Annotated in this window: 60 protein-coding genes, 1 pseudogene and 1 riboswitch (2 of these 62 cut by a window edge); of the genes and pseudogenes, 22 read left to right on the plus strand and 39 right to left on the minus strand. The window is 55.6% G+C overall.

Annotated elements, in window-relative coordinates:
* Nucleotides 1-111, minus strand: a pseudogene (locus tag ACZ1HV_RS09230) (LysR family transcriptional regulator) (it extends 800 nt beyond the left edge of the window).
* A 113-nt stretch (nt 112-224) separates the two neighbouring features.
* Here ACZ1HV_RS09230 and ACZ1HV_RS09235 point away from each other — a divergent pair.
* The gene (locus ACZ1HV_RS09235; protein ID WP_472717902.1) at nt 225-1,421 is read left to right on the plus strand and encodes an MFS transporter; all 1,197 of its coding nucleotides are present in this window, start codon (nt 225-227) and stop codon (nt 1,419-1,421) included.
* 252 nt (nt 1,422-1,673) lie between these two features.
* Here ACZ1HV_RS09235 and ACZ1HV_RS09240 read toward each other — a convergent pair whose 3' ends face one another.
* Both ACZ1HV_RS09240 and ACZ1HV_RS09245 read right to left on the minus strand, forming a co-directional pair.
* Entirely contained in the window at nt 1,674-2,042 is a 369-nt protein-coding gene (locus tag ACZ1HV_RS09240; RefSeq protein WP_298958852.1) for a VOC family protein, read from the minus strand.
* A gap of 425 nt (nt 2,043-2,467) precedes the next feature.
* A complete protein-coding gene (locus ACZ1HV_RS09245; RefSeq protein WP_298813805.1) occupies nt 2,468-3,160 on the minus strand; it encodes a glycosyltransferase in 693 nt (230 codons plus the stop codon).
* 110 nt (nt 3,161-3,270) lie between these two features.
* Here ACZ1HV_RS09245 and ACZ1HV_RS09250 point away from each other — a divergent pair, with 110 nt between their 5' ends.
* Together ACZ1HV_RS09250 and ACZ1HV_RS09255 are read left to right on the plus strand one after the other, a co-directional pair.
* Nucleotides 3,271-4,404: a PA0069 family radical SAM protein gene (locus ACZ1HV_RS09250; protein WP_298984923.1), complete on the plus strand. Its 1,134-nt coding sequence runs from the start codon at nt 3,271-3,273 to the stop codon at nt 4,402-4,404.
* 45 nt (nt 4,405-4,449) lie between these two features.
* Nucleotides 4,450-5,109, plus strand: coding sequence for a ribonuclease HII (locus ACZ1HV_RS09255; RefSeq protein WP_472717903.1), 660 nt, complete (start codon nt 4,450-4,452; stop codon nt 5,107-5,109).
* 83 nt (nt 5,110-5,192) lie between these two features.
* Here the strand turns inward: ACZ1HV_RS09255 and ACZ1HV_RS09260 are convergent, their stop codons facing one another.
* The 8 genes from ACZ1HV_RS09260 to ACZ1HV_RS09295 all read right to left on the minus strand — a co-directional run bounded on the left by ACZ1HV_RS09260 (nt 5,193) and on the right by ACZ1HV_RS09295 (nt 13,082).
* Entirely contained in the window at nt 5,193-5,672 is a 480-nt protein-coding gene (locus ACZ1HV_RS09260; RefSeq protein WP_298958843.1) for a F0F1 ATP synthase subunit B, read from the minus strand.
* A 10-nt stretch (nt 5,673-5,682) separates the two neighbouring features.
* The gene (locus tag ACZ1HV_RS09265) at nt 5,683-6,234 is read right to left on the minus strand and encodes a F0F1 ATP synthase subunit B (protein WP_472717904.1); all 552 of its coding nucleotides are present in this window, start codon (nt 6,232-6,234) and stop codon (nt 5,683-5,685) included.
* Between the two features lie 82 nt (nt 6,235-6,316).
* Nucleotides 6,317-6,541, minus strand: a complete 225-nt coding sequence (locus ACZ1HV_RS09270; RefSeq protein ID WP_055111220.1) for a F0F1 ATP synthase subunit C — start codon at nt 6,539-6,541, stop codon at nt 6,317-6,319.
* 72 nt (nt 6,542-6,613) lie between these two features.
* On the minus strand, nt 6,614-7,363 hold the full coding sequence (locus ACZ1HV_RS09275) for a F0F1 ATP synthase subunit A (protein WP_298813822.1): 750 nt from the start codon (nt 7,361-7,363) through the stop codon (nt 6,614-6,616).
* 55 nt (nt 7,364-7,418) lie between these two features.
* Complete coding sequence (locus ACZ1HV_RS09280) at nt 7,419-7,805, minus strand: AtpZ/AtpI family protein (protein ID WP_298984920.1); 387 nt, start codon at nt 7,803-7,805, stop codon at nt 7,419-7,421.
* 369 nt (nt 7,806-8,174) lie between these two features.
* Nucleotides 8,175-11,633 (minus strand): chromosome segregation SMC family protein, encoded by a 3,459-nt coding sequence (locus tag ACZ1HV_RS09285; RefSeq protein WP_472717905.1) that lies wholly within the window; start codon nt 11,631-11,633, stop codon nt 8,175-8,177.
* An 87-nt stretch (nt 11,634-11,720) separates the two neighbouring features.
* On the minus strand, nt 11,721-12,356 hold the full coding sequence (locus tag ACZ1HV_RS09290) for a thioredoxin domain-containing protein (protein ID WP_298814055.1): 636 nt from the start codon (nt 12,354-12,356) through the stop codon (nt 11,721-11,723).
* A 198-nt stretch (nt 12,357-12,554) separates the two neighbouring features.
* Nucleotides 12,555-13,082, minus strand: a complete 528-nt coding sequence (locus tag ACZ1HV_RS09295; protein WP_298813828.1) for a DUF721 domain-containing protein — start codon at nt 13,080-13,082, stop codon at nt 12,555-12,557.
* A gap of 205 nt (nt 13,083-13,287) precedes the next feature.
* Between ACZ1HV_RS09295 and mutY the strand changes: the two genes are divergently transcribed.
* The 3 genes from mutY (at nt 13,288) to bfr (ending at nt 15,855) form a co-directional block, all read left to right on the plus strand.
* Entirely contained in the window at nt 13,288-14,355 is a 1,068-nt protein-coding gene (gene mutY, locus ACZ1HV_RS09300; protein WP_472717906.1) for an A/G-specific adenine glycosylase, read from the plus strand.
* Between the two features lie 307 nt (nt 14,356-14,662).
* Nucleotides 14,663-15,145, plus strand: coding sequence for a fasciclin domain-containing protein (locus ACZ1HV_RS09305; RefSeq protein ID WP_298958839.1), 483 nt, complete (start codon nt 14,663-14,665; stop codon nt 15,143-15,145).
* Nucleotides 15,146-15,369: 224 nt separating this feature from the next.
* Nucleotides 15,370-15,855, plus strand: coding sequence for a bacterioferritin (bfr, locus tag ACZ1HV_RS09310; RefSeq protein WP_298813833.1), 486 nt, complete (start codon nt 15,370-15,372; stop codon nt 15,853-15,855).
* A 116-nt stretch (nt 15,856-15,971) separates the two neighbouring features.
* Here the strand turns inward: bfr and ACZ1HV_RS09315 are convergent, their stop codons facing one another.
* Nucleotides 15,972-17,483 carry an AMP nucleosidase gene (locus ACZ1HV_RS09315; RefSeq protein ID WP_298813835.1) on the minus strand — a complete coding sequence of 504 codons (1,512 nt, stop codon included), beginning with the start codon at nt 17,481-17,483 and terminating at the stop codon, nt 15,972-15,974.
* Nucleotides 17,484-17,680: 197 nt separating this feature from the next.
* Here ACZ1HV_RS09315 and ACZ1HV_RS09320 point away from each other — a divergent pair, with 197 nt between their 5' ends.
* From ACZ1HV_RS09320 to ACZ1HV_RS09335, 4 genes are all read left to right on the plus strand, one after another.
* Nucleotides 17,681-18,481 (plus strand): transporter substrate-binding domain-containing protein, encoded by an 801-nt coding sequence (locus tag ACZ1HV_RS09320; RefSeq protein ID WP_298813837.1) that lies wholly within the window; start codon nt 17,681-17,683, stop codon nt 18,479-18,481.
* A gap of 148 nt (nt 18,482-18,629) precedes the next feature.
* A complete protein-coding gene (locus ACZ1HV_RS09325; protein WP_298958831.1) occupies nt 18,630-19,436 on the plus strand; it encodes an amino acid ABC transporter permease in 807 nt (268 codons plus the stop codon).
* A 192-nt stretch (nt 19,437-19,628) separates the two neighbouring features.
* Nucleotides 19,629-20,213 carry a DNA-3-methyladenine glycosylase I gene (locus tag ACZ1HV_RS09330; protein ID WP_472717907.1) on the plus strand — a complete coding sequence of 195 codons (585 nt, stop codon included), beginning with the start codon at nt 19,629-19,631 and terminating at the stop codon, nt 20,211-20,213.
* A gap of 232 nt (nt 20,214-20,445) precedes the next feature.
* Nucleotides 20,446-21,585, plus strand: coding sequence for a site-specific DNA-methyltransferase (locus ACZ1HV_RS09335; protein WP_298813843.1), 1,140 nt, complete (start codon nt 20,446-20,448; stop codon nt 21,583-21,585).
* A 155-nt stretch (nt 21,586-21,740) separates the two neighbouring features.
* On the opposite strand, the gene ACZ1HV_RS09340 is transcribed toward ACZ1HV_RS09335, so the two are convergent.
* Both ACZ1HV_RS09340 and ACZ1HV_RS09345 read right to left on the minus strand, forming a co-directional pair.
* Entirely contained in the window at nt 21,741-22,574 is an 834-nt protein-coding gene (locus ACZ1HV_RS09340) for an ergot alkaloid biosynthesis protein (RefSeq protein WP_472717908.1), read from the minus strand.
* Nucleotides 22,564-23,031, minus strand: a complete 468-nt coding sequence (locus ACZ1HV_RS09345) for a nuclear transport factor 2 family protein (RefSeq protein ID WP_472717909.1) — start codon at nt 23,029-23,031, stop codon at nt 22,564-22,566. The genes ACZ1HV_RS09340 and ACZ1HV_RS09345 overlap by 11 nt, the downstream gene beginning before the upstream one ends.
* 111 nt (nt 23,032-23,142) lie before the next feature.
* Here ACZ1HV_RS09345 and ACZ1HV_RS09350 point away from each other — a divergent pair, with 111 nt between their 5' ends.
* Complete coding sequence (locus ACZ1HV_RS09350) at nt 23,143-23,700, plus strand: TetR/AcrR family transcriptional regulator (RefSeq protein ID WP_472717910.1); 558 nt, start codon at nt 23,143-23,145, stop codon at nt 23,698-23,700.
* On the opposite strand, the gene ACZ1HV_RS09355 is transcribed toward ACZ1HV_RS09350, so the two are convergent.
* Nucleotides 23,697-24,413, minus strand: coding sequence for an alpha/beta fold hydrolase (locus tag ACZ1HV_RS09355; protein ID WP_472717911.1), 717 nt, complete (start codon nt 24,411-24,413; stop codon nt 23,697-23,699). The genes ACZ1HV_RS09350 and ACZ1HV_RS09355 overlap by 4 nt on opposite strands.
* Before the next feature lie 15 nt (nt 24,414-24,428).
* Nucleotides 24,429-24,752, minus strand: a complete 324-nt coding sequence (locus ACZ1HV_RS09360) for a winged helix-turn-helix transcriptional regulator (RefSeq protein WP_472717912.1) — start codon at nt 24,750-24,752, stop codon at nt 24,429-24,431.
* A gap of 210 nt (nt 24,753-24,962) precedes the next feature.
* On the opposite strand from ACZ1HV_RS09360, the gene ACZ1HV_RS09365 reads away from it, so the two are divergent.
* The 4 genes from ACZ1HV_RS09365 (at nt 24,963) to ACZ1HV_RS09380 (ending at nt 26,883) form a co-directional block, all read left to right on the plus strand.
* A complete protein-coding gene (locus ACZ1HV_RS09365) occupies nt 24,963-25,577 on the plus strand; it encodes a glutathione binding-like protein (RefSeq protein ID WP_472717913.1) in 615 nt (204 codons plus the stop codon).
* Complete coding sequence (locus tag ACZ1HV_RS09370) at nt 25,574-25,960, plus strand: nuclear transport factor 2 family protein (protein ID WP_472717914.1); 387 nt, start codon at nt 25,574-25,576, stop codon at nt 25,958-25,960. The genes ACZ1HV_RS09365 and ACZ1HV_RS09370 overlap by 4 nt, the downstream gene beginning before the upstream one ends.
* A 3-nt stretch (nt 25,961-25,963) precedes the next feature.
* Nucleotides 25,964-26,173 carry a tautomerase family protein gene (locus ACZ1HV_RS09375; RefSeq protein WP_472717915.1) on the plus strand — a complete coding sequence of 70 codons (210 nt, stop codon included), beginning with the start codon at nt 25,964-25,966 and terminating at the stop codon, nt 26,171-26,173.
* Between the two features lie 149 nt (nt 26,174-26,322).
* Complete coding sequence (locus ACZ1HV_RS09380) at nt 26,323-26,883, plus strand: DUF4166 domain-containing protein (protein WP_472717916.1); 561 nt, start codon at nt 26,323-26,325, stop codon at nt 26,881-26,883.
* A gap of 5 nt (nt 26,884-26,888) precedes the next feature.
* Here the strand turns inward: ACZ1HV_RS09380 and tyrS are convergent, their stop codons facing one another.
* Nucleotides 26,889-28,166 carry a tyrosine--tRNA ligase gene (gene tyrS / locus ACZ1HV_RS09385; protein WP_472717917.1) on the minus strand — a complete coding sequence of 426 codons (1,278 nt, stop codon included), beginning with the start codon at nt 28,164-28,166 and terminating at the stop codon, nt 26,889-26,891.
* 213 nt (nt 28,167-28,379) lie between these two features.
* On the minus strand, nt 28,380-28,841 hold the full coding sequence (locus ACZ1HV_RS09390) for a MarR family winged helix-turn-helix transcriptional regulator (protein ID WP_298813866.1): 462 nt from the start codon (nt 28,839-28,841) through the stop codon (nt 28,380-28,382).
* 95 nt (nt 28,842-28,936) lie between these two features.
* On the opposite strand from ACZ1HV_RS09390, the gene ACZ1HV_RS09395 reads away from it, so the two are divergent.
* Nucleotides 28,937-29,641 (plus strand): glutathione S-transferase family protein, encoded by a 705-nt coding sequence (locus ACZ1HV_RS09395; protein WP_472717918.1) that lies wholly within the window; start codon nt 28,937-28,939, stop codon nt 29,639-29,641.
* 15 nt (nt 29,642-29,656) lie between these two features.
* On the opposite strand, the gene ACZ1HV_RS09400 is transcribed toward ACZ1HV_RS09395, so the two are convergent.
* From ACZ1HV_RS09400 to ACZ1HV_RS09435, 8 genes are all read right to left on the minus strand, one after another.
* Complete coding sequence (locus tag ACZ1HV_RS09400) at nt 29,657-30,310, minus strand: cysteine hydrolase family protein (protein ID WP_472717919.1); 654 nt, start codon at nt 30,308-30,310, stop codon at nt 29,657-29,659.
* A 22-nt stretch (nt 30,311-30,332) separates the two neighbouring features.
* Entirely contained in the window at nt 30,333-30,800 is a 468-nt protein-coding gene (locus ACZ1HV_RS09405; protein ID WP_298958799.1) for a MarR family winged helix-turn-helix transcriptional regulator, read from the minus strand.
* Between the two features lie 122 nt (nt 30,801-30,922).
* Complete coding sequence (gcvPB, locus tag ACZ1HV_RS09410; protein ID WP_298958796.1) at nt 30,923-32,515, minus strand: aminomethyl-transferring glycine dehydrogenase subunit GcvPB; 1,593 nt, start codon at nt 32,513-32,515, stop codon at nt 30,923-30,925.
* A complete protein-coding gene (gene gcvPA / locus ACZ1HV_RS09415; protein ID WP_298984898.1) occupies nt 32,512-33,858 on the minus strand; it encodes an aminomethyl-transferring glycine dehydrogenase subunit GcvPA in 1,347 nt (448 codons plus the stop codon). The genes gcvPB and gcvPA overlap by 4 nt, the downstream gene beginning before the upstream one ends.
* Before the next feature lie 246 nt (nt 33,859-34,104).
* Nucleotides 34,105-34,590 (minus strand): OsmC family protein, encoded by a 486-nt coding sequence (locus ACZ1HV_RS09420; protein WP_298813876.1) that lies wholly within the window; start codon nt 34,588-34,590, stop codon nt 34,105-34,107.
* Nucleotides 34,591-34,593: 3 nt separating this feature from the next.
* On the minus strand, nt 34,594-34,965 hold the full coding sequence (gene gcvH / locus ACZ1HV_RS09425; protein ID WP_472717920.1) for a glycine cleavage system protein GcvH: 372 nt from the start codon (nt 34,963-34,965) through the stop codon (nt 34,594-34,596).
* A 27-nt stretch (nt 34,966-34,992) separates the two neighbouring features.
* Nucleotides 34,993-36,144, minus strand: coding sequence for a glycine cleavage system aminomethyltransferase GcvT (gcvT, locus tag ACZ1HV_RS09430; protein ID WP_472717921.1), 1,152 nt, complete (start codon nt 36,142-36,144; stop codon nt 34,993-34,995).
* A gap of 176 nt (nt 36,145-36,320) precedes the next feature.
* Nucleotides 36,321-36,413, minus strand: a riboswitch (glycine riboswitch).
* 143 nt (nt 36,414-36,556) lie between these two features.
* Nucleotides 36,557-37,141: a hypothetical protein gene (locus ACZ1HV_RS09435; protein ID WP_298813882.1), complete on the minus strand. Its 585-nt coding sequence runs from the start codon at nt 37,139-37,141 to the stop codon at nt 36,557-36,559.
* 191 nt (nt 37,142-37,332) lie between these two features.
* Here ACZ1HV_RS09435 and ispH point away from each other — a divergent pair, with 191 nt between their 5' ends.
* From ispH to ACZ1HV_RS09455, 4 genes are read left to right on the plus strand one after another with little or no spacing between them, the layout of a single operon-like run.
* Nucleotides 37,333-38,331 carry a 4-hydroxy-3-methylbut-2-enyl diphosphate reductase gene (gene ispH, locus ACZ1HV_RS09440; protein WP_298813884.1) on the plus strand — a complete coding sequence of 333 codons (999 nt, stop codon included), beginning with the start codon at nt 37,333-37,335 and terminating at the stop codon, nt 38,329-38,331.
* 4 nt (nt 38,332-38,335) lie between these two features.
* On the plus strand, nt 38,336-39,301 hold the full coding sequence (gene thrB / locus ACZ1HV_RS09445; RefSeq protein ID WP_298958784.1) for a homoserine kinase: 966 nt from the start codon (nt 38,336-38,338) through the stop codon (nt 39,299-39,301).
* Nucleotides 39,298-39,750, plus strand: coding sequence for a ribonuclease HI (gene rnhA, locus ACZ1HV_RS09450; protein ID WP_298984894.1), 453 nt, complete (start codon nt 39,298-39,300; stop codon nt 39,748-39,750). The genes thrB and rnhA overlap by 4 nt, the downstream gene beginning before the upstream one ends.
* 34 nt (nt 39,751-39,784) lie before the next feature.
* The gene (locus ACZ1HV_RS09455; protein WP_472717922.1) at nt 39,785-40,708 is read left to right on the plus strand and encodes a diacylglycerol/lipid kinase family protein; all 924 of its coding nucleotides are present in this window, start codon (nt 39,785-39,787) and stop codon (nt 40,706-40,708) included.
* A gap of 40 nt (nt 40,709-40,748) precedes the next feature.
* Here the strand turns inward: ACZ1HV_RS09455 and ACZ1HV_RS09460 are convergent, their stop codons facing one another.
* From ACZ1HV_RS09460 to ACZ1HV_RS09480, 5 genes are all read right to left on the minus strand, one after another.
* The gene (locus ACZ1HV_RS09460) at nt 40,749-43,658 is read right to left on the minus strand and encodes an EAL domain-containing protein (RefSeq protein ID WP_472717923.1); all 2,910 of its coding nucleotides are present in this window, start codon (nt 43,656-43,658) and stop codon (nt 40,749-40,751) included.
* Nucleotides 43,659-43,689: 31 nt separating this feature from the next.
* Nucleotides 43,690-44,328: a GNAT family N-acetyltransferase gene (locus tag ACZ1HV_RS09465; RefSeq protein WP_298813894.1), complete on the minus strand. Its 639-nt coding sequence runs from the start codon at nt 44,326-44,328 to the stop codon at nt 43,690-43,692.
* Nucleotides 44,329-44,349: 21 nt separating this feature from the next.
* Nucleotides 44,350-45,639, minus strand: coding sequence for a M16 family metallopeptidase (locus ACZ1HV_RS09470; RefSeq protein WP_472717924.1), 1,290 nt, complete (start codon nt 45,637-45,639; stop codon nt 44,350-44,352).
* 4 nt (nt 45,640-45,643) lie between these two features.
* A complete protein-coding gene (gene thrC / locus ACZ1HV_RS09475) occupies nt 45,644-47,050 on the minus strand; it encodes a threonine synthase (RefSeq protein ID WP_472717925.1) in 1,407 nt (468 codons plus the stop codon).
* A 190-nt stretch (nt 47,051-47,240) separates the two neighbouring features.
* On the minus strand, nt 47,241-47,837 hold the full coding sequence (locus ACZ1HV_RS09480; protein ID WP_298813900.1) for a YqgE/AlgH family protein: 597 nt from the start codon (nt 47,835-47,837) through the stop codon (nt 47,241-47,243).
* Nucleotides 47,838-48,018: 181 nt separating this feature from the next.
* Here ACZ1HV_RS09480 and ACZ1HV_RS09485 point away from each other — a divergent pair, with 181 nt between their 5' ends.
* Nucleotides 48,019-48,840, plus strand: a complete 822-nt coding sequence (locus ACZ1HV_RS09485; RefSeq protein WP_472717926.1) for a protein-disulfide reductase DsbD domain-containing protein — start codon at nt 48,019-48,021, stop codon at nt 48,838-48,840.
* Between the two features lie 122 nt (nt 48,841-48,962).
* Entirely contained in the window at nt 48,963-49,451 is a 489-nt protein-coding gene (locus ACZ1HV_RS09490; RefSeq protein ID WP_298984883.1) for a peroxiredoxin, read from the plus strand.
* 50 nt (nt 49,452-49,501) lie between these two features.
* Here ACZ1HV_RS09490 and ACZ1HV_RS09495 read toward each other — a convergent pair whose 3' ends face one another.
* From ACZ1HV_RS09495 to coxB, 8 genes are all read right to left on the minus strand, one after another.
* Nucleotides 49,502-50,251, minus strand: coding sequence for an SURF1 family protein (locus ACZ1HV_RS09495; RefSeq protein ID WP_472717927.1), 750 nt, complete (start codon nt 50,249-50,251; stop codon nt 49,502-49,504).
* Between the two features lie 29 nt (nt 50,252-50,280).
* Entirely contained in the window at nt 50,281-50,670 is a 390-nt protein-coding gene (locus tag ACZ1HV_RS09500; protein WP_298813907.1) for a DUF983 domain-containing protein, read from the minus strand.
* Nucleotides 50,671-50,753: 83 nt separating this feature from the next.
* Nucleotides 50,754-51,626 carry a cytochrome c oxidase subunit 3 gene (locus tag ACZ1HV_RS09505; protein WP_298813908.1) on the minus strand — a complete coding sequence of 291 codons (873 nt, stop codon included), beginning with the start codon at nt 51,624-51,626 and terminating at the stop codon, nt 50,754-50,756.
* 49 nt (nt 51,627-51,675) lie between these two features.
* The gene (locus ACZ1HV_RS09510; RefSeq protein WP_298813909.1) at nt 51,676-52,278 is read right to left on the minus strand and encodes a cytochrome c oxidase assembly protein; all 603 of its coding nucleotides are present in this window, start codon (nt 52,276-52,278) and stop codon (nt 51,676-51,678) included.
* Between the two features lie 11 nt (nt 52,279-52,289).
* Nucleotides 52,290-52,451 (minus strand): hypothetical protein, encoded by a 162-nt coding sequence (locus ACZ1HV_RS09515; RefSeq protein ID WP_173006127.1) that lies wholly within the window; start codon nt 52,449-52,451, stop codon nt 52,290-52,292.
* Between the two features lie 4 nt (nt 52,452-52,455).
* The gene (locus tag ACZ1HV_RS09520; protein WP_472717928.1) at nt 52,456-53,391 is read right to left on the minus strand and encodes a heme o synthase; all 936 of its coding nucleotides are present in this window, start codon (nt 53,389-53,391) and stop codon (nt 52,456-52,458) included.
* 143 nt (nt 53,392-53,534) lie between these two features.
* Nucleotides 53,535-55,130, minus strand: a complete 1,596-nt coding sequence (ctaD, locus tag ACZ1HV_RS09525; protein WP_298813913.1) for a cytochrome c oxidase subunit I — start codon at nt 55,128-55,130, stop codon at nt 53,535-53,537.
* Nucleotides 55,131-55,208: 78 nt separating this feature from the next.
* A protein-coding gene (gene coxB, locus ACZ1HV_RS09530) for a cytochrome c oxidase subunit II (protein ID WP_472717929.1) crosses the window boundary here: on the minus strand, nt 55,209-55,320 show its 3' end. It continues 800 nt past the right edge of the window; only the last 112 of its 912 coding nucleotides appear in the window; its start codon lies beyond the right edge, outside the window — the gene reads right to left on this strand; its stop codon occupies nt 55,209-55,211.

The raw sequence follows: 55,320 nt of genomic DNA on the forward strand, positions 1-55,320 counted from the left end.
AACCCTGCGGCTGACTGCTGAAATCGCCACACCTTGGCGTTCAGCCGCAGCTGAAAACGAGCCAGTCTCGACAACGGCCACAAATGCTTCAATCTCGGCAAATCGATTCATTTGCTTTCCAAAAATTAGATATCAGATTTCAAAATAACACATCTACTGCAATTTTTTAGAAATTATATATTCAGCCGACCCACGCTCTTGAATTGCCACCAGAGGAGCAAAATTTGCGCCGGCGCCTTCATACACTTCCGATTTTCACACTGGCTATCTTGTGGCTCGTCGGCTGGACACTGCGTGTACCGGTTTTGGCCACTCCTCCATTGGCAACCCGCATTGCGGAATCCTATGGGCTGGAAGCTATGGGGATCGGAGCTTTGACCATGTTGCCTGTGGTCGCCATTGCCTTTGGCGCGATCCCCGCGACTTTCCTAATTGGACGCTTCGGTTTGAAAGCTGCAATTGCTTTTGGTGTTTTGCTGATGGCAGTGGCCTCCACCGCGCGCGGATATGCGCCTTCGGGTCTGATGCTTTTTTCGGTTTCTGTTCTTATGGGATTTGGCGTTGCCCTGTTCCAGACTGCTTTACCCGCGGCGACCAGGGTTTGGACGCCTCGACACATTGCACTCGGAAATGCCGTATATCTGAACGGTATGATGGTTGGGGAAGTGTCTGGTGCAGGATTGACCTTGCCTTTGGTGCTGCCACTGGCCGGCGAAGACTGGCGCATGGCGTTGTTCCTGTGGTCTGTTCCCATCTTGCTCATATCGTTGGCAGTCACGTTCGTGCGTGCGCCCAAAGAAACCAATGATGCACCCGAAGTCGGTACGCAGGATCCGGCATCGACTGCATCACTGCCAAACTGGAACGACGCGCGCGTTTGGCAATTTGGGCTGCTCCTGGCCGGATCGGTTGTCCTATTCTATGTCATCAACTCCTATATCGGCGTGATACTGGATGCACGAGGTGAGCGTGATGCACTTGCCTGGTTACTGTTGCTCTACAACGCGACCCCATTGATGGCTTCGTTTGCAGTTTTGGCAGCGCCAGGCTGGATTGGCAGGCGAAGGCCCATAGCGGCATCTGCGGGATTGGCCGTGCTCGGGCTTGCTCTATTTACCTTCTTCTCCGGATGGGCTTCTTGGTTGGGTGCCCTGCTCACCGGGTTCGCAGCATCGGTAGAACTCATTCTGTTGGTATCGCTGCCAGCCGTCATTGCAAAAGGAAGAGCTGTGACACAGCTGTCTGCAGGAATGACTCTCATCGGCTACGGCATCGCATTCCCGCTGCCTATGATCGGTGGCTGGTTCGCTGAACAAGTTGGTTGGCTGGAAATCTCTCTGATCCCGTCCTTGGTGTTCGGGGTTGCCATTCTGATCCTGGCGGGAGAGCGCCGGTTTCCGGTCTACACCTGGGCACGATAGGAGTCACAAGTAGAATGAAATGATCGTTGAACAAGTTACGATCAGGGTTGCCTTTGCCCGCGGCCAGACCGTTTGACCCAATCGCAGAGAGCGATTGTTTTCGGCAGGTGAGAGCGAAACAGTTAGGGCCCGTTCCGGGGGCGCATTGCAACCTGACAGCCCCCAACTGAAGCGAATGGCGGGTTTGAGCCCAGAGTGACCATGAGAGGCACCCTTTGAGTTGCCTCTCATGGTCCATAGCGCTGAAGACAGTCAGACCGTCAAGCTAATGTTGAACTTATTTCCGTCTGGGTCACGAAAATAACCACCGTAAAAGTTCTTGCCTCGATGACCCGGGGCTCCTTCATCGGTTGCGCCGAGTTCAATTGCCAGAGCATGAACGGCATCGACTTGATCTTGATCCTTTGCTGCGAGCGCAACCATGGCACCATTTCCGTGAGACGCAGTTTCGCCATTGTAGGGCGTGGTCACTACTATTTTGGGTTTTTCAGGCCCAAAGCTATAGCCGATCATGTTGTCTAGGCTAAAGGCGCGTGTACCGTTTATTGCGCAGAACAACGCATCGAAAAAAGTTGCGGAAGCAGCAAGGTCATTTGACCCAAGAGTGATGTAGCTAATCATGATTTTTCTTTTTGCATGAGTAATTGTTGCGCCCTATGAGGCGGCGCGCTGTAAAACCAAAGAGCGGTTTGCGTGGGGATACTCAGGCAATCATGCACGCATTTTATCTGCGTAATTGCGGATTAGCAACGGCAGCGATGTCCGCATAGCCGCCAAACGCGGCAGATGGATCAACCCCGGCAGTTATACCTGAAGCGGGCATCGGCCACTCTTCAATTATGAGTATACGTCCTCGGGCACGGTCCCAAGAAACTATGCGCTCAGATCCCTCGGGATCTGAATTGCATTCAAGGTGCAAAGGCAAGGGAAACCCAGACGGTTTGTGAGCTGCTGCAACACAGATGACAGTCCCGCTCTAGGGGCTCCGATCAATGTCGGAGTGCACCATCATAAGGGGACGTTCCCTGGCTCGCCGTTGCCTGTCATTAGCCGTGGAGTTTGATCGCGACCCTTGCCGGAATGCGCAGGATCCCGACGCAGAACCGGGCAAATGATTGGCGCAAGCCTGCAATGAGGCCCTCCCGCTGCGGTTCGCCGGATGTGACCGCGGCTGCCCGCAGAAACACCATTCGGCCGCGGCCAATGCGCTTTGCTATGTCGAGATCTTCCAGCTGCGGCAAAGGCCTGTGACCACCGAGCTTTTGATAGAACTGACGTGAGATCAGCAGCCCTTGATTTCCATAAGGCATGCCAAGCAGCTGGGAACGGAACGCCGCGACGGATTCCCCAAGACGGGCACCTGGCCCAAAGGCTTCGTATCGCAGCCGAAAGCTGGCCGCCGTCCGGGGTCCGTTTGGCGCGCGGGCTGCCCGTTCGACAAATGCCTGTGCTTCATGGTGCCAACCGCTCTCAAGCAGCGTTTCAGGCTGCAGGAACAGCAACCAGTCGCCTCTTTTGGCGATCTCAGCACCCAACGCGAGGCGTTCAGCCTTTGATTTCTTCAAGACCGCCCAGTGGCAACCGGCCGCGTCCGCGACCTTGCCGGTATTGTCCGATGAGCCACCGTCCACGATCACGACTTCGCGCACGACGCCTTCCGCGGCTGCGGGCACAAGCGCCGAGAGGGCATGGACCAGCTCGGTTTCGGAATTGTATGTCGGAATAATGACGCTAATCATGTCCCGAAGTTCTACAGGATTTTTTTCAAAGTGCGAGTGAATGGGCTTGAGAACGCGCGGAAATTGGCTAATGTTCTACTTATGTTCTCATTTACTCGCCTGAAACGATCATGAACGCGCCTACGCAATTCGCTGCAGCGCAGCAAACGGCCGACATTCCCGAAGACAGTGCTTCCCGGTTGAAGGAGGATAGAACAAGAGGCCGGGGATCAGCACTTAACAAGTCCGGCCGATTTGAACCCCTAGCCTATGAAAGCTTTGACGATGGCTGGGACACTCTTGAAGATCTGCCCCCATTGCAAACCGAGGTACAGGAAGAGCGTGCACGGACGATCATAACGCGCAATTCTTCGCCCGATCTTTCCTTTGACCGTTCGATTAACCCTTATCGCGGCTGCGAACATGGTTGTGTCTACTGTTTCGCGCGGCCAAGCCACGCCTATATGGGACTGTCTCCCGGGCTGGACTTTGAAACCCGCCTTTTCGCCAAACCCAATGCGGCGCAGCTTCTGGAGCGGGAATTGTCCAAACCGGGCTACATTCCGCGCGTGATCGCCATCGGCACGAACACCGACCCCTATCAACCGCTGGAACGCGGATACAAGTTGATGCGGGAAATCCTGGAAGTTCTCGACAACTGTTCTCATCCGGTCGCGATCGTGACAAAGTCAGCACTCGTGACCAGGGACATCGACATCCTCGCGCGGATGGCCGAACGCAATTTGGTCAAGGTCGCGCTCTCCGTCACCACCCTGGACAAAAAGTTGTGCCGTGCCATGGAGCCCCGCGCGTCCGCACCTCACAAACGTCTTGGTGCTATCAAGGCCCTGAACGCAGCAGGCATTCCCTCGCTGGTCATGATGGCACCCATTATCCCAGCTCTGACCGACAGTGAGATTGAAAACATATTGGAAGCAGCTGCCGAGCACGGTGCACAGGAAGCTGCTTATGTCCTTTTACGGTTGCCCCTTGAAGTCTCCGAACTGTTCCGCGACTGGCTGCTCAGGCATCGCCCTGACCGATACAGGCACGTCATGAACCTCATCAGATCCATGCGTGGCGGCAAAGACTATGACGCCAAATGGGGGGAACGCATGAGAGGACGAGGTCCCTATGCGGATCAGATCTCCAAACGCTATTCGCTTGCTGCAAAACGTCTGGGCCTCAGCTTACGCAGAAAGAAACTGAACCTGAATGATTTCCGCCAACCTCAAAAAGGTGGTGTGCAACTGGACCTCTTTTGAAGTCCCGGCTTGAAGTGATTTCTTGCAAACGGCAGGTTGATCGACATGACTGGCACGCCTTCCCTGTTCGATCTGGCTTTTCCCGATCGCCCGGACCTATCTCTTGAGCGCAGGTACGCCTTGGATTTTGACGGGCTTTTGTGCGGTGTTGACGAAGCCGGGCGCGGGCCATGGGCCGGGCCGGTTGTCACTGCTGCTGTCATTCTTGACTACGAGCGCGTGCCGGATGGGCTGGATGATTCCAAGAAGCTCTCCGAGGCCAAACGCGAAGCCTTGTATCTGGACATCGTTTCCAGCGCCTGGATTTGTGTGGCCAGTGCCTCACCGGCGACGATTGACCGTCTCAACATCCGCGCGGCGACACTTTCCGCAATGGTGAGAGCCGTCAACGGACTGCCAAAACGCCCCAGCTATGCCTTGATCGACGGCAGAGACATTCCACCCGGTCTATCGCAACCGGGCCAGGCATTGATCAAGGGCGACGGCCGCTGCCTTTGTGTCGCTGCCGCGTCCGTTGTGGCCAAGGTTACGCGGGACAGAATGATGGTCCGGCTGGAGGACCGGTTTCCGGGATATGGCTTCGCCCAACACAAGGGATATGGAGTGCCCAGGCATCAGGAAGCGCTTGAGGCACTTGGCCCGACGGTCCATCACAGGATGAGTTTCAAACCCGTCCGGCTGGCCGCGGAAGTGTCGAGTGATTGATGTGCAGTGCGAATGTAAAAAACGCATGAAAAAAGCGGCCTCGAGAGGCCGCTTTTTTATCTCAACTCGGAAGTTCCCAAGTATTAATTCAGGCGCTCTTTTACCTGCGCGATGCTTTTGGTCAGGATGTCGTCGGCGACTTTGTCCTGAACCTTTGCAGCGAGGATCTCCTCGGCTGCTGCAACGGCGATATCGGCTGCCTTGGCGCGAACTTCAGAGATTGCCTGGCTTTCTGCCTGAGCGATCTTGTCTTCCGCCGCCTTTGTGCGGCGCGCGATCATCTCTTCAAGAGCCTGGTTGGTTTCAACCGTCAAACGCTCTGCTTCCGAATTGGCTTCAGCAATGATGGCTTCTGCCTCGCCCTCAGCTTCGTGGCGCTTGCGCTGATATTCCGACAAAAGAGCCTGGGCTTCTTCACGCATCTTGCGTGCTTCTTCCAGTTCCTTGCGGATTGTATCGGCGCGATCGTCAAGCGATCCACCGATCTTGCCGGGCACCTTGAGATAGGCGATCAGTGCAAAGAAGAGAACGAGACCGACCAGGGCCCAAAATGTTGCGTCCATGATCGTCTCCTCAGTTCATCGCCGACTTCAGCGCTTTGTTCAGATCGGTTTTGGTCGGAGCCTTACCAATCAACTGCTCTACGAGAGCTGATGTGGTGTCTCCGGCAATCTCTTCGATCTGGGACAGTGCTTCAGTCTTGATGCCGGTGATATGTGCTTCCGCCGCTTTCAGCTTTTCGCCGAGTTCGGTCTCAGCTTTATCCCGGCGCGCATCCTGCTCGGCCTTCAACTTTGCCCGCGTGTCATGAGCAATCCCATGAGCCTTGTTGCGAGCTTCGGCGAGTGCCTGTTCGTACGCGGCGATCGCTGCGTCGGTTTCTGCCTTCAGGCGGTTGGCCTCGGAAAGATCTCCGGCGATGCGGTCCTTCCGGTCTTCCAGGATCCCTGCGATCCGCGGCATCGCCACGTTCTTCATGATCCAGTAGAAAATACCGAAAGTGATTGCGAGCCAGAACAACTGGGACGCAAAAGTCGTCGCATCGAACGGCGGGAAGCCCACGCCGTGCTCGCCGGCTGCTTCCGCGATGGCCGCATGGCCTTCAGTGGTCGTTTCGCCTGCCATTTCCTGTCTCCTAAATCCGGCTAGGCGGCGCTATTGGAGCGCCGCCACCGGAGTCGCATCAAATGTCGCTGTTTGAGAGCGATTAAGCGAACAGGATAAGGAAGGCGATCAGAAGGGAGAAGATGCCCAAAGCTTCCGTCACGGCGAAGCCGAAGATAAGACGGCCGAACTGGCCATCGGCAGCGGACGGGTTGCGCAGGGCGCCTGCGAGGTAGTTACCGAAGATGGTGCCGAGGCCGATACCAGCGCCGCCCATGCCCAGGCATGCGATACCCGCACCGATGTATTTTGCTGCTTCTGCTTCCATGACACGTGCTCCTAGATGTGTTTGCAGATTTCTCACGCACGGCGCTCTATCGCCGTGTGATTTGGATTACCCTTAGTGTGAAGGATGAATTGCGTCGTTCAAATACATGCAGGTCAGAACGGCAAAGACGTAGGCCTGCAGGAAAGCGACAAGAAATTCCAGCGCCGTCAAGGCGACCGTCATTGCGAGCGGCAGAATCGCGCCGAAAATGCCCAGGGCACCCATAGCGCTAAGGCTGACGACAAAGCCGGAGAAGACCTTCAATGTAATGTGCCCGGCAAGCATGTTCGCAAACAGACGAACAGAAAGGCTGATCGGGCGGGACAGGAACGAGATAACCTCGATCATGGTCACCAGCGGGATCAGTGCGCCAGGAACGCCACTTGGAATGAAGAGTTTCAGGAACTTCATTCCGTGCCGCATGAACCCGTAGAAAATCACGGTTAGAATCACCAACATCGCGAGGGCGAAGGTGACAATGATGTGGCTTGTGATGGTAAAGAAGTACGGGAACATCCCGAAGAGGTTGGCGACCAGAACGAACATAAAGAGCGAGAACACAAGCGGGAAGAATCGCATCCCGTCGGTTCCTGTCGCATCTCGAAGCGTTCCGGCAATGAATTCATACATCATTTCCGAGACCGACTGCACTCGGGTCGGCACCAGGCCGCGACCGCTGGTCGAGAAGATTAGAAACGCAGATGTCGCTGCCACGGTCAAAACCATGAACAACGAAGAATTGGTGAAAGAGAAATCCATTCCTCCGACTTCAATCGGAAAGATTTTCTGGATTTGGAACTGATGGATCGGATCGTTCGCCACCGGCCAGCCTTCTTCGTTCGTTCATTATCACAGCGCCGATAAGGCGCGACAAATTCTAGTCCGGCCTGTTCTTGTGAACGTCTTCTTTGCTGGTGCCCTTAGCCCCTGGCTGCTCGACAACACCGGCCGAGCGCAGAACATTCAAAACACCGGCCGCAAAGCCCAACAGCAAGAACACAATCAGCCCTAGAGGCGTTGTTCCTAGCCATTGGTCGGCCACCCAACCAATCCCGGCCCCCACCAACACACCAGCGATGAATTCTGAAGACAGCTTCATCGCCTGTGCGTATCCGGATGAGTTGCTCTGTGACTTGCGCGCGGCTTTTTCTTCCTCGACACGCCGGTCATCAAGCATCCGGTTCAATTGAGCCCGCCGTTCCGACAGACCTGCTTCCGGTGCGTCGCCGTTCTGATCTTCGTCACCGCCGTTTTGCGAAGACATGTTGTTAAGTCCCCACCACGCCGACATGTCAGATACAACAACGGGAGAGCCCCGTAAGCCGCGCGCACCATAGTCGGCACCTCATGCCGTGTCAAGAAGCCATCAACAATCCTTATCTAGTTGAAAAATATTATCTTTTTAAGGTCACATCAAATTACCCAGACCTAAGTTGCATGCCGATCCCGCGGCAGTGCGCACCAAATGCGTTTCAGGGACGATTTCAACGCCGAATGAATCATTTGTTGTTGCTGAGACAAGCACAAGATCGCTGAACCGCCGCGAATTGATGCGATGCGGTATTGAGGGATCAGAAGACAATCAGGCAGTTGAAATGCCCGGCAGGTGAACAGACCTTTTGCCGCCAAGGCCTTAGCCGGTTTCGCGAAACCTTTCGGCTGTCTCGAGATCAACGGATACCAGTTGCGACACACCTCTTTCGGCCATGGTCACGCCGAACAGCCTGTTCATGCGTGCCATGGTGATCGGGTTGTGGGTGATCACAACAAAACGGGTTTCCGTGCTCGCGCACATCTCGTCCAGAAGATCGCAGTAACGCTCGACATTGGCATCATCGAGCGGAGCATCAACCTCGTCGAGAACACAGATCGGAGCCGGATTCGTCAGAAAAACGGCGAAAATCAGGGACATAGCAGTTAGCGCCTGCTCACCGCCGGACAGCAAAGTCATCGTCTGAGGCTTCTTGCCCGGCGGGCGTGCGACAATTTCGAGCCCAGCTTCAAGCGGATCATCGCTGTCCACGAGTTGAAGTTCTGCGGTGCCACCGCCAAACAGATGGGTAAAAAGACGCTGGAAATGCCCATTAACGACTTCAAATGAAGCAAGCAAACGTTCGCGCGCCTCGCGGTTTAGATTTGATATGCCGGTGCGCAGACGGCGAATCGCCTCGATCAGATCGTCACGCTCAGATGTCAGGGTGTTTTTCTGTTCGTCGATTTCCTTGAGTTCTTCTTCCGCCCGCAGGTTGACACCACCCAAACGCTCACGCTCGGCCTTCAGCCGCTCCAGTTTGCGTTCCATCGCTTCGGGATCCGGCAAGGGAGCTCCCTCTTTCAGACCCGCAATTTCCGGCAAGGCTGCAACTGTGACTTCGAGATCTTCATCAATCCTGCGTTCAAGATTGCCTTTGCGTTCGCGCGCTGCCTCCAATCGCTCTTCGGCGCGGATTTTTTCTTCCCTTGCGCCCGCCATTGCCTCCATTGCGACCTTTGCCGCCCGGTCGACATCCGACAGGTCGAGTTCTGCCTGGGAGAGGCGGTCATCCTTTGCCTTCTTGACCTCTTCCGCATTGGCAATTGCGGAAAACAATTCACGACGTTTGAGTTTGATATCCTCCGGCGCTTCAGTGAGCTCCGCCCGTTCTTCTTCGGCCTCTTCGCGCCGCTCGGTCAGAGTGGAAATCTGCCTCGTGGCATTGGCAGCCCGGGTTTTCCAGCCATCATATTCGCGGGCGATCGATTCAAGACGCCTGTCGCGCATCTGCTGTTCACGCGTTAGCCCTTCGGAAACGGCGCGCGCCTCCGCCAAAGCGCTCCGGGCAGCGCTGACCTTCGCTTGCAGCTCATCAATGCGCTCTCGATAGCTGGAGCTCTCAGGCGCGGCCTCATACCGCTCTTCGGCCTCTATGGCCTGCTCCCGCGCCATCTCGGCTTCCTCGCCAAGGCGTTCGGCTCTCTCCTGGGCAGCTTCCCGTCTGGCCGCCAGTTGCGAGGTTGCCCGTTCGGCCGCAACCAGGGCTTCCCGCGCAGCCGCCGCAAGGCGCTGTCCATCCCGAACCTTGCCTTTCGCAGCCTGTTCAAGCTCCACGGTCTGACGAATCGCATTTACCGCTTCTTCGAGTGCCCCTTGGTGCTGCCCAACCGACCGTCTTGCAGCCTCAATCTCGTCCGCCAGCTCCGCTATCCGGTTTTTCTGAGCAAGTCTTTGTGCAGCCGGTGTCGGAGCGTTGGCTGCAATGACAAATCCATCCCAACGCCAAAGATCGCCTTCTGCGGAGACCAGCCGCTGTCCGGGTTTGAGCGCGGCGCGGAGCCGCGGCCCATCTTCCTGAGACACAATGCCTATCTGCGCCAGGCGGCGACTTAACTCCACCGGTGCAACAACAAGTGCAGACAATGGACGCGCACCATCAGGCAGCGGCGGATCACCTTGCCCTGACAGGGTTTGGCCCCATTTTACAGCAGCCGCTTCTTCCAGGGTTGCGTCCAGATCCTCACCAAGTGCGGCGCCGAGTGCGGTTTCAAAACCCTGTTCAACCTGGATCTGTTCGACAACAGGTGTGTGATCCTGTTCGGAATGAACATTCAGTACCTGCTCAAGAGTACGCGCCTCCGTTTCCAGCCCCTGCAGCAATTGTTGCGCTTCACCCAACGGGCCACGCGCGGCCTGTTCGCCTTCACGTGCTGCGCGGGTTGAGGCTTCAGCTTCCTCCACTGCCGCCTCAGCTTCGACCAGTGTTTCCTCAGCGAGTTCAAGCGCCTCGCGATTTTCTGAAACTCCGTCCTGCTCGGCCATTTGAGCATCGAGTTCTTGCAAGGTTTGCTGCGCATCCTGAGCTTGCGCCAGCAGGCGATCGGCGCGCTGGCGGCTATCTGCGACGGCTCTTTCCAGCTGTTGCCGCTCCGCACGTGCACGTGCCTCGGCGGCCGTCAGGTCTGAAAGGCTGGCTTCAAGCTCTTGCAAGGAGCTTTCGGCCTCGGCAACCTTCTCGCGCGCAGTTTCCGTGCGCTCCTGAACAAGCTCGTTTTCTTCAAGAAGCTCCGCTCTTTCTTCGCCCAAACGCTCAAGAACTTCATCGTTCTCAGAAACCATACTCTGTTCGCGGCGAATATCCTCAGCCAGTTGGACCAGTCTGCGTTCAAGATCCTGCAGACGCTCTTTCACCCGTCGCTCTTCTGCATCCAGTTCATTTCGTGCAAGGACAAGACGCTGCAGGGCAGCTCCGGCCCTGGCGGCCTCATCTCTGAGTTCCGGCAGTTTGTGAGCCGCTATTGCCTGAACGCGCGCGCTCTCGGCTTGAAGGGCCGTTGCTTCATTGACCTGCTTCTGCGCTTCAGCGAAATGGCTTTCGGCCGTTGCAAGTGCATCGCGGGATTCGGTCCATCGAATATAGAGGATCGAGGCTTCGGCAGACCTGATTTCGGAAGAAAGGTTGCGGTACCTCGTCGCCTGACGCGACTGCCGACGGAGATTGTCGAGCTGACCATCGATCTGAACCAGAACGTCCTCAAGCCGTTCAAGGTTCTGCTCTGCCGCTCTCAGACGAATCTCGGCTTCATGCCGACGTGAGTGAAGCCCGGAAATGCCCGCAGCTTCCTCAAGAATCTGCCGACGCGATGTCGGCTTGGCGGCGATCAGTTCACCAATCTGGCCCTGACGAACCATTGCAGGTGATCTTGCACCCGTTGAAGCATCGGCAAACAGCAGCTGTACATCACGTGCACGCACGTCTTTTGCATTGATCTTGTAGTTGGAGCCCTGCTCGCGCTCGATCCGCCGGCTGACTTCAAGCAGATCCGCGTCGTTGAAAGCCGTTGGAGCCGTGCGATCCGGATTTTCCAGAAACAGTGTGACTTCAGCGGTGTTGCGCGCAGGCCTGTTCAAACTTCCTGAGAAAATGACGTCGTCCATTCCGGACGCACGCATATTCTTGTAGGAGTTCTCGCCCATCACCCAGCGGAGCGCCTCCACCAGATTGGACTTACCGCAACCATTAGGCCCAACCACGCCGGTCAGGCCATTCCCGATGATGAATTCCATCGGTTCGACGAAAGACTTGAAACCGACGATACGGAGTTTCGAAAACTTCATCGGCGCCAACACTCCTCAGGAGTAGGCGCCGATGCAAACACGATCAGATCAAGGCAGGCTTTCGCCTTCGGCTGTTTGAAAGCCGGCTTAGAGGTTTTCCTCGATAAGTTTGCCCATTTCTTCAATCGACAGTGCCCCGGACACTCTTTCGCCATTGATGAAGAACGTTGGCGTGGAGTTTACACCGAACTCGTTTGCACCACGGTCTTTCACAGCGTTAACTGCGTCAAGCAAGCCCTGGTTTGTCAAGCATTCCTCAAAGGACTCTTGTGTAAATCCGATCTGTTTCGAAAAATCGAGCATAGATTGGTACGGATTGTCGGTGAAAGCCCATGATCTCTGGTTTTCAAACAGGGTATCCACAATCTCGAAATATTTGTCCTGAGGCGCACAGCGGGCCAGCATGAAGGCCGCCGCAGCGACCGGATCCAGCGGGAATTCACGGAATACGAAACGGACTTTTCCAGTCTCGATATATTCCTTTTTCAGGTCCGGCCAGGTGCGCTTGTGGAAACTTGCACAATGACCACAGGTCATGGACGCATATTCGATGATGGTCACCGGTGCGTTTTCGTCACCCAGAGCCTTTTCACCCAATGGACCGGGTTTCATGAGTTCGTCCACATCGACGGACTGTGCAAGGGCCGGAAGACTGCCGGCCAGGCCGAATGCGGCTGTCGCCAAGGCAGTGGTTTTTAGAAACTGTCTACGGTTCTGGGTCACGAACATTGTCCTGTCAAAAGTCAAAGCGGCACTCGCAAGTGCCTGTTCCAACATCTCATGTGCCCCTTCGAGCACTCCGCGTCAACAAGGCTTATCAAATGTGGCAAGAGAGAGGACGTAACAAGCGCTTGCATCACAGTGTTGTTATCGCAAATCGCCGTGAAATGAGGGATTTCGCCTACAAACAAGCCTTAAATCTCAAGCAGCCTTGTCCGGGTTTCGGGCGATCACCTGAGCGCCGAGCTTCTTGAGTGCCTGCCGCAAACGGTCGTTTTCAACCCCTTCAAGGCGCTCCTCCAGCCGCTTTTCCTCCGATTGCGTCAAGTCGCGAAGTCGCCTGGGCTGTTCTTGCCGCCTGACTTGAACCGGTCGTTGCAGAATCTTGAGGCGGCCAACGGCTGCCCAGCCATAGAAGGTGTTGATGCGCTCGATCAATTGCGCACTGTCATGGGACAGCATCAGGGCAGTCGCCCCATCAGTGTGGACGACAAGTATCGCCGGTTCCGGCGGTCTTTCGGGGTCGCTGAGGTCCGGCCTTCTTGGCCAGATCAGGCGATCCGGCTGAACCCTGCCACCATACCGTTCTCCAACGATATCTGCCCACGCGGCCACAATATCGACAGACGCAAACCCTCGCTTTCTGCAGGCAGGCGTCATCGCCTTGCCGACAAGATCGGCAAGCGGTTTAGCCCCTTTTGGCTTGTGGTGAGCGATTGCCTTTACCACGCGAATGACATACCTCCTCACCAAGCTGATGAAATCAGATTTCAAAACTCAGCTTGGGGTCTGGGATGAAGTGTTCCAATAGAATACGACAAAATGACGACGAATACTTGGTGCAATCCAATTCACGGATGTTTACCGCCAAAGTTGTCCCCAGGCTTTCCAAAGGTTCAATCCGTGAAAATGCCTTGTTAGCCCAAGTGATATCATGACATCTGCTTCTCCTGCCTCAACCTTGCTCGACTGGTATGATCGCCATGCACGGCGCCTCCCCTGGAGAGTTTCACCGCAGGACCGCGATGTTGGTGAAGTTCCAGACCCCTATCGCGTCTGGCTATCGGAAATAATGCTGCAGCAGACCACAGTTGCGGCCGTGAAGGACTACTTCGAAAAGTTCGTCAAAATCTGGCCGACCGTAGAGCACCTCGCTGCTGCAAGCGAGGAAGATGTGATGAAGGCCTGGGCCGGTCTTGGCTACTATTCCCGCGCCCGCAACCTCAAAAAATGTGCGAACACTGTCGCCAACCAGCTGGATGGGCGATTTCCCGCGAGCGAGGCGGAACTACTGAAACTGCCTGGAATCGGGCCCTACACCGCGGCGGCAATCGCAACTATTGCCTTTGACAGACACGCGGCTGTAGTCGACGGCAATGTGGAACGCGTCATAACGAGGCTGGACCGGCTTGAAACGCCGCTGCCCGATGCCAAACCTCTTGTAAAAGCCCGGATGGGTGAATTGACACCCGTTGTACGCCCAGGAGACTTCGCTCAAGCCGTAATGGACCTTGGCGCTACTATCTGTACACCGAGACGACCAGCCTGCGCGCTTTGCCCCTGGACTTCAATTTGCAAGGTCCAGGGAACCGAAATTGCTGAAACGTTGCCGCGAAAGGCTCCGAAGAAGCAAAAACCAACCCGATTTGGCGCGGCATTCGTTGCTGTCAATGCTGGTAACGGCGCAGTATTGCTACGCCGGCGGCCTCCAAGCGGTCTGCTTGGTGGTATGACCGAAGTGCCCGGCACACACTGGACTGAGCAGTTTGAAGCCGACTCGGCCCTGGAAGATGTTCCCTTCGCAGCAAACTGGCGAATGCAGCCAACCGAGGTCAAACACACGTTCACTCATTTTCATTTGCGCCTCACAGTTTTCCGCACCGACCTTTTCGGTGACACTATGCCTGAGCTTGAAGCCAGTTGGTGGTCTGAACCCGACGCACTTGAAACAGAAGCGCTCCCCACGGTTATGCGCAAAGTGCTGGCAGTAGCCCTTTCCTAATTCTCACGCACCACCTCGCGCCCGGCAAACTGCACCCTTTTGCCCCGTCACAGGTGGCGTTTCCAAATGCCCCTGGGCAGGCAGCGTCGCATGTTTCACAACCAAACCGAGAGCGCCCACGTTTTACGACCACTTCTGGATCAACAAAAAACATGGATAAATTCGTCCTGATTTTTTCCTCATCCAATGTGCATTGGCCGTCGTACCAAGACCGACACAGAATTCGATCAAGCACCTGAAAAATCTCGGAAAAAGACATGTCCGGGAGCGGGATAGCTGTGTCTTTGTGAAACCATGGGAGTGCGTCATGAAATTCGTTCAAAAACTGGTCTTTGCTCTACTTCTCGTCCTGCCGCTATCTGCTGCCAATGCTGGTCAGAAGGACATTGTTGACACCGCAGTCGACGCAGGTTCCTTCGGCACCTTGGTCGCCGCAGTTCAAGCAGCCGGTCTCGTTGACACATTGAAAGGCGAAGGTCCGTTCACCGTCTTCGCACCTACAGATGAAGCATTCGCCAAGCTGCCTGAAGGCACAGTTGAGACCCTGCTCAAGCCGGAAAACAAAGACCAGCTCGTTGCGATCCTCACCTACCACGTTGTCCCAGGCAAAGTGATGTCATCCGATATCGCCGGCAAGAAAGCCGAAGTTGCTTCCGTTGAAGGCAGCGAGATCTCCGTTGACGCAACCGACGGCGTAAAAGTCGACAACGCCAACGTCGTGACTGCAGACATTGAAACCTCAAATGGCGTCATCCACGTCATCGACACGGTTATCATGCCGAAGTCGTAATCCAGTTTTAAGGTCCAAGAAAACACAGGCGCGGTCTTTTCAAAGATCGCGCTTTGTTTTTGATTTTCGGCGGTTCGAGGTGTTGGTCTCACTTTACCGGAGATGCAATTCCACTCATAAACTCGGGATGCGTCATTTTATTCCGAATTCAAGCTTTGATTGTCTGGACACGCACCCTAGAATAATTCTAAAGTGCGCCAAGATTCAATTACAGGAGGCATCCCATGAAGGGAAATGAGAAGGTCATCGAGCGTTTGAATGAGGCTCTGTTTCTGGAGCTCGGCGCGATCAATCAGTACTGGCTGCACTACCGCCTCCTTGCCGATTGGGGATTTGCGCGGCTGGCCAAGAAAGAGCGTGAGGAAAGCATTGAAGAAATGCAGCACGCCGACAAGATCACGGATCGTATTATCTTTCTTGAAGGCCACCCCAACATGCAGAAGGTTGCGCCTCTGCGGATTGGGCAGAATATCAAGGAAGTCCTGGAATCCGATCTGGCGGGCGAATACGACGCTCGCACTTCATATTCCAAGTCGCGCGACATCTGCCGAGACGAAGGTGACTATGTCTCCATGCAGCTGTTCGAAGAACTTCTTTCAGATGAAGAAGGTCACATCGACTTTCTGGAAACACAGCTGGACCTTTTGGAAAAAATCGGGATCGAGCGCTACGGCATGTTGAATGCCGTTCCTGCAGACGAAGCCGAGTAACGCAAATTCGGCCACGCGTTGATATCGCGTGGCCGTTGTTTTAGTTCATTTTTGAAACTTTTTTCGACCAGCCAGTCCGGTCATATGCCGAGTTGGTCCTTTGAACCTTTCGCTACCTATTGGAAAGCTGTCTCTGCAAAACTTCTGAGTTTGCGGGAATGGAGCCGCTCGGCCGTCATGTCGCGCATCTTTTCCATCGCCCTGATGCCGATTTCCAGATGCTGGGCAACCTGCCGCTTATAGAAATCGGTCGCCATGCCCGGCAGCTTCAGCTCACCATGCAACGGTTTGTCCGAGATACACAAAAGCGTTCCGTAGGGAACCCGGAAACGAAAGCCATTGGCTGCAATTGTCGCCGATTCCATATCAAGCGCGATCGCCCTGGACTGTGAGAACCTTTTGACAAGTTCGGGCTGATCCCAGAGTTCCCAGTTCCTGTTGTCCAGTGACACAACCGTGCCGGTTCGCATAACACGTTTGAGGTCATAACCATCAATGCCGGTAATCTCGGCAACCGCATCCTCAAGCGCGACCTGGACTTCCGCAAGAGGTGGGATCGGCACCCAAACCGGCAGATCCTGATTGAGAACGTTGTCGTCTCGCACATAACCATGCGCAAGCACATAATCGCCGAGCGTCTGACTGTTTCTGAGACCGGCACAGTGGCCAAGCATAAGCCAGACATGCGGCCGCAGGACGGCGACATGATCCGTAATGGTTTTGGCATTGGACGGGCCGACGCCAATGTTGATCATTGTGATGCCGCTGCCGTCGGCCCGCTTCAGATGATAGGCCGGCATCTGCGGCAGCTTTGCAGGTTCAGTACCGCTGCAGGGCTCGCAGTCTCCAGCCCTGGTTACCAGATTTCCCGGTGATACAAAGGCCTCGTATCCGCTATCCGGATTTGCCAGGAGTTCCTGGGACATGCGGCAAAATTCGTCGATATAGAACTGATAGTTCGTGAAAAGAACATAGTTCTGAAAGTGTTCAGCTGCGGTTGCCGTATAGTGCTGGAGGCGGTGCAATGAATAGTCAACACGCGGCGCCGTGAAGGACGCAAGCGGCATGATCCCGTCACTCGGCTCATAAGTGCCATTGGCGATGGAATCGTCCATCACGGTCAAATCAGGCAAGTCGAATATGTCCGCCAGCGGACGATCCAGATTGGCCGCTGCCGCGCCGCCCTCCACATGCGTTCCATCGTAGAAGGCAAAATGCAGCGGGATCGGCATTTCACTGTCGCCAACCTGAATTGGCACATCGTGGTTCTTCATCAGAAGCGAAAGCTGCGTACACAAATAATTTCGAAAAAGATCCGGCCGTGTGATGGTTGAGGCGTGGGTCCCCGGCCCGGAGACAAAACCGTAAGAAAGGCGACTGTCGAGACGTATATGGCTGTCGGTCACGATCCGCACTTGCGGATAATACGCTCGTACGCGTTCAGTGATTTCCTTGCCTTCAAGAAGATTTTGAAATTGGGATCGCAAGAATGCAGTGTTGTCTTCAAAGATTTCAATCAGCCTGTCGACCGCCTTGCCGGCATCGGTGAAGACCTCTAGCGGGTGCGAGGGTGCCAGCCGAACGCGCCGGACTTCGGGTTGCAAATTCTTGCTGATACTGTTGGACATAAACCGTCTCCTTATTGTTGTTATGGGCCACACAGTCCTGCCAACTCATGCCCTGGTCAATAGATCCAGCATCTGTTTTTGAATTTTTTTTCGCAGAGAGAAAAATTCTGCGCTTATAGTTCAAGGCAAATCTGATGCACTTTTCCCGACGATGCGAAGCCGGTATTGTCATCATGAATTATTACAAGGAGTTTCCCATGCAACGGTCCATAGTTTCTTTTGCGCTTGCAGCCTCGGTGGTGGTTGGCACCGGTTTCGCAGCCCTTGCCGATAGTCTTCCCGACCTCGGTGGCAAGGAAGTCGTCATAGCGTCGGAAAACACCTACCCGCCTCTCCAGTTCGTTGATCCCAAGTCTGGCGATGCAATCGGTTGGGAATATGACGCAATTGCCGAGATCGCCAAACGTCTGAACATGAAAGTCACCTTTCAAAACACCAGTTGGGACGCCATGATCCCTGCGATCAGCGCTGGTGAATATGATCTCGCCATGAACGGCATCACCATTCGTGAAGATCGAGCACAGCAAGTGGATTTCTCAGATCCTTACATGCGCTCCGAAATGTTCATGCTGGTAAGAGAAGATGAAGACCGCTTCACCGATCCGAAAAGTTTTGCTGCCAACAACGATTTTCTGGCCGGAGCACAACCAGGCACAACACCGTTTTACGTGACTGTTTATGACGTACTGGACGGAGACGAGGCCAATCCCCGGATCAAACTCTTTGAAACATTCGGCGCCGCCGTTCAGGCACTCAAGATCGGTGATGTCGATCTCGTTCTGACAGACAGCACCGGCGGACAAGGCTATGTCGCAGCCAACCCGGACACGTTCAAATTGATCGGCGATCCGATGGGAACAGAGGACTTCGGCTTCATCTTCCCGAAAGGGTCCGAACTCGTTGGCCCCTTCAATGCAGCAATTGCCAGCATGCGCAGCGATGGAACCATTGATGCGCTCAACACGAAGTGGTTCTTTGACTACAAAGTGGGGCAATAGCACTTTGTTCGCTCTCTGATCGTTCAGAGACGCCGCCGTTGGGCCGGCATCGGGGAGAGTTTTCCGGTGCCGGCTGTTTTTTATCCGCTGACTTGTCAATCTTTCCTGGCCGGTGGCACATCTCCCAAATCCAAACAAAGACCGAGCCATGTTCCGCAAATCCAAACAGACCGGCGCCTCAAAACAGGACTTCCCTTACTGGTTGGTGGCCGCTTGCGGCATAGCGGTTTTCCTGCTGATACAAATCGCAACGGACGATATCTACAGCCAGGTAATGGCAACGGTTTCTCGCGGGATCGGCCTGACGATCTTCGTCACGCTTGTCGGTTTCTTCCTGGCGTCTGTGCTTGGTCTTCTTTTGGCGCTGGCCTCATTGTCCTCTTCCCTGATCCTCAGGCAAGTGGCGCGATTTTATGTCGAGATCGTGCGTGGATTGCCGATCATCGTGTTGTTGCTTTATATCGCCTTTGTCGGGACCCCGCTCCTGATAGCACTCGTCAATGCGGTGCTGGAACCATTAGGCCAGGACCCCCTGCGCACGCGCGACTTCCCCCTTTTGTGGCGCGCTGTCCTGGCGCTTACCATCGGTTATTCCGCTTTTATCGCCGAAGTTTTCAGGGCTGGCATTCAGGCAGTCGACAAGGGACAGATCGAGGCGGCCGAGGCGCTTGGCATGAACCGGTGGCTCAGGTTTCGATTGATCGTGTTCCCACAGGCGCTGAAAACAATTCTGCCACCGCTCGGAAACGATTTTGTCGCCATGATCAAGGACAGTTCGCTGGTTTCCGTTCTCGGCGTTGCCGACATCACCCAGCTCGGCAAGGTCTATGCCGCCGGTTCTTTCCGGTATTTCGAAACTTACAATATCGTTGCCTTGATCTACCTGATGATGACCATAACCCTTTCACTGGCTTTGCGCCGTTTTGAGCGCACACGCACTGTCGGAGAGCGGTAAGTCTCATATAGCGATCACGGCAACTGGTTCTGAACTTGTTGTCTAGTTCCAGCTCTTGCTCATTCTGAAGACGATACCTTCATCGACATTCAGCAGGGTCAGGTTCGAAACCGCATACCCCGCTTTGCCAACGTTCGGTTCTGTGGAATCTTAGTCTGGCTTGAGAAATATGCTGTAGCGGGGGAGAACAGAATGCGTTCCTTTGACGAAATTGTAGCGCTGACAGAGGAAAAAAAGGGCGGCCCGGACAATTTGAAGAAGCTCCTGAGTGAGCACAATCAACCCAAATCCGAACAAGAACTTGAGCAGCTTGGTGATGACCGCTGGCTCTCCATGTTCACAAAATGCGTATTTCAGGCAGGTTTCAGCTGGAAGGTCATCGACCAGAAATGGCCGGGTTTCGAAGAGGCTTTCGATGGCTTCGATGTCGCCCGCCTCGCCTTCTTACCGGACGAGGCTTATGAAGCCCTTATGAAGGACGCTCGTATTGTCCGAAATGCTGCCAAGATCAAATCAGTACAGCACAACGCCATCTTCCTGAAGGATCTTGCCACCGAACACGGGAGCGCATCCAGGTTCTTTGCTCAATATCCGCCAAGCGATCAAGTCGGGTTGATGGAGACGATCAAGAAGCGCGGCAGCCGCCTGGGAGGAAGTACGGGGCAAATCGCCCTGCGCTTCCTGGGCAAGGAAAGTTTCATCCTCACGGGTGATGTGGTTAATGCCCTTATCCGTGAAAATGTCATTGAGAATGACCGCATGTCGAAAAAAATCTAAATGCCGCACAGGTTGCCTTTAACGAATGGAAGGCAACTTCCGGTCGTAGCATGAATGAAATCAGCAGAATTCTGGCCTTTTCGGTCTGAAGCGGCCATTAACTTCTCATTTAACTTTTACGATTGTAAACAAAGCATTGATTCAATAAGAATTTTTGTTTTGATTGTTTAACCGCTGATTTACCAAACCCGGTAACCATGACACTCGAAATTGCGTGAGGTATTGCGTCGCAATGAGTGTACTGAGTACCGGGGTGTCCTCCGCGGCACCCCATCTAACAAATTCAACGGAAGCATCCGCTTCCTGGCTGAACACGATCCTGAAGGGCGACTGCGTAGCCGCCCTTGAGAAGCTGCCGTCCCGGTCTGTCGACCTGGTCTTTGCCGACCCACCCTACAATCTCCAGCTGGGTGGCGATCTGCACCGGCCGGATCAGTCCAAGGTGGATGCGTGCGACGATCATTGGGATCAGTTCGAGAGCTTCGAGGCCTATGATGCCTTCACCAGAGCTTGGCTTCTGGCGGTTCGCCGGGTGATGAAACCTGACGGTTCGCTTTATGTAATCGGCTCTTACCACAACATCTTCCGTGTCGGCGCGATCCTGCAGGATCTCGGCTTCTGGATCATGAATGATATTGTCTGGCTGAAATCCAACCCAATGCCGAACTTTCGCGGCAAGCGGTTCACCAATGCCCACGAGACGATGATCTGGGCGGTCAGGTCCAAGGATGCCAAGCCGACGTTCAACTATGATGCATTGAAAGTCTTCAACGAAGACCTCCAGATGCGCTCAGACTGGCACTTGCCGCTCTGCACCGGTGCGGAGCGCTTGAAAGGTGCCGACGGCCAGAAAGTACATCCGACCCAGAAACCGGAGGCGCTGCTCTATCGGGTTTTGACCGCCTCTTCAAAACCGGACGATGTTGTGCTCGACCCGTTTTTCGGCACCGGCACCACAGGCGCTGTTGCCAAGAAACTTGGCCGCAACTTTGTCGGTGTTGAACGCGAACAGGACTACATCGATGCCGCGATGGAGCGCATCGATGCCATTGAGACGGGTGACGCGAGTGCTTTGGAAATGCAGCAGGGCAAACGTGCCCTGAAGCGCATTCCTTTCGGGACCCTTCTCGAAAACGGCCTCCTGCAACCGGGCACCGAACTGACCTGTTCCAAAGGCAAGCATCTGGCGATCGTGCGGGCAGACGGCTCGCTCAAGTCCGGAGATCATACCGGATCCATCCACAAAGTGGGTGCCCTGGTCCAGGGCCAGGAAGCCTGCAATGGCTGGACGTTCTGGCATACTATAAAAGGCACTCGAAAAGCCCCGATTGACGACCTCCGCAAGGAAATCAGATCGAGGCTGCAGGCCTGACGAATAAAAAAAGCAGAAGAGACTTCGCGTTCCCCGCGGGATCCCACTTCCCCCGCCCTCCAGAAATGAGGGCGGGTTTTTCTTTTTGTGCGTGCCGATTTTTTTGCACCGGTCGCAAACCTTTGCCCGGATCAAGCGCCCCCAATTTGCAACACTCAGATCCAGGACTGTCGATTAACGTGTGCAAACTCTTCAAACGTGCGAGGTTGGGTACCGGTTAAATTCTGAACTTCATCGGTCACTCTGTTTTCGCTGCCTTGTGAGATGCTGACGTCCATTCCAGCCAGTATCTCGGCGTAGTTGCGAGGCATTCCCAAACCGGTAAAGCGATCGATCATCTGCTTTTCACTTTGCTCGACATAACGAATTTCTCGCCCGGTCTCAGATGAGAGGATCCTGGCCACATCTTCATAGGAAAGCGCTTCGGGACCCGTTAGCAACACATCACTGTTCACGGCAGAACTCGCGGTGAGTGCAGCAAAAGCGGCTTCAGCGATATCGTCCGTATCGATGAACGGAACACGTCCTTCAGCCGTCGCAGAGTAAATTTCATCATTCTCGCGGATGGTTCTCAGGTGTTGTTGTTCTGAAAAGTTCTGCATGAACCACGTCGGTCGGAGGACACACCATTCCGGCGCTACTTTTTGCAAATAGTCGTGCACCTGCCCCATCATTGGCCCGCCTGACGGGAGTGATGACGCACTCAACAGCACAAATCGGCGCACACCTTTTGTAAGAGCCAGATCAATGAACGGCTTCATGACCTTGAGATGATCTGCGCGGTCAGTCGGTGCCAGTAGATAGACGCCAGTGACCCCAGCCAATGCGGCAGTGAAACCGTCATGGTTTTCCCAGTCATGCAACACGTGGTTCGTCTCTTCGGGCTTTCGCGTTCCCACACGAACCGCAAGGCCACTTTCCTGCAGGCGCTTGACGATCCGCCTGCCGGTTTTCCCGGTGCCACCCGTCACAAGATACTCAGCGCTCATCTTGTGCCTCGTTCTGCAAAATCTGACGAAGCGACTCTGTGCTTCCAGCTGCGGCCAAAACCACAAGTGGATTCCAATAGTCCTTGTATGAGCTGATCAATCCGTCTTTCAGTTCGATCACCGAAATGTAGTCCTGATCGTATCCGGCGTCGGTCACATTGCTTTCTCCGGTGCAACTGAACTCAACAACAAATCGCGATTTGTCCGCAGTGGCGGTCACCTGATGTAAGATCAGAGTGTGCAATGACACGAGCTTGCCAACCCGCGGCAGATATCGCGCAAGCGCCGCCTTGCCATCCAGTCTTCGAATTGCGCCTTCTGGTGCATAGGGGAATTCAAAAACGATTTCTTCACAGACCATATCGAGAAGCGTTTCTGAACCCGGATTGAGCGCATCACCGAGTGCCTTGCGCAACAGGGCTGCGAAGTCTGTCAATTGAGGTTGTTTCGTAGTCATCTGACTTTACCTTTCAACGTCGGAACGCTACCGTCTCATCCTATTTAGGAGAGTTTCGATGGAACGCAACCGTATCGACGAAAAAAATCTCGAAAACCTGCCGGCGCAGCGTTGAAAAGACCTGAACTGACGCAGGCCCTCTACAGAGCGTTGTTCGAAGAATGGGCGGAAAGAGGATACGCGGCCATCAGCCTGGAAAGGGTCGCCTCGCGGGCGCAGGCCGGAAAAGCGGCTATCTATAGACGTTGGCCGTCAAAGCTCTCGTTTTGTAGCGATGCAATCAAGGAAACCGCGGTTCCCTTGGTGGAAACTCCGGATTGCGGATCGTTGCAGGAAGACGTTCAGGCATTTCTTGTAAATCTCAGACGGGTCTTGAGACATCCGCTTGTAAGAAAAATCCTGCCTGACCTGGAAGCAGAGCGCGCTCGCGGAGGCGAGATCACTTCCGTGCTCGATCATCTTGCCGCAGAACGGCGCGCGCGATTTCAAGATCTGATCGACCGGGCCGTGTTGCGGGGCGAGCTTGGTCAAACTGTCGATCGGGACCTGATTTTAGATACCTTGCCGGCTCCCCTCTACTGGAGAATGATCGTCAGAGGGCAAAATGCAAGCAGGACTGTGCTGCAGACGCAAGCAAGTATGCTGGCGGCTGCGCTCCGGGAAGCCTAGGGCAGATCATTCTCCAGAATATCCGCCAACGCCAAAGGCTCTATCACCATCGCATCGTGGCCGGATGCAATCTGGACCACAGGCCATCCGAAGCCTTTAGCCCGTTCCAAGGCAACCTTCGCGGGTCGATATGGCGGATCAGTACACTCGATATATGCGGCTGGAATGCCGTTCCCGATCGGATTGTTGAGTTTCAGCGCGGTTGTGAAGGTTCGAAACGGATGCGGGGTCAGCCTGGATTGGAGAAAAGCCACGTCCTGCGGGTGTGTGACACCAAAACTCTCGGGAGGTGCGGGAGGCAGGCTCAGACCTCCACTGGTTTGTCTGGCCAATTCCGTTCGGTCGCGCGCCATATCCTCAGGCAATAGATCCATCCAGGTTTCACCCGAATTCAGCATGATCGCGTCAAGATAGACCAGTTTTGCGATGCGGTCCGGAAGGAGATCGGCAACGCCGGTAATCGGGATTCCTCCGAAACTGTGACCGACCAGGACAACGTCTCTTATGTCCTCGAACTGAAGATGCGCGACAATATCCTTAACAAAGGTCTGGATGGTTATGTCCGCTGACAATAGATGCGCTCTTTCACCCAGACCTGTGTGGGTTGGCGTACTGACGCTGTGACCGCGCTTGCGCAGAATGTCCGCAACGCGTGACCAGCACCAACCACCATGCCAAACGCCGTGCACAAAAACATATGTTCTGGAAGTCATATGGTTATCCTGGGTCTATTCGGCCGCGTCTTGCTCAAACTGATACCCCTGCAACTGCTTGAGTTTGTGCCCCACCTGCACAATCGCTTCAAGAGCTGGAATGAGCTCCAGACCCAGGTCGGTCAGCTCATATTCGACGGACGGCGGTGACGTCGAGCGCACGTGGCGGAGCAAAACACCCCGGCTTTCCAGTTCCGACAAGCGTGCAGACAAGACCTTGGAAGAGACTGGAGGAATATCACTTTTCAGCTCGTTGAAGCGTCTTGGTCCCGCACGCAGGCTCCAGATCACGTTCGGCGCCCAAGCCCCGGCAATCACTTGCATGCACTCAGTCAGCATACAGGGTTCAGGTGGGCTGGGGCTCTTATTCTTGCGCATTTTCAACGGCATAACGCGTCTTTCACTTGTCGGGGTTTCCAGGTCACGGCGGCGAAATCAGGTTTCCCGGCGGTAACTCGATAATGCAAGTTACCAATAGTTACCTACTTGTCAACAGATATCAAATTCCACACTTTCAGGCCATCGAAACCTCAAATGGAAACCTGAAACATGAAACTCTTTTACAAGCCCGGCGCCTGTTCCATGGCTGCACACCTGCTGCTGAATGAAGCCAATGCTAACTACAGTCTTGAAAAGGTCGATACAGAGGCTGGCCTGACGGAAAGCGGCGCTTCCTTTTCCAAGACCAACCCACGGGGCTATGTGCCCGCGCTGGAATTTGAAAACGGTAACGTGCTGACCGAGAATGTTTCCGTCCTGCATTGGATCGGAGAAAACTTTCCCGAGCTGGCATCAGACAGTGCCGGCAATCCTCTGGACCGCTTTCGTCAACTGGAACTTCTGAGTTTCCTGTCCTCGGAACTGCACAAGGCCTTCAGCCCGTACTTTTCCGGAAAAGATTTTTCAGACGCGGAGAGCCAGGAAAACCTGAGAAAACTGAAAGCCAAGATTTCGGATTTTGACAGTCTGTTAGTCGGTAGCGGCCGCTACCTGTTGGGCGATGCGTTCTCGGTCGTCGACGCCTATGCCTTTGTCATCTTGAACTGGAGCAACTTCATCGGCGTCCCCCTGACCGATTGGCCGGCGACACAGGACTATGTTGCTCGGATCAAAGCCCGGCCAGCTGCACAAAGGACGTTTGAAGAAGAAGGCCTTGCAGCATGAGCGATGCCACCAGCCCCATCAAATCCGTTCTCTCCGACTATTTCGACGCGCTCTACTTTTGCGACACCGTGCTGCTGCAAAAGGTGTTTCACCCAAAGGCAATCTACGCAACTGCGGATGAAACACCCCTGCTCTACAGGACCATGAGCGACTACGTCCCTGTGGTCGCACGGCGACAGTCGCCGGCATCGCGCGGCGAAGAGCGCAATGATTCCGTGGACGAAATCCAGCTCGCCGGAGAAAACACCGCCTTCGCGCGGGTTCGCTGTTCCATCGGCGAAAAGGATTTCGTGGATCTTCTGACCCTCGTTCGAGACCAGGGCACATGGAAGATCATGGCCAAAGTATTTCAGATCAAAGTCCGGGAAGAAGGAGCCGAATGATCGATGCCCTATGTCAATATTCAAGTCACTCGCGAGGGAGTTTCGCCCGATCAGAAGGCTGAACTCATCAAGGGCGCAACAGACCTGCTGGTCAACATTCTCGGCAAAGGCCCCTCGACGACCTTCGTGGTGATTGAGGAAGTCGAGATGGAAAACTGGGGCATTGGCGGCCTGCCCGTTGAAGAGTACCGCGCAAGGCAAACGCAACGTTAAGTCAATGAAGCCGGATCTGTTCCGGCTTCATTGCCAATTGCGTACAGAAGGAGACACCTAATCCGAGACAGGCCTGGCAAAGATCGATCCAAAGCTGTAGCAATTCAGCACCTCAACCAAGAAGCTCTATTGATGTCAAAATCAAGACAATGACCCGCGCGCTCTACAAGACAATTCTTGGTGCCGACTTCGATCAGGTACCTCCCGAAATCCGAAGGATGCACAGCTTTGCCCGTGTGGCGACCGGTTCTGCTGATGTGACACGCGGCCGCTCGCTGGTTGCCGGACTGATCTGCTATCTCGCGAGGCTCCCGGAGGCACGGAAGGGCGTCGCCGTTGAAACACGCTTTGCCCCCATAGAAGGAGGTGAAAGGTGGACGCGCGTTTTTGGCAAACAACCGTTTCAAACAGATATGATGGTTGGCACGCGAGACAATTTTCCCTGCATGGAAGAACGTCTTGGGCCGTTCTTGTTCAAAATGCGCGTCATCGCGACACCAGACGGTATCGACCTGACACCGGAGAAAGTCTATCTCGGACCACTTTCCATTCCCCTGTGGCTTTCCCCCAAGGCGATTGGCCGTGAGCGGGTCAAAAACGGAAAGTACTCGTTTTTCGTCGAGGTGACCTTCCCAATTGCCGGGAAGGTCTTTGGCTATTCGGGCTGGCTTGAGCCCTCCGTGCTTCTGGACGAAACCGGGAAAGCCTGAACAGGTCATTCAAACTCCACCAGAGCCTTGCGTCGTTTGCCGACCGAAAGGGACAAGCGCTCATTTGCGCCCAGATCACCCGTGCCGATACGACGGCGCGCATCGTCAATAATATGATTGTTGAGACGCACGGCTCCTCCTTCGACCAACCGTCTGGCCTCGCCGTTCGAGCCGGCAAACCCCATGGCGACGACCAGTTCCAGAAGGCCGAGTCCCTCAGCCAATCGGGCGAGCGGCAACTTGTGGGTTGGCTCCAAAATATCGCCCTCGCCCGCGAAAAGCGCATCCCCCTGCCGCAGAGCACCCAGCGCTTCTTCCGGGCCGTGCACAATTGTCGTTACCTGCGTGGCAAGTATCTTCTTTGCTTCGTTCAGCTCAGCGCCCTGCAACTCTGACAAACGCTCGACTTCCTTGATCGGCAATTCGGTGAAAAGACGCAGGAATTTGCCAACATCGGCATCAGCCGTGTTGCGCCAGAATTGCCAGAACCCGAAGGGCGACAGGTGTTCTGGATGAAGCCAAACCGCACCGGCTGCAGTTTTGCCCATCTTGGACCCACCTGCCGTTGTCAGAAGCGGTACGGTCAGTCCATGAAGCTTGCGGCCATCGCGACGCCCCAGCTCGACGCCATTGACAATGTTGCCCCACTGATCGGACCCTCCAACCTGTAGACGGCATTCGTGACGTTTGGATAACTCAAGAAAATCAACGGCCTGCAGCATCATGTAGCAGAACTCCAGAACCGTCAGCGGCATTTGTGCTTCAAGCCGGGATTTGACGCTGTCGAACGTCATCATCCGATTGACCGTGAACTGAGAGCCATAGTCGCGGAGGAATTCCAGGAAGCGAAATTCGTTCAGCCACTCCGCATTGTCGACCAACAGAGCCCCATCTGCCCCTTCCATGTCGACCAGCCTTTCGACCGAACGACGGATGGAGGCGATGTTCGCCGCGATCTGGCGCTCTTCGAGCATCGGCCTTGCGTCCTTGCGGAAGCTCGGATCTCCAACCTGGCTTGTGCCTCCGCCAAGAACGATGATCGGGCGATGTCCGAGTTTCTGCAGCCAACGCATTGTCATGAGCGGCATCAGATGCCCGACATGGAGGCTGGCCGCGGTCGCATCGAAACCGGCGTACGCAGTAATCGGCCCCTGCGACAGGGTGTTGTCGAGGGCTTCGATGTCCGTGCACTGATGCACGAGACCACGCTCAAGAAGCACAGCGAGCGCTTCCGATTTGAGTTTTGAAGCAGGTTTCCCGGCTTCGATCATATGTTTGGTCATGGTTCGCTTCCTGGTTCCCCCGCCAGGAAGCTTGGGTCCTAGAAACCAAAAAGCCGCCTGACGCGGCGGCTTTTGAGGTGTCTATGTTGTGAGCAAGATCCTACGCAGCCGCCGGTATGTCGGTGACGTAATAAAAATACACAAAGGATGCGCTGGTCTTGATCATGCGAGCTTGATGCAAGATGACGAGGGATGAGTCAAGTGGCTTAATCGCTATCCAGTTTTATCAGGCAAAAGTTTTGCAAGGATCTTGAAGAGCGTTTCGATGTCCCTTTCGGTCAATCGGTCGGCGAAATCTTCTTTGATCGCAGTGCGGTAAGTCGGCCACATTTCATCAAGCAGTCTTCCCCCTGATGACGTCAGATAGACTAGGACGCCACGCCCATCCTCCTGCGCTTTCCGCTTTTCCGCATGGCCAGCTGCGACAATCCTATCGACAAGCCGTGAGGCGTTGTACTGGGCAAGCAAGGTGCGTTTTTCAATCTCAATCAGACGCAATCCCTGTCCCTTTGCCCACCGCAGTTCAAGCAGCACGTCGTACCAGGCAAGAGGCGGAAGACCCGATTTCTTCAATCTGTCTTCGACGCGCTCAAGAGCAATGTTGCTTATACGGTGTAGCCGCGCCCACGCGTTTATCGCCATTTCGTCCGGCAACTCTTCTGATTTCTCGGTCATGGACTGACATTGCCTTTTTAATGCAGATGCATCAATCTTGATTTTTCATGCAAATGCATCTAACTAGATGCAACTGCATGAAATTGGAGTATCACATGAGCGAAGTTCAAACTCTCATCAGCCATAACCTTTGCCCCTATGTTCAACGGGCGGCCATTGTTCTTTCTGAAAAATCCGCTCCGTTCGACCGGATTTACATCGATCTGGCAGACAAACCTGAATGGTTTCAAAAGGCATCGCCTCTTGGAAAGGTGCCTTTGCTCAAGACCGGAGAAGGGCGTTACCTCTTTGAATCCGCGCCAATCGTCGAATATCTGGACGAAACCCAACCGGGCAGACTTCACCCGGACCAGCCTGTCGAACGCGCCAGACATCGGGCCTATGTCGAATTTGCCTCGCAAGTCCTGAACGGCATCGGCTCGCTTTACAACGCGAAACACAAGCAGGATTTCGAAGCAGCGAAGGCAGCGTTAAGACTGAATTTCTGCCATCTGGAAGAACAAATTGATCCCGAGGGCCCCTTCTTTGCAGGCGACCCCTTTTCGCTCGTCGACGCGGCCTTTGCGCCGGTTTTCAGATATTTCGATGTGCTAGATGACTTCGTGGACCTGAAGGTTTTGGATGGATTGGAGAATACTGAGAAATGGCGACAGCATCTGGCCAAGCGCCCCTCGGTGGTGACCGCCGTTGCCGAAACCTATCAGGAGGACCTCAGAGCATTCCTGCGCAGACGCGACAGTTGGCTATCCTACCTCTTGAAACAGTCTGACATTGCAGCATCGGCAACGGCGAAACACTGACTTGCAGCCCGTAATTCAGGCGATCGCGGCTCCGGCCCTGGTGAGGTCTTGCTTCAGAGATGGCCATTTGGCCGGCGTCGCGGTCAATATTGCCGGCTCGCGGATTTCAACTTCATATCCTCGGGACAGTGCTCCCTTGGCCGTTAACTGGACACAATGGCAAGCATCGAGACCGACAAGCGTCAAGCGGCCGATGTCCCGCTTTGCAAGAAAGCTCTCGAAGTCCGGGCTCGAAAACGTGTCACCGATCGATTTTTCAAAGACGGAAGAATCACGAATTTCAAGCTTGCGGTCGAACTTCAACTCTTCCCGTCCTGGCGTTCCTATGCCTCCGGCGACAAGCTTCATCAACTGGATGATGGGCCAGTCACGAAAGACGTTCCTGACAAAAACCACGTCGTGACCGGCTTTCCGCGCGGCAGAAATCATCCTGTTGATTTCATCAAGAGCGGCGTCGCGCACACTCGGATCGAATGCGTTCTTACCGGTGTTGCGGGTAAAGTCTTCCTGCACATCAATAACGACCAGCGCTTCGTTCGGCCGAACACTATTGTCGATCTTGGCCCCTTTGGTCGGCGTTCCAAGCTTGCGGACGAAATAGGCAATATAGAGAAAGAGCCCCAGAAGACCCAGGATCACCAACCCGACGATACTCAATACTAAGGACATGATTGACCTCCTTGATGTCGTTTCATTCAAGCGCTTTCGGCTGATCCGGATCGTCTTCGAACTCGGCGAAATGATCGAGCATGGCACACAGAACCCGCTGGGTGGATTGAAGATCCTGTGCGGAGAACAGTTCGCAGACCTCATCGATCTCACCATTCTCCCTTGTGCGGATGTCGCCAAACACCGTTTCACCCGCCTCGGTCAGTAAGAAAAGCGGTGAGCGCTTGTGCGCCGGATTGGGTTTTCGCTCCACCAGGTGTTGATCTTCCAGCGCATACATCAACAACTGGATTTGTTGGCGGGCGAGGAAAAGCGTTCTGGCAACTTCGGGCACCGAAAGCGGACCCGCCTCCTGAAGCACTTCCAAAACGGCACGCATTCCCACGGTCACATCCGTCCCCTGAAGCTTTGCCTCCACGGCGCGTGCAAGGCGCCGATGCACCGGCCGGATCAAACGGATGATCTCATAAAGTTCGATTGATTTATCCATGAAACTCTCTTTGACAAAAGTATTGTCATTTTGACATGCGAATTGTCAACAAGGAAAATTGAACAAACAAAAACCCCGGCAAAGCGCCGGGGTTCTCGCGTCTCAGAATACTGAAGTCCAACCTATTCAGCAGCTTCCGGCGTCACCTGAGCTGGTTCCGGTTCGGTCCATTTCAGGACCGGTTTGCGGGCAGCGCCGGTTTCGTCGAGACGGCGGCGTGGAGCAAGATACGGCGCTCCGGAGAAGCGCTCTGTCTCACCTCGCTGCGCACTCATGACGAGATCGCGCATGGTGGCGACGAACAGGTCGAGCGACGCCCGGCTTTCAGATTCCGTCGGTTCAATCAGCATCGCGCCATGGACAACCAGCGGGAAATACATGGTCATCGGGTGATAGCCCTCGTCAATCATTGCCTTGGCAAAATCGAGCGTAGTCACTCCGCTGTCTTTCAGGAAACTGTCGTCAAAGAGCACTTCGTGCATACAGGGCCGGACGCCAAAAGGAAGGCTCATCAAATCCTGAAGGCCGACACGGATATAATTGGCGTTCAGGACAGCATCCTCGGAAGCCTGTTTCAGGCCATCAGAACCGTGGCTCATCATGTAGGACAGTGCCCGGACATACATGCCCATCTGCCCATGAAATGCAGTCATGCGACCGAAAGGCTGCTCGTCCTCTGACGTTGCCGCATTCGTCTCAACCAATTCAAGTCCGGCATCGGACTTGCGGATGAAGGGAAGCGGCGCATAGGGCGCCAGACGATCCGACAGCACAACCGGACCGGAACCTGGACCACCACCGCCATGAGGTGTCGAAAAGGTCTTGTGCAGGTTGATATGCATGGCATCAACACCAAGATCACCGGGACGGGCCTTGCCGACAATGGCGTTGAAGTTAGCGCCATCGCAATAGAAGAAGCCACCTGCATCGTGGATCAGGTCGGCAATTTCCTTAACGTCCCGTTCGAACAATCCGCAGGTATTCGGATTGGTCAGCATGATCCCGGCAATGTTGTCTGTGTGCTCTGAAATTCTGTTTTTCAAAGTTGCCAGGTCTACGGTGCCATCATCCTTGGCATCGATGGAAACGACCTTGAACCCGAGCAGTGCCGCGGTCGCCGGATTGGTGCCGTGGGCGCTTTCCGGCACCAGCACGATCTTGGGATCCCGGCCGGCAGCCGTATGTGCGGCCTTGATCGCCATCATACCGCAGAGTTCACCATGTGCGCCGGCCTTGGGGCTCATGGCGACCGCGTGTGTCCCCGTCGAGACCATCAGCCAGTGGGCGAGTTCGTCGATCAGTTCCAGCGCGCCGGGTACAGATGAAACCGGCTGCAGCGGATGAATGTCGGAGAAGCCCGGCAGACGTGCCATCTTCTCGTTCAGCCGTGGATTGTGCTTCATCGTGCAAGAGCCGAGTGGATAAAGACCGCTGTCGATTGCGTAGTTGTTGCGCGACAGGCGAACATAATGGCGCATGGCTTCAGGCTCGGCGAGGCCAGCCAGACCAATATCGGCCTTACGTTCAAACGCGCCGAGCTCAAACTCAATCCCATCGTCCTCGTCAAGATCGACGCCGGTCGTTTCAAGCGACCCGAATTCGAAGATCAGTGGCTCTTCCATATCGAGAGCGCGATTGCCGGTGAAGGTTTTTGGCCGGAAGCTCTCCCCTGCGTTGCCAGGTGCGGTCGGGCGTCCTTGCGTATTCATGCTCATGCCAGCACCTCCTTCAGAGCGGCTGCGAAGGCAGCCCGGTCTTCATCCGTATTGACTTCTGTCGAAGCAACAACCAGCAGATTGGCCAAGTCCCGGTTCTCGGGTTCAAGGCGCGATACCGGCAGACCTGCAAGGATCCCGCGCTCGACGAGGCGCTCAACAACGTCTTCGGCAACCTTCGGAAGAGAAAGAGTGAACTCGTTGAAATAGGCCGTATTCAAGACTTCAACACCAGGCACGGCGCTGAGCAATTTCCTGAGTTTTACGGCATTGCCGTGGTTTATCCTGGCCAGCTTTGTCAACCCCGCCTGTCCCAGCAACGCCATGTGAATGGTGAAGGCCAGACAGCAAAGTCCAGAGTTGGTGCAAATGTTGGATGTTGCCTTGTCACGACGGATATGCTGCTCACGCGTTGAAAGCGTCAGCACGAACCCGCGCTTGCCTTCCGCGTCGACAGTTTCACCGCAAAGACGGCCCGGCATCTGGCGAACATATTTCTGGCGAGTGGCAAAGAGACCGACATAAGGGCCACCGAAGTTGAGGCCGTTGCCAATCGATTGACCCTCGCCAACAACAATGTCGGCACCTTGTGTTCCGGGAGGTTCGATTAGTCCCAGGGAAACCACTTCCGTGAACACTGCAATCAGCAACGCCTTGTGCTGATGCGCCTTTTCAGCAATCGGCTTCAGATCGATAAGCTGGCCGTAGAATGAGGGCGACTGCACAACAACACAGGATGTTTCGTCGTCGATCTGCGAGAGGATATCTTCAGTCCCCATCGGATCTGCGGGAAGACTGACAACCCTGTCGCCTGACATGTTAGACAGGCCTTCGACGACTTCTCGATATTGCGGATGAAGACCGCCGGAAAGCACCGCCTTGTTGCGTTTCGTGACCCTGTGAGCCATCAGAACAGCTTCACCTGTGCCGGTGGAACCGTCATACATGGATGCATTTGCAACATCCATGGCTGTCAATCGGGCAACCTGTGTCTGAAACTCAAACAGATACTGCAAAGTGCCTTGGGTGATTTCCGGCTGGTAAGGCGTATAGGAGGTCAGAAACTCAGACCGCTGAATGAGATGATCAACGGTTGCAGGAACATGGTGCTTGTAAGCCCCGGCTCCAACGAAAAATGGTACTGACCCGGCCGACGTGTTTTTCGCAGCCATTGCAGAGAGCTTGCGCTCAACCTGCATTTCACTTGCACGTTTCGGAAGGTCCAAGAGGCCGTCCAGACGAACGTTTTCCGGTATGTCGGCAAACAGGTCGTCAATCGAATTGACACCGATCCGCGCAAGCATGTCGCCGCGGTCGGTATTGCTTAATGGCAAATAGCGCATCAGGCAGCTCCCAAGAGTTGTCAGACCCTGCCAACGGTGTCCGGATCCTGCTCCGGCCCTGTCCCGGCCAGTTGATCAACCGGCCGCGTCCACTCGTCAGCAGAGCGGTTCAATTTCTGCGGTTCATGCGGCATTTCAGGTTTCAACCACCCTTGCTGCATGTACCGGTCTACGGGCGTTCGACCTTTGCCTCACTCGTGCAGCTTGCGCCAACACGTTGAGCCTCGCTGGCCGTGCGCCCCGTTGTCATGGCGCCGTCAATCGGAGTGGTTCGGGCTCCACCACGATTTCGCATTTCACGGAGTTGGCGATGAAACAGATATCATGCGCCTTCTCGTGGAGATCCGTCATCCAGGTCGGATCCGGGGCTTCCGCTGCAATCAAATTGATTTCCGGCTTCAATACCACTTTGGTAATCGCCATCTTGCCTCTGGCCACGCGGTTCATTTCACCGCGTGCATCGTCACGATAGCTCGCTACGTTGAAACCCGCCCTTCGGGCGAGGTCCAGAAACGACATCATGTGACAAGACGAAATGGCAGCCACGAGGGCTTCTTCCGGATCAACCGCACCTTCGATGGAATGAGGCAGGGGCACTATCGTGGGCGACGCGCTTGCCGGAACTTCCAAGCCACCGTCAAAACGCCAGATATGCCCACGAGAATAAGCATTGGCGGCATAATCACCGTCACATGCCCATTCAATCTTAGCTGAATAGTGGTGCCCCGCCATGAATTACAGTGTCTCCACGAATGCCTTGTAGGCCGCCTGGTCCATAAGCTCGTTCAACTGGTCTGCATTGCCGACCTTCATCTTCAGAAACCAGGCGGCGCCCTCAGGGTCCTCGTTGACCTTGGCAGGTTCGTCTGCGAGCGCGTCGTTCGCTTCGACAATTTCACCGTCGATCGGTGCATAAACCTCACTTGCGGCCTTAACAGATTCCACCACGGCGGCCTCATCGCCCTGTGACAGCGCCTTGCCTACTTCCGGCAGTTCGACAAAGACAACGTCGCCAAGCTGTTCCTGGGCATAAGAAGTGATGCCAACGGTGGCGACATCGCCTTCCACGGCAATCCATTCGTGATCCTTGGAGTAGTAAGTGGTCATAATTCTCGTCCGTTCTCTGGAGCTTTTTTACGATTTTGGTTTGCGGTAATAGCGATTGGGCACAAAAGGCATGTCCGCCACGGTGGCGGGCAAGCGGCGTCCTCGCACGATAAGTTCAAGCTGAGTTCCAATTTCGGCCTGCGCGCGTGGCACAAAGCCCATGGCAATCGGGGCACCGACATTCGGCGCGAATCCGCCCGAAGTCACGGTTCCGATCACATCTGCACCCGGCAGAGCTATTTCAGCACCTTCACGAGCAGGCGCTTTGCCATCGAGGCTTAACCCGACGCGTACGCGGTCAGCGCCGTCACGGAGCTCTGCCTGAATCCGATCTGAACCCGGGAATCCGCCTTCTTCGCGGCGGCGTTTCTGCATACAGAACGTGATATTGCCTTCGACAGGAGAGGTCGTTTCATCAATATCGTGGCCATAAAGGCAAAGGCCTGCCTCAAGACGTAGACTGTCGCGTGCGCCAAGCCCGATGGGCTCGACCCTGTCATCTGCCAGAAGTGCCCGGGCTATTGCCTCGGCCGCACCAGCAGGAACGGACATTTCGACGCCGTCCTCACCCGTATACCCAGCTCGCGCGATGTGACAGTCAATTCCGTCGAATTCCATGGAAGACGCGCTCATGAAAGCAAGTTCTGCCGCTTTGGGCGCGTGCGCAGCGACCGCAGCGACAGCTTCTGGACCCTGCACCGCAATCAGCGCACGGTCCTCGACCACTTCGAGCCTCACATTTTCCGGAAGTCTGGCGCGAAAATGCGCGTAGTCGACATCCTTGCGCGCGGCGTTGACGACAAGCATGAGCCGACCATCATCTTCGGTCGAGATCGAGCGGGTGACCATAAGGTCGTCGATAATTCCGCCTTCGTCATTCAACAGGACGGTGTAACGCTGTCGGCCGAGCCCAAGTTCGACAAAGTTCGACGGGGTCAATGCTTCCAGCGCGCGCGCGGTGGTTTCATGATCGGGTCCGATCAGAAAGGCCTGGCCCATATGGGACACATCGAACAAACCGGCCCTTGAGCGGGTATGCTGATGTTCGGCCATAATGCCGGCCTTGAATTGCACAGGCATGGAATAACCCGCGAAGGGTACCATTCGTGCGCCAAGTTCCACATGAAGGTCGTGAAGAGGCGTTTGTTTCAGATCGGACTCTGTAACGGGTTCCGCCATAACGGTCCTCGAATTCGGGGTTGCGCAGTCTCAAACCGCCCATCGTGGGCAATGGTTTGTCTGCACCCCCTCTGTCCGAGTACCTGAGAGATTTCCCGCTAGCCGCCTCAGACGGCCGAGCGGTTACTCCTTCGGTGAGCAGTCCGCTTGAACGGATCACTGCTTTCCAGAGCGTTTTAACCTATGCGGTCCTTTTGCCTGAGAGTTTCCGGGGCGGTTGCTCCTTCGGCGCCGGCATCTAAACATCCGGCCTCTCCCGCATAAGCTTTAGCGTGTCACCACACCAATCAGGGGACGACCCCGATTAGGGCGCGATTGTGCGAGCCGGATATACTCTTGTCAATATGCGACGTGTCGCAACTTATGTTTGCCCGTGCAAAATCTGTTTGTCTTCTCCTCACAACGAGGTTTTTTAGCGACGGCGGCCTTCATCAAATCCGAAGACGATCTTGACGCTTGCGCCGGCGGGAATCGTGAATTTGTTTTCAATCAAGGTCCAGGTTTCGGCAGGTGCTCCAGCCGCAATTGAAACAGGGATCTTGAGAATCTCGGAACTCAGCGGTTTCTCGTCCTCTCCGCCGGGGACAACAGCAACACGCAGCGGCAAGACAATGTCTCCGCCCTGCCAGGCAGGGCCCGGGGTCACATCACCTGAGAAACCGAGCTTCATGCGGCGCCCGCCATCCGCTTCACTTGTGCAGGTGACAGCCCATTCCTCTACCGTGGCCTGATAGCGCAAACCCGATGGTTCGTTCTGTTTGCCGCGCACATAATTCATGATCAGATAGGTGTTGGGCTTCAACTGCATCGGCGGGCAAGGTACAGGCGGGGCAAACGTTTCCGGGGTCACTTCAATCGGCGCACGACCGCCTGAAATCACCTTGCCAGCAACGCTGTCCGCACCACCGCAGCCACTCAAAACCACCGCACACAGGCCAGCCCCAAAGGCAAGCTTTATCTTGGTTGCGGACACGGCTCGAAACGTTCTGATCATCATTTTCCCATTCGAATGCAACGCGACTTGGCGGGGCTTATTAGCAGGTCCCGCAATACTTGGCGAGACTTGATGGCGACAATGCATGAAGCAGGAGATTATGGCCGAAATTATGCGCACTTAAGCGCACCTCCCTTGACAGGGAGGGAGGTGAAGCCCTTATTGCGGCCATAAGGGTTTGTCGAAAGTGGACCATGACCGAGACCAAACACGAAAAACAGCCTCTCAGCCTTCAGCTTTGCGCTCCGCGCGGCTTCTGCGCAGGCGTGGACCGGGCCATTCAGATCGTCGAACTGGCACTGACGAAGTACGGTCGTCCGGTCTACGTTCGTCACGAAATCGTGCATAATAAATTCGTGGTGGACGGTCTGAAGGCAAAGGGGGCGGTCTTCGTTGAAGAGCTGGAGGAAATCCCTTCAGAACACAGTGACAGACCCGTTATCTTTTCAGCACATGGTGTTCCCAAATCCGTTCCGCAGGATGCCGAGGCGCGGAAGATGTTCTATCTCGATGCCACCTGTCCGCTTGTTTCGAAAGTGCACAAGGAAGCGGAAATCCATTTCCGCCGTGACCGCGAAGTTCTCTTGATCGGACACGCAGGCCACCCTGAAGTGATCGGAACCATGGGTCAATTGCCGGAGGGCACGGTCACCTTGATCGAGACCGAAGACGATGCCCGCGCCTATGTGCCCAAAAGCGATCGGCCCCTTGCTTATATCACCCAGACGACCCTTTCGGTCGATGACACTGCCGGCATTGTTGCAGTCCTGCAGCAGCGGTTCCCCGATATAGTGGCCCCGCACAAGGAAGACATTTGTTACGCGACGACCAACCGTCAGGAAGCCGTCAAACACGTCGCGCCCAAGGTGGATGCGATGATTGTTGTCGGCGCGCCGAACTCGTCCAATTCGCAGCGGCTGCGTGAGGTCGCAGAGCGCGCAGGTTGCAAGATATCTGTACTTATCCAGCGTGCAAGCGACATTCAATGGCAGGAATTCGAAGGCGTTCGGACTTTGGGCCTGACGGCCGGTGCATCAGCTCCCGAAACTCTGGTAGAGGAAATCATCACTGCTTTCGCCGAACGGTTCGATGTGACAGTTGAGACCGTTCATACGGCGGAGGAGACGATTTCCTTCAACCTGCCAAGGGAACTGCGGGACATGATTGCCCCGGCCCAGGCAGCCACCGGGTAAGACTATGGCTGTGTATACCGAAGTCACCGATGAAGAGCTGAGCGACTTCATCGGCCAATATGATGTCGGGCGCCTGCTCTCGTTCAAGGGCATCGCGGAAGGCGTCGAAAACAGCAATTTCCTGGTACATACGGACAAGGCGTCCTTCATTCTGACCCTTTACGAAAAGCGGGTAAATCCGGACGACCTGCCCTATTTCCTGAATCTATTGCAACACTTGGCGGCAAAGGGTTTGTCCTGCCCGACACCGGTCGCCTCGAGGTCAGGCAAGCTTCTGGGCACACTGGCCGAGCGTCCGGCCGCGCTTGTTACCTTTCTGGAAGGAATGTGGGTCAAGCGGCCCCGCGTTGAGCATTGTGGTGAACTCGGCAAAGCCATGGCTGAGCTTCATCTCGACGGGCGGGACTATGACGGTTTCAGAAAAAACGCTCTGGATGTCAGCGGTTGGCGCCCTTTGTTCGATCAATGCGGGGACCGCAGTGACAGCGTTCATCCAGGCCTGACAACCGAACTTGCCACCGAACTCGAACATCTCGAAACCATCTGGCCCTCGGACCTGCCAAGCGGCGTCATTCATGCAGACCTCTTTCCCGACAACGTCTTTTTTCTGGGCGACGAACTCTCGGGCCTGATTGATTTCTATTTCGCCTGCAACGATGCTTTCGCCTACGACATTGCCATCTGCCTCAACGCATGGTGCTTCGAGCAAGATCTTTCCTTCAATGTGACCAAGGCCAGGGCGCTTCTGAACGGCTACACAGGTGTCCGGCCGCTGAACGAGGCCGAGTATGATGCGTTGCCGATCCTGTGCCGAGGTGCTGCGCTGCGCTTCTTGCTCACACGGCTCTATGACTGGTTAAGCGTACCTCCCGGTGCATTGGTCACTCCGAAAGATCCGATGGAATACATCAAGAAACTGCGTTTTCACCAAACGGTCAGTTCCACAGAGGCTTACGGATTGGAAAGATGAGCACCGAAAACCGCGTCACCATTTATACCGACGGTGCCTGCTCCGGAAATCCCGGACCAGGTGGGTGGGGAGCGATATTGCGTTTTGGCGGTCACGAGCGGGAACTGCAGGGTGGCGAAACGGAAACCACCAACAACCGCATGGAACTGATGGCAGCAATCGAAGCGCTCAACACGCTTAAGCGCCCTTGCGCCGTCGATCTGTATACCGACAGCACGTATGTGCGCAGCGGCATTCGAGAATGGCTTGAGGGTTGGAAACGAAAAAACTGGCGGACCGCTGCGAACAAGCCCGTGAAGAATGCAGACCTCTGGCAAGCCCTTGATACAGCAAGGGAACGGCATGACGTGACCTGGCACTGGGTCAAGGGACATGCCGGTCACCCCGACAATGAGCGTGCAGATGAGCTGGCGCGTGGGGGCATGGCTCCCTATAAGAGCGGCGGCTAATAACAAGATCTGTTCGTGCAACAGAGGGTTTCGAGTGAGCGATATCAGGGGGTCCGCACCGGCAGCGTCACGCCGGACCAAGCCGCATTCAACCGGCAAGGTGCTGATAATGGCGAACCCGACGTCCGGCGGGTATGACGACCAGTTTCTCGAAGACGTTCGACAGCGGCTGGAAAGCCAAGGGCGTTCGACGGAAATCCGCCTGACTCAACGTGCCGGTGAAATTGGTGAAACATGTGCTGACCCTGCATTGAGCGTTCAGACACTCGTGGTCGCAGGTGGCGACGGTTCAATCAACGAAGCGCTCACCGGTTTCCAAGATCATCCCGCCCCGCCGCAACTGGCTGTGATCCCCACCGGCACGGCGAATGTGCTCGCGCTGGAGCTGTCCTTACCGCGGTCTGCTGCTGCCGTTGCCGATATGATCCTCGCCCAAAAGACAAAGCCTTTGCACTTCGGCATTGCCAATGGCAGGCCTTTCGCGCTTATGGCCTCAACCGGGTTCGATGCTGAAGTCGTCCACGGCGTCCCGCTTGCTCTGAAACGCCGTTTCGGCAAGCTTGCCTATGTGATTACAGCCATCCGAATAGGACTGAAACGCAAAGGCGCCCTCTTGGACGTCACGCTGGACGGCGAGACCCTGAGAGGCAAGTTCGCCGTTGCGTGCAATGCGCACCACTATGGCGGCCCATTTGTGATTTCTCCTGGCGGAGCGACCGATCCCGGTCTCCATATGCTGGTGTTGGAAAAAGACGACCCTTGGTCGTCCCTGCGTTATGGGATCGCTCTCCTATGCGGGCGCATTCACAAGGCGAAAGGCGCGACCGTAAGACCGTTCAAAATTGCATCGATCAAGGCGATGAAAGCTGTCGCTGCTCAAATCGACGGCGATCCCTTTGGCGCGACGCCGCTGGAAATCCAGGCATCGGACAAGACTGTGCCAATCCTCGTGCCTTAGCCTCCGCACCGATGACAACCGCTTCAATGGCGGACACCTGTCAGGCGCTTTCGGCTTCCGCCGGCATTTTCCGCAAGATCTTCGTGGCTTCAGAGGCCGAGACAGCTTCTCCGAAAAAGAAACCTTGCGCATACTCACAGCCAAGCTGATAGAGCTCCAGAGCGTCGTTTTCGCTCTCCGCACCTTCTGCAACCACCTGCATGCCCAGATCATGTCCCATGGCAACAATGGTCCTGAGCAGCACCGGCCGCGCAGAAGACCCGTTGGGTTTGACGAAGGATTGATCAATCTTGATGGTGTCAAACGGAAACCGCTGCAGGTAAGACAGCGAAGAATGGCCGGTACCGAAGTCATCCAGCGACAACCCTGCCCCAAGGCCCCGCAAACGCTCCAGAACCTTCGCGGAGTATTCCGGGTTGGACATGAGCAGAGATTCGGTCAACTCGAGCTTGAGCGTTCCCGGCTCCAATGACGTTCTGGACAGCACCGCTTTTACGTCGTTGATCAGATCCTGCTTGAGCAGCTGGCGAGACGATAGGTTGACTGAAGCGAACAGCGGACGTTGCATCGGAAACTCGCGCTGCCAATGTGCAAGCTGCTGAGCGCCCTTGTCCAGCATGTACATGCCAAGTTCATTGATCAGACCGGACTGCTCGGCAACCGGAATGAATTCGGACGGAGAAATCTTGCCGCGTTTTGAGTGGTTCCAGCGAGCAAGAACCTCAAATCCAGCGACAGACTGATCTTCCAGACGAATGATCGGTTGGAAGAAAACACCAAGTGTCTCCTTCTTGATCGCTTCTCTGAGATCTGCCTCCAGATCAACGATATTCTTGTCGAGTGGGCGCAGAATCGGACGGAAGACTTCCTGGCGGTCCCCTCCGAGACGCTTTGCGTGATTAAGCGCAATCTCAGCGTTGGTGAGCATGTCTTCAACGCCCTGCTTGCCACCCTCAAAGAACGAGATGCCAACCGAACAAGTCAGAAAGATCTCCCGGTCTCCAAAGGTGATCGGGGCGCGAACTGCCTTGCGCAGAGCATCGGCCAGCGCGACAATTCTGTCTGGCTCCTGTTCCGACAAGAGCACCAGACCATACTGGTCGCCCGACAGTCGGCCCAATGTGTCCTGTTGGCCGATCAGACGGCCAAGGCGCCGCGCAACCGTCAAGAGAATACTGTCGCCGGCCGACAGACCTATACTGTCATTGACCTGCTTGAACCGGTCGAGGTTCAAAACCAGAATTGTCGGTTTGGACGTTTCCTCAGCCTTCGCACGGACCACTGTTGTACGAAGGCGGTCGACAAAGAGCTCGCGGTTGGGCAATCCAGTCAAATTGTCATGGACCGCATCATGCAGAAGCCGCTCTTCAGCCGTGCGTTCTTCGGTGACGTCCAGGAGCGTCCCGACACAACGTATGACCTCGCCGTCAGACCCGATGATGGGCCGCGCACGCAACCGGAACCAACGGAAATGGCCATCTTCAGACCTCAGCCGGAACGTTTGCATCACACGCCCGCGGCGCTGGTCTATCACCGCATCCAGCGTCGCGCGGAACCGGTCGCGATCCTGCGGGTGCAACACATCAAGCCAGTCCCGCGCCGGTCCTTCCAGCGTGCCATGTTTGAGGCTCAGAAGGTCTTCGACTTCGTTGCCGGTAAAGATCCGATCCCGATCGATATCCCAGTCCCAGATGATGTCGCCTGCACCCGTCAGCGCCAGGGCCTTGCGCTCAACGTCAGAGATCAGGCCCTGTGCGATAGCGCCGCCTGCGAAGGCGTGCTGCATCACCGTAAAGCCGATCAGAAGAACAATCAGAACCAGACCGCCGCCAAGTGCCGGTTGAACGATGTCGTTGCCAAGATATCCGGTCACGGACATGGCTGCGCCAATCAACCAGGCAATCAACAGACACCAGGTGGGGATGAGCAGGATTGCCCTGTCGTAATGCTGAAAGGCCAGCACTGCGATGGTCACGAAGCCCAGTACGCCAATTACTCCCAATGAAAGCCGCGCAATGCCGGCCGCAACCGACGGATCCCAAACCGCCACGCCCAACAGCCCCAATATGAGGATCAATGTCGTCAGCGCGAGGTGAGAATAGTGAATGTTCCAGCGATTAAGATTGAGATAGGCATAAAGAAAGATGATCAAGCTGGCCGCAAGCATCACTTCCGCACAGGCCCTGGCGAGCTGGCTGCCACCGCCGCCCAGATTGAACACCATGCCCCAGAAGCCGAAGTCGATGCACAAATAGGCAAGCACCGACCAGGCAAGCGCTGCTGTTGCCGGGAACATGACGGTGCCCTTGACGACGAACAAGATCGTCAGGAAGAGAGCCAGCAGGCCTGAAATACCGAGAATAATGCCCCGGTAAAGAGTGTAGGCGTTAATGGTTTCCTTATAGACATCCGGTTCCCAGATCCGGATTTCAGGCAGATTGGGCGTCGTCAGTTCCGCGACGAAAGTCACGATGGAGCCCGGGTCGAGCGTCACAAGGAAGACATCTGCTTCCAGGCTTTTCTGACGCTGCGGGGCAATACCCTGGCTGGGGGTGATTGTGGCGATACGCGAGGAACCAAGGTCCGGCCAAAAGACTTCGGAGCTGACAAGCTTGTAGTTCGGCGCGACGATCAAACGGTCTATCTGTTCATCGCTGGTGTTGGCCAGGGCAAAAACGGCCCAGTTTGTGTTGGTACCATCAAGCGACGGAACCTCGATCCGGCGGACGATGCCGTCAGCACCGGGCGCCGTAGAGACCTGCAGCCGTGTTCCGGCGTCCCTGTGAAGCTCAACGGAATTGGTGATATCCAGCGCTTCGATATCAATCGGCACGGGGATCGGTTCGAGAGCTTGCGCCGGGAAGGCAACAAGCATCGCGAAGATCAACCACAGTCCTATGACATTGCGTTTCAGAACGCTGACGTATGTTTCCGGTAACGTATGCGACATGGGGCGAAGAACTACCGGGTTGTTGCGCATCTCACAAGAATTCTTTCAAGATACCGTCAACACTCGGCGCCACCTTTTCCAGCCGTGATGCGTGATCTTCCGCCAAACAGGCAAACAAGAGATGATCCTGCCAGGTGCCGTTAATTAACAGATAGTTGCGCGCATAGCCTTCTCTGTGGAAGCCTGCATTCTCGAGTAGTCGGATGGACGGCATGTTGGTCGGAAGACACGCCGCTTCAATTCGGTGAAGGTTCAAAACGCCGAAACAAAACGGCAAGATCATGGCGACCGCGGAAGACATATGGCCTTTCCCCGCATGCCTTTCCCCCATCCAATAGCCGAGAGTTGCTGTCTGGCTTACACCGCGGCGAATATTGCTCAGCGTCAAGCCACCGAGTATCTCGTGTCGTTTGGCACGAAACAGCAGAAAAGAGAGGCTGCGGCCTTCCTTACGGTCCTTCGCGTAACGGCGCAGACGGCGGCGAAAACCTGACTTCGTCAGATCGTCGGAAGGCCATAACGGCTCCCAGGGTTTCAGGAACCGTCGGCTTTCTGCACGCAGCTCCGACCACTCTTTATAGTCGGACATGATCGGAGGACGCAGAAAGTAACCGCCGGCTTCGATCAGCAGTTCGGCGTCAGGCGATGTTCCCGGCCGTAGCAATGCCATCCTCGCGCGCCTCCAGCCAAATTACATGGAAGCTGCCTGCAGAACGGGTCCCTGCTGAAGCCTGTCCGCAAGCTCTGCTGCGGTCATGATGCCATCAACCGGCCCAATTGCAGTCAGTGTCGGCGTTGCGCCGACAAAGGTTTCGTGCGCCACCCGCCGGATTTCTGCAGCGGTGACTGCGTCAATTTTGGCCGAGATTTCGTCCGGGCCCAGGACGCGTCCGTGAACGAGGATCTGGCGCGCGATCTGCCCGGCACGTGCTGCGGGACTTTCCAGCGCCATCATAAGGCCTGCGCGGATCTGCGCCCGTGACCTGGCCACCTCATCATCCGTAATCGTCTGGGTGGCGGACACCAGCTCATCTGCAATCATCGGCATCAGAGCGCCAAGGTCTTCATGACTTGTTGCAGCATGAAGGCCGAACAGGCCGGTATCGGAAAAAGCCCAATGGAAGCTGTAGATTGCGTAACACAGCCCGTGTTTTTCGCGAATTTCCTGGAACAGCCGCGAAGACATCCCGCCACCGAGCACGGAGGCGAGGATCTGAATGGCGTAGTAATCCTTGGACTTATAGGGTCTGCCTTCAAAGCCCATTAGTACCTGGGCTTCCATGAGATCCTTGTTACGCAGGGTTTCACCGCCCCGGTAGGTGGCTTCAGATTCCTGCGACGCAGCTTCGCTGCTGAAACCGCCCAGTTTTTCCCGAGCCATTGCAACCAGCTCGTCATGATCGACGGCGCCTGCAGCTGCCAGAACCATGTCCGGAGCCCGATACCGTTCCGCCAGATACGTGTTCAACGCGTCCCGATTGAACCCCTGCACCGTCTCCGGTGTGCCCAGAATGGGGCGTCCGATTGGCTGGTCGGGCCAAGCGGTCGACTGAAACAGATCAAATGCCTGATCTTCAGGTGAATCGTTGGCCGCACCGATTTCCTGCAGGATCACATGCTGTTCACGCATCAGCTCCTGGGCGTCAAAGGTAGAGTTCTGCAGAATGTCTGCCAGTATATCGACTGCCAGGGGCATGTCTTCAGCAAGAATACGGGCGTAATAGTTGGTATGTTCGATACTGGTCGAGGCGTTCAGCTCTCCTCCGACGGCCTCGATTTCCTCGGCAATGCCTCTCGCGGTGCGCGATTTGGTGCCTTTGAAAGCCATGTGTTCAAGAAGATGGGTGATGCCGTTCTGGTTCACCAGTTCCGCTCGAGAGCCCGTGCGGACCCAAATTCCAAGCGCCGCGGTTTTCAGGTAAGGCATCTGGTCGGTAACGACCGTCATCCCGTTTTCAAGAACAGTTGTTTGTACTTTCATATAGTCACACCCCAGCGGTGACGGCCCGGGCGTGATCTTCGATATATCGCTCCACCACGTCCTGATCTGCCGCCAATATTTGCTGGCGCTCCTCCGCGCTCATTATGTCTTTAAGATTTTCCGGCAATTCCGGGTGTATGCCAGCCGCTTTTTCGACTGCATCCGGGAATTTGGCCGGATGAGCCGTTCCCAGAACCACCATGGGAACAGAACTATCGTTCTGCTCCTTTGCAACGTGCACACCGATTGCGGTGTGCGGATCCAGAAGGTATCCCGCGTCTTCCCAGACCCGTGCAATTGTTGAGGCCGTTTGTGCTTCATCACACCGCCCGGCTCCAAAGGAGCTCCGCATGTCGGCGAGCGGCCCTTCATCAATCGTAAAACTGCCGGACTGCATAAGCTGGTTCATCATGCGCTGAACAATTGCTCCATCCCTGCCGCAAACTTCCGCAAGAAGGCGCTCGAAGTTGGAGGAAACCTGAATGTCCATCGACGGTGAAATTGTTGGCGTCACGCCGCGCTTTTCATAGCGTCCGGTCTCAAGCGTGCGCGCCAGAATGTCATTGACATTGGTCGCAACTATCAATTTTTCGACCGGAAGTCCCATTTTCATGGCTGCATAGCCAGCGAAGATATCGCCGAAATTGCCCGTCGGCACCGTAAAGGAGACCTTCCTTTGCGGAGAACCCAACGCAGCTCCGGCGACGAAGTAATAGACGATCTGTGCCAGAATGCGCGCCCAGTTGATCGAGTTGACACCCGACAAAGCGACCCGATCGCGGAACGAGAAATGGTTGAACATGCCTTTGACGATTGCCTGGCAGTCATCAAAGTTTCCGGTCAGCGCCAAGGCATGCACGTTGGCATCGTCAGGCGTGGTCATCTGTCGCCGCTGGACATTCGATACCCGGCCGTCCGGAAACAGGATGAATATGTCTGTTCGCTCTCGGCCCCGGAACGCATCGATTGCAGCGCCGCCAGTATCGCCCGAAGTTGCACCGACGATCGTTGCGCGGAGACCGCGCTTGGCCAGGACATAATCCATCATCCGGCCTAGCAACTGCATCGCGACGTCCTTGAACGCCAGCGTGGGTCCGTGAAAGAGTTCCAGGACAAAAGTGTTTGCGTCGGTCTGGACCAATGGTGTTACGGCTGGATGCCGGAAGCCTTCATAGGCTTCTTTGATCATGGACTTCAGATCGTCATTCGGGATGTCGTTGCCAACGAACGGCAGCATCACCTGGAAGGCAACGTCCTCATAGGGCTTGCCCGCGAAGGACGCTATGGTTTCGGCATCAAATTGCGGCCACGTTTCCGGCAAATACAAACCACCGTCGCGGGCAAGCCCCTGGAGCAGGACATCGGAAAATTCCAGAACTGGTGCTTCACCACGGGTGCTCGTGTATTTCACCGCGCAACTTCCCTTTCGATTTGATCTTGTTTCGGGACGCCCTTAAGCCCCTTGCCCGATCTGCCAGAAATGAAGATTACTTCAAAGCCGGCGGATTTGAAACAAACCATGCCAAACATGCGACTTACGCGCCATAACAATCAAGCGCAAGTCGCTTTTGGCTAAAATCGTGACTGTAGTGGGACAGGGATCAGGCGTGGCCAGCATCAGAAAACAGCATCGCCGGGTCGATGCCCAGACTGCCGAGAGCACGGTGCCATTTTCTATCGGATTCCCGATCGAACAGAATGTCTGAGTCGGCGGGTGCCGTAAGCCAGCCATTGGATTGTATCTCGCTCTCAAGCTGGCCCGGTGACCAGCCGGCATAACCCAGAGCCAACATGGCCTGCTCCGGGCCGGTTCCCTGTGCAAGAGCTCTGAGTATTTCAAGCGTTGCTGTCAGACAGATGCCGTTGTCGATCGCCAATGTCGACTGGTTGAGCATGAAGTCGTCGCTGTGCAGGACAAATCCGCGTTCAACTTCAACCGGACCACCTTTGTGAACATTCATGCCGCGCACGCTGGCGGGCATCCGAATGGCACTGTCGTCGTTGACGATATCCAATTGTATTAGGAGTTCTTCCAGTGACAGGTGTCTGGCAACCTGATTTACAACCAGACCCATCGCCCCCTGATCCGAGTGGGAGCATACATAAATTACAGAGTGTTCGAACCGGCTGTCTGCCATGCTCGGCATCGCAATCAGAAACTGTCCTTCGAGGGTATCTGTTGCTTCGGTTACAGCCATTCGTACCTCATTTGCCGTTGATGCCCCCTGCCGCCTTGAAGTGTAGCCCCTTTGGTTGTGTTTGTTAATGTCAGTTTCCAATTTCACTGGTGTTGGGTTCACGGCGGCGTCACAAGGATATGACCCCGATTTAGGCAACCGGCTGATGACCTCCTCCGGAAAGTCGTGTAGCAAAAAGAGCATGAAACGATTTGCCTTTTTTCTTTCGCTCGCCCTCCTGACAGCCCTTTCTCAGGCGCGTGCCGCCATGACCGACTGGACTGAGGTTCAAGGTGGTGCTGTGCGGTTGATTGCCTCTGCCCCGCTAAAAGACGGCACCTATCTGGCGGGTCTGGAATTTCTGATGGAAGAGGGCTGGCATACTTATTGGCGTTACCCTGGCGAAGCTGGAATTCCGCCGCAAATCACGCTTTCTAACACCAAAAACCTGAAAGACATTGAAGTCCTCTATCCGGTGCCGGAGCGCTACAATGACGGGTTTTCAGAATCAATCGTCTATCACGATGGCATCGTGTTGCCGATAAAGGTAACGCCTGAGGACCCTTCAGGTGAGGTTCGTCTTTCCATCGAACTTTTCTTCGGTATCTGCAAAGACATCTGTGTTCCGGGTGATGCTGTTCTCAGTCTCGATTTCGGCCCGAACATGGAAGAAGACAAGCTCGCGGCCAAACTGATCGAACGAGACCTCGACAATGTGCCGGCTTCGTCCAGCGACGATACGCTGAAGATCGAGAATGTAAGCCTGTCTGAGGACAAGACATTGCTTGTCATCGATGCCACCGTTGGCACTGAGGAACAACCGGATCTCTTTGCCGCCGGTCCGCACGGGTCTTTCATCGGCTTGCCAAAGCTGGCCAGCCACGACGGGGATGCCGCGACCTGGCACCTCTCCACCAAGGGTCTGTCCACACATGACGAGGACACGACACTCCGGCTGGTGCTGACCTCTGGCGGCAAGGCAACGGAAGTATTGCAACCGATTGATCCCGCCTGGGTGGAATAGTTCGCAGTCAAGCTTCAAGTTTCCGTTTTTGGCGCCGTGTCCCTCGACTGGAACAGCATTCCGCCCTATCTCTGGCCCGGGCTGCATTTTCCTTCGGCAGCCAACGGACAAGGGATTTAGTTATGACACTTAAGGTTGGGGACCGCCTCCCAGAGGCCACGTTCAAGATCATGACCGCGGACGGTCCGGGCGAGACGACAACAAGCGCGCTGACGAATGGCAAGACGCTGGTACTCTTTGGAGTGCCGGGTGCCTTTACGCCAACCTGCCACATGAATCATCTGCCCGGCTTTGTCGAACACGCCGAGACGCTCAAGAACAAAGGCGTCGACGAGATCGCCGTTGTTTCCGTCAACGACGTTTTTGTGATGGATGCCTGGGAAAAGGGCTCAAACACCGGCGGCAAAATCACGTTTCTGGCCGACACCGGCGCTGAATTCGTCGAAGCTGTCGGTCTCGGGCTCGGTCCTGCACCAATTTTCGGTCATTTGCGCTCACAGCGCTTCGCGCTCATCGCAAAAGACGGAGAAGTAACGTTCCTCGCCGTTGAAGACAGCCCTGGTGACGCCACCAAATCAGGTGCCGCCGCTATTTTGGAAGCGCTCGGTTAAGGTTTTTCGATAGCCGTCAAAAATTCAGAGAGCCCGCAAGGCCTCTCTTTTTATGTGCTGTCCGCGCGCCTTCGGGGCCAAATCACCCCGGCGGCCCACGTCAAATAGACGCCCACCAATGTCGCTGCGAGACCGAACCATGTGAGAGCATAGCCGAGGTGGTCGTTTTTGAAGCGCACAATCGTTTCGCCAGCCTGAGGCAATCCGGCGACAGGCGTAAATGCCGCATCCAAGTCGACGCTATAGGGCGCGAGGCCTGTGGTTTCGACCCCCAGAAGCTCAGCCATCGATGCCGTATCGCGCGCGAACCAGATGAGATCATTCTTGTCTGGTTCTGGTGTCGTCCAATTTGGCTCCTCGCTGAGGCGCAACAACCCCATTAGGGTGATTTCACCTTTAGGCAGGTCAAGTGCTTCAGCTCGGCGATCGCCATCAAGCCCTTGGGGTAGAAAGCCGCGATTGATAAAGACCGTCCAACCGTCATCTGATTTGAACGGCGCATAGACCATCAGTCCGGGCCCGCCAATTGTGCCAACTGGATCTGTCAGTGCGGTGTAATAAAAGGCAGAGCCTTCCTGGAACACGCCGCGGACTTCAACATGACGATAATCGTCGTCTTCATTAAGGGCATCCCAAGCTGCTGGACCAGGTGCCGAAATCGGGGAACTGGCAACACCTGCCTTCACTCTGTCGATCAAAGCTTCTTTCCAGGCCAATCGGTTGAGCTGCCAGAAGCCAAGATTGAGCAGGATAGCCAGCGCTATCAACGTCGCAAGGGTCGGGAAAATGAGCTTCCTCATGGGCCCCATCTTAGGGACAATCCTTTCAGTCAGGAGTTTTGGTCGTCGTCGAGGCGGCCTTCCGCGGCCTTGTGGCGAAATTGCAGGGCAATCATAAGGCCTTTGAGGGGACGAAGCACCAATCCGGCAAGAACGACGGTCAACGGCAGCCAAAGCAACAGGTGTAGCCAGATCGGTGGCTGGAAGGACAGTTCAACAAAAAGCACCAGCCCGACGATGACAAAACCAACCAGCATAATGACAAAAACTGCTGGCCCATCGCCACTGTCGGCAAAGCCATAGTCCAGTCCACAGGACATGCAGGATTTCTTCACGCTCAGGAAACCATCAAAGAGATTGCCCTGGCCGCATTGCGGGCACTTGCCCGACAGCCCGGCAGACACCGGATTAACCGGAGGAAAATGTGCCTTGTCTTCCATCGTCTGCCTTACTCCATGCCCAAACGATTGCGCCCGACCCGGTTGGCCGGATCGGGCGCAAGTGTCGTTCTTTGTGTGTCGTCCTAGTGGGCGGCAGGCGTACCCGCACCCCAGATATAGATGGCGACGAACAGGAACAGCCAGACAACGTCAACGAAGTGCCAGTACCAGGCAGCCGCTTCGAACCCGAAGTGCTTTTCCTTGGTGAACTGACCCGCGAGTGCGCGGCCCAGGCAAACAGCCAGGAAGATCGTACCGACAATCACGTGGAAGCCGTGGAAGCCGGTGGCCATGTAGAAGGTCGCGCCATAGATGTTGCCGCTGAAGCCAAATGCTGCGTGGCCGTATTCATAGACCTGGCAGATGGTGAAGAGCACGCCGAGGATCACTGTCAGCGTCAAACCCCATTTCAGGCCTTCGCGGTCCTCATGCAGAAGAGCGTGGTGCGCCCAGGTCACCGTGGTGCCTGAGCACAGAAGGATCAGCGTGTTGAGCAGCGGCAGGTGCCAGGGGTCGAATGTTTCAATGCCATCGGGTGGCCAATGGCCGCCTGTCGCTTCTACCCTTGCGAACTGGATCGCTTCTCCCGCAAAAAGCGCGGCATCGAAATAGGCCCAGAACCAGGCTACGAAGAACATCACTTCCGAAGCGATGAAGAGCAGCATGCCGTAGCGCAGATGCAGGGAAACAACCCGAGTGTGGTGGCCCTGATGCGATTCATTGATGGTGTCACGCCACCACCCAAACATCACATAGAGAATAACCAGCAGGCCGATGGCGAACAGGCCCCAGCCAGTCAGGTTCATTCCGAACAGGACAAACTCCGTGCCCTGTGCCGACTTCATGAAGCCGATGGCTCCAAGAGCAAACACAAATGCGCCCACTCCACCTAGAAACGGCCACGGACTTGGTTCCACAAGGTGGTAGTCGTGGTTTTTGGTATGTGCCTCAGCCATCGGCAAGCTCCCCAAACACAGTCATTTCAATCGCGCTCAAGCGCCATTCTCACAATTTCGTCTCAGCACCGGGCTGTTCGGCTCGGGCTGCTACAGGGCGTTCCGGTTGTTCTACCGGGAAGAAGGTATAGGACAAAGTGATTTCCTTCACGTGTTTCAGTTCAGGATCCTTGTCCATTTCAGGGTCGACAAAAAAGACGACCGGCATTTCGACAGTTTCGCCGGATTCAAGTGCCTGCTCTGTAAAGCAGAAACAGTCCAGCTTGTTGAAATAGGCTCCAGCGGCGGGTGGCCACACATTGTAGGTGGATGTGCCAACGCTCGGTCCCACGCCAGTGTTCGTAGCTAGGTAAGCAAGTTGCGCCGACTCGCCCATCTTGAGGGTTACGGACCGTTGCTCAGGCTTGAATGCCCAGGCAAGACTCTGGTTCACATTGCCGTCGAAACGGATGGTGATCTTCCGGTCGATCACGACATCGCTGGCGGCATCTGCAACCTGTGTAGTGCCACCGAATCCGGTGACCCGGCAGAACAGGTCATAAAGCGGTACGGCTGCATAGGCCATACCCACCATCGAGGCAAACATCCCGACGCAAATGACCGCGACTTTGCGGTTCTTACGGGCCAGATCCTGATCCGCTTCCCGGCTCATGCGTTCCTCCATCAGAGCGCCCTGTCCATTACACTCGGTCCCAGCTTGATGATGGTAACGATGTAAAAGAGCACAACCATGGCAACCAACACGGCTGCTATCGCAATCGAGCGCGCACGGCGCTTTTTCTTTTGCTCGTCCGTCAGCTTGATGCCCTGTTCTTCGGCGGCCATGCGATCAGGCCCCCGCGATCAGGCTTTCGCCCAGAAGAAGGGCGAACAGCATGAACAGATAGAAGATCGAAAACTTGAACAGGCGCCAGCAAGCTGCTTTGGCGGCATCGCCTTCTCGCTTGCGCCAGATATCGGCGGCAAGGGCAACAAAGATCACGCCGAGAAATACGGACGCTGCACCGTAAAAGAGGCTTGCGAACCCGAGCAGATAGGGCGCCACACCGACAGGCGCCAGAAGGATTGAATAAATCAGAATGTGGTGACGCGTGCTGGTCGGTCCCGCGACCACCGGAAGCATCGGCACTTTTGCAGCCGTGTAGTCACCGTTTTTGACCAGGGCCAAGGCCCAGAAATGCGGCGGTGTCCACATGAAGATGATCAGGAACAGTACAAAGCTTTCCAGACTGACGCTGCCAGTCACGGACGCCCAGCCAATCATCGGCGGAAAGGCCCCGGCTGCGCCACCAATGACAATGTTTTGAGGCGTCGAGCGTTTCAGCCACATCGTATAGACGACGACATAAAAGGCGATTGTGAAGGCCAGGAAAGCGCCGGCAAACCAGTTCACCAACAGACCAAGCGTCAGAACCGAACCGATCGACAGAGTGATGCCAAAGGCCAGCGCTTCGTCAGGCGTAATCTTGCCTGCGGGGATAGGCCGATTGCGTGTTCGGGTCATGACGACGTCTATGTCAGCGTCGTACCACATATTGAGAGCGCCCGATGCCCCGGCACCGATTGCGATACACAAGATCGCGACAACGCCGAGCACAGGGTGCACGTTGCCGGGGGCAAGCATGAGACCGACAAATGCAGTGAAGATGACCAACGACATGACACGGGGTTTCAGGAGCGCCACATAGTCGCTCACAGATCCCATTCCACCGTTCCAAACGGCGCTGTCCTGGTTCATCGTTTCCTGGCGCTCAACGAGCGACATAGGCGCGTCCTTTGATTTCCATGTTCGCCTGTTCTTTCAGTTGGCTTCGAGTATCTGCCGAACCGTCAGGCTTTCAAACTGGCACCGCGCCGGGAACCGGCGCGGTGCAAATCGTGCGATGGAGGCTATCCTCCACACCGCGCTTACTTGATGCGCGGTAGCGTTTCGAACTGGTGGAACGGCGGAGGAGAAGACAGTGTCCACTCCAGGGTTGTCGCCCCTTCGCCCCACGGATTGTTGCCGACAGCGCGCTTCTTGGAGAACGCCTCGACAATGCCGTAGATGAACACCAGGACAGCGAAGGCCGAGATGTACGATCCGATGGAGGAAACATAGTTCCAGCCAGCCAGCGCGTCAGGGTAGTCGGCATAGCGACGGGGCATGCCATTCAGACCCAGGAAGTGCTGCGGGAAGAACACCAGGTTCACGCCAATGAACGTAATCCAGAAGTGCGCCTTGCCGATCGTCTCGTTGTACATGTAGCCGAACATCTTCGGGAACCAGTAGTACCAGGCCGCGAAAATCGCGAAGACGGCTCCGAGTGACAAAACGTAGTGGAAGTGAGCCACAACGTAGTAAGTGTCGTGGAACGCACGGTCGAGACCCGCGTTGGCCAGCTGCACACCTGTCACACCGCCGACGGTGAACAGGAAGATGAAGCCGACAGCCCAGACCATCGGAGTTTTGAACTCGATCGAACCGCCCCACATGGTCGCGATCCAGGAGAAGATCTTCACCCCTGTCGGAACCGCGATCACCATAGTGGCCGCCACAAAATAGGCCTGGGTCTCGGAAGACATGCCAACGGTGTACATGTGGTGTGCCCACACGATAAAGCCGACGACGCCGATAGCGACCATGGCATAGGCCATGCCTAGGTAGCCGAAGATCGGCTTGCGGGAAAATGTCGAGATGATGTGGCTGACGATACCGAAGCCCGGAAGGATCAGAATATACACTTCAGGGTGGCCGAAGAACCAGAACAGATGCTGGAACAGGATCGGGTCACCACCACCTGACGGCGTGAAGAACGTCGTTCCGAAGTTACGGTCGGTCAGAAGCATGGTGATGGCGCCGGCCAGAACAGGCAGCGACAGAACCAGCAGGAACGCCGTGATCAGAACGGACCAGGCAAACAGCGGCATCTTGTGCAGCGTCATGCCCGGAGCACGCATGTTGAAAATGGTGGTAATGAAGTTGATCGCACCCAGGATCGAAGATGCACCTGCGATGTGCAGGGACAGGATCGCAAGATCCATCGCCGGACCAGGTTGGCCGGAGGTCGACAATGGCGGGTAGATCGTCCAGCCGCCACCAACACCGTTTCCGCCCGGAGGCCCTTCAACGAAGAGAGACAGAACCAGAAGCAGGAATGCCGGAGGAAGCAGCCAGAAGGAAATGTTGTTCATGCGCGGAAACGCCATATCAGGCGCACCGATCATGATCGGAACAAAGTAGTTGGCGTATCCGCCAATCATGGCAGGCATCACCATGAAGAAGATCATGATCAGACCGTGGGCCGTCGTGAACACATTGAACATGTGTGCATTTGCGAAGATCTGCATCCCCGGCTCTTGCAGCTCCATGCGCATTCCGACGCTGAGTGCACCGCCTACGATCCCGGCAAAGATCGCAAAGAAGAGATACAACAGGCCAATGTCTTTGTGGTTGGTCGAATAGACCCAGCGACGCCATCCGTAGGGATGGTCATGTGCCGCATGTGCTTCGGTCGCAGCCATTTGGGGCTCCCTCTTTCAAACTTTCTCAGCGGCGCTGCGTCTCATCGCGCGCATCGCCAAACAAGAAAAGCCGCAGCGTTATTTCGCTGCGACCGAGACTTCTTTATCTTTGCCGCCTTCAGCGACTTTTTTCGCTTCGGCGATGGACGCCATCAGCTGTTCGTTGGCGGTGTCCAAGTCTTCTTGCGCC

Source organism: Roseibium sp. JB4-4, assembly GCF_055693425.1.

Coding starts and splice junctions, on each gene's coding strand:
- ACZ1HV_RS09240 (WP_298958852.1), bottom strand. CDS start 2,042: ATGATTAGCTACATCACTCTTGGGTCAAATGACCTTGCTGCTTCCGCA.
- ACZ1HV_RS09245 (WP_298813805.1), bottom strand. CDS start 3,160: ATGATTAGCGTCATTATTCCGACATACAATTCCGAAACCGAGCTGGTC.
- ACZ1HV_RS09250 (WP_298984923.1), top strand. CDS start 3,271: ATGAACGCGCCTACGCAATTCGCTGCAGCGCAGCAAACGGCCGACATT.
- ACZ1HV_RS09255 (WP_472717903.1), top strand. CDS start 4,450: ATGACTGGCACGCCTTCCCTGTTCGATCTGGCTTTTCCCGATCGCCCG.
- ACZ1HV_RS09260 (WP_298958843.1), bottom strand. CDS start 5,672: ATGGACGCAACATTTTGGGCCCTGGTCGGTCTCGTTCTCTTCTTTGCA.
- ACZ1HV_RS09265 (WP_472717904.1), bottom strand. CDS start 6,234: ATGGCAGGCGAAACGACCACTGAAGGCCATGCGGCCATCGCGGAAGCA.
- ACZ1HV_RS09270 (WP_055111220.1), bottom strand. CDS start 6,541: ATGGAAGCAGAAGCAGCAAAATACATCGGTGCGGGTATCGCATGCCTG.
- ACZ1HV_RS09280 (WP_298984920.1), bottom strand. CDS start 7,805: ATGTCTTCGCAAAACGGCGGTGACGAAGATCAGAACGGCGACGCACCG.
- ACZ1HV_RS09285 (WP_472717905.1), bottom strand. CDS start 11,633: ATGAAGTTTTCGAAACTCCGTATCGTCGGTTTCAAGTCTTTCGTCGAA.
- mutY (WP_472717906.1), top strand. CDS start 13,288: ATGACATCTGCTTCTCCTGCCTCAACCTTGCTCGACTGGTATGATCGC.
- ACZ1HV_RS09305 (WP_298958839.1), top strand. CDS start 14,663: ATGAAATTCGTTCAAAAACTGGTCTTTGCTCTACTTCTCGTCCTGCCG.
- bfr (WP_298813833.1), top strand. CDS start 15,370: ATGAAGGGAAATGAGAAGGTCATCGAGCGTTTGAATGAGGCTCTGTTT.
- ACZ1HV_RS09315 (WP_298813835.1), bottom strand. CDS start 17,483: ATGTCCAACAGTATCAGCAAGAATTTGCAACCCGAAGTCCGGCGCGTT.
- ACZ1HV_RS09320 (WP_298813837.1), top strand. CDS start 17,681: ATGCAACGGTCCATAGTTTCTTTTGCGCTTGCAGCCTCGGTGGTGGTT.
- ACZ1HV_RS09325 (WP_298958831.1), top strand. CDS start 18,630: ATGTTCCGCAAATCCAAACAGACCGGCGCCTCAAAACAGGACTTCCCT.
- ACZ1HV_RS09330 (WP_472717907.1), top strand. CDS start 19,629: ATGCGTTCCTTTGACGAAATTGTAGCGCTGACAGAGGAAAAAAAGGGC.
- ACZ1HV_RS09335 (WP_298813843.1), top strand. CDS start 20,446: ATGAGTGTACTGAGTACCGGGGTGTCCTCCGCGGCACCCCATCTAACA.
- ACZ1HV_RS09340 (WP_472717908.1), bottom strand. CDS start 22,574: ATGAGCGCTGAGTATCTTGTGACGGGTGGCACCGGGAAAACCGGCAGG.
- ACZ1HV_RS09345 (WP_472717909.1), bottom strand. CDS start 23,031: ATGACTACGAAACAACCTCAATTGACAGACTTCGCAGCCCTGTTGCGC.
- ACZ1HV_RS09355 (WP_472717911.1), bottom strand. CDS start 24,413: ATGACTTCCAGAACATATGTTTTTGTGCACGGCGTTTGGCATGGTGGT.
- ACZ1HV_RS09360 (WP_472717912.1), bottom strand. CDS start 24,752: ATGCTGACTGAGTGCATGCAAGTGATTGCCGGGGCTTGGGCGCCGAAC.
- ACZ1HV_RS09365 (WP_472717913.1), top strand. CDS start 24,963: ATGAAACTCTTTTACAAGCCCGGCGCCTGTTCCATGGCTGCACACCTG.
- ACZ1HV_RS09370 (WP_472717914.1), top strand. CDS start 25,574: ATGAGCGATGCCACCAGCCCCATCAAATCCGTTCTCTCCGACTATTTC.
- ACZ1HV_RS09375 (WP_472717915.1), top strand. CDS start 25,964: ATGCCCTATGTCAATATTCAAGTCACTCGCGAGGGAGTTTCGCCCGAT.
- ACZ1HV_RS09380 (WP_472717916.1), top strand. CDS start 26,323: ATGACCCGCGCGCTCTACAAGACAATTCTTGGTGCCGACTTCGATCAG.
- tyrS (WP_472717917.1), bottom strand. CDS start 28,166: ATGACCAAACATATGATCGAAGCCGGGAAACCTGCTTCAAAACTCAAA.
- ACZ1HV_RS09390 (WP_298813866.1), bottom strand. CDS start 28,841: ATGACCGAGAAATCAGAAGAGTTGCCGGACGAAATGGCGATAAACGCG.
- ACZ1HV_RS09395 (WP_472717918.1), top strand. CDS start 28,937: ATGAGCGAAGTTCAAACTCTCATCAGCCATAACCTTTGCCCCTATGTT.
- ACZ1HV_RS09400 (WP_472717919.1), bottom strand. CDS start 30,310: ATGTCCTTAGTATTGAGTATCGTCGGGTTGGTGATCCTGGGTCTTCTG.
- ACZ1HV_RS09405 (WP_298958799.1), bottom strand. CDS start 30,800: ATGGATAAATCAATCGAACTTTATGAGATCATCCGTTTGATCCGGCCG.
- gcvPB (WP_298958796.1), bottom strand. CDS start 32,515: ATGAGCATGAATACGCAAGGACGCCCGACCGCACCTGGCAACGCAGGG.
- gcvPA (WP_298984898.1), bottom strand. CDS start 33,858: ATGCGCTATTTGCCATTAAGCAATACCGACCGCGGCGACATGCTTGCG.
- ACZ1HV_RS09420 (WP_298813876.1), bottom strand. CDS start 34,590: ATGGCGGGGCACCACTATTCAGCTAAGATTGAATGGGCATGTGACGGT.
- gcvH (WP_472717920.1), bottom strand. CDS start 34,965: ATGACCACTTACTACTCCAAGGATCACGAATGGATTGCCGTGGAAGGC.
- gcvT (WP_472717921.1), bottom strand. CDS start 36,144: ATGGCGGAACCCGTTACAGAGTCCGATCTGAAACAAACGCCTCTTCAC.
- ACZ1HV_RS09435 (WP_298813882.1), bottom strand. CDS start 37,141: ATGATGATCAGAACGTTTCGAGCCGTGTCCGCAACCAAGATAAAGCTT.
- ispH (WP_298813884.1), top strand. CDS start 37,333: ATGACCGAGACCAAACACGAAAAACAGCCTCTCAGCCTTCAGCTTTGC.
- thrB (WP_298958784.1), top strand. CDS start 38,336: ATGGCTGTGTATACCGAAGTCACCGATGAAGAGCTGAGCGACTTCATC.
- rnhA (WP_298984894.1), top strand. CDS start 39,298: ATGAGCACCGAAAACCGCGTCACCATTTATACCGACGGTGCCTGCTCC.
- ACZ1HV_RS09460 (WP_472717923.1), bottom strand. CDS start 43,658: ATGTCGCATACGTTACCGGAAACATACGTCAGCGTTCTGAAACGCAAT.
- ACZ1HV_RS09465 (WP_298813894.1), bottom strand. CDS start 44,328: ATGGCATTGCTACGGCCGGGAACATCGCCTGACGCCGAACTGCTGATC.
- ACZ1HV_RS09470 (WP_472717924.1), bottom strand. CDS start 45,639: ATGAAAGTACAAACAACTGTTCTTGAAAACGGGATGACGGTCGTTACC.
- ACZ1HV_RS09480 (WP_298813900.1), bottom strand. CDS start 47,837: ATGGCTGTAACCGAAGCAACAGATACCCTCGAAGGACAGTTTCTGATT.
- ACZ1HV_RS09485 (WP_472717926.1), top strand. CDS start 48,019: ATGAAACGATTTGCCTTTTTTCTTTCGCTCGCCCTCCTGACAGCCCTT.
- ACZ1HV_RS09490 (WP_298984883.1), top strand. CDS start 48,963: ATGACACTTAAGGTTGGGGACCGCCTCCCAGAGGCCACGTTCAAGATC.
- ACZ1HV_RS09495 (WP_472717927.1), bottom strand. CDS start 50,251: ATGAGGAAGCTCATTTTCCCGACCCTTGCGACGTTGATAGCGCTGGCT.
- ACZ1HV_RS09500 (WP_298813907.1), bottom strand. CDS start 50,670: ATGGAAGACAAGGCACATTTTCCTCCGGTTAATCCGGTGTCTGCCGGG.
- ACZ1HV_RS09505 (WP_298813908.1), bottom strand. CDS start 51,626: ATGGCTGAGGCACATACCAAAAACCACGACTACCACCTTGTGGAACCA.
- ACZ1HV_RS09510 (WP_298813909.1), bottom strand. CDS start 52,278: ATGAGCCGGGAAGCGGATCAGGATCTGGCCCGTAAGAACCGCAAAGTC.
- ACZ1HV_RS09515 (WP_173006127.1), bottom strand. CDS start 52,451: ATGGCCGCCGAAGAACAGGGCATCAAGCTGACGGACGAGCAAAAGAAA.
- ACZ1HV_RS09520 (WP_472717928.1), bottom strand. CDS start 53,391: ATGTCGCTCGTTGAGCGCCAGGAAACGATGAACCAGGACAGCGCCGTT.
- ctaD (WP_298813913.1), bottom strand. CDS start 55,130: ATGGCTGCGACCGAAGCACATGCGGCACATGACCATCCCTACGGATGG.